Below are 55,914 nucleotides of genomic sequence, written 5' to 3' on the forward strand. Positions count from 1 at the left end.
GGGGTGGCCCGGCGGACCCGGCCGCGCGCGCTGCGCCGGCCGGGTCGGACGGGGTGTGGGTGTGCGGGGGAGTCCGCCGGGTCAGGGGGCCCGGCGGTCGCGGGCGCCGAGGCCCTCGTCGTCGGAGTCCGTCCACAGCGTGCTGTCGTACGGGGTGTCCGGGACGGTGACCATGCCCTCCTTACCGGGCCGGGAGGCGGCCGGGGCCTGGCGGGCGACGTCCTGCTCCAGCCGCTCGACGGAGCGGACCAGCTCGTTCAGGTTCCGTCGTACGGCGGTCAAATCGTCTTGCAGGGACATGAGGTGCCCTCACTTCCGCGCGTGCGGTGGCAATGCTCCTGGGCGCCTGCGAGTGTCGCCCTTCCGCTCCCCCGTTGTGAAGGGACGTGCAGCGATTGCGGGCGCGCAGGCGCAATGTGTGCGCCCCTCCCTGCCCCCATTCTCATCCCTCGTCCGGGCGAACGCCCCTCCGGCCGCCGCCGGGAAGCGGCCCGTGCCGCAAGCCGGATTGGTCCGCACGGGTGGGGTTCGCGGCGTGGCGCGGGTCCCCTCCGGGGCACCCGGCGGGGCGTCGATTTCAGTGGGTTTCGCACGCAGTGTGATCAGCTCCATATACCGCCAAATTGATCAAGGTTGCCGCTCAGGCTCACCCCACGCCCCGCCCCGGAGGTACCACCCATGACCCAGAGAAGGCGCAGGTCCTTGGCGCTCCTGACCTCGGGAGTCCTCGCACTGCCGCTGCTCGCGGGCTGCGGCGCGGGTGAAGACGAGGGCGGTCCGGTCGCCGCCGGCCAGGACATCGCCACGACGGCCCGCGACCGGGTCGCCGACGGCGGCGTGCTGCGCTGGGCCGTGGACACCCTGCCGGAGACGCTGAACACCTTCCAGGCCGACGCCGACGGCACCACCGTGCGGATCGCCGGGGCGGTGCTGCCGCAGCTGTTCACGCTCGACGAGAAGGGACGGCCGGTGGCCGATCCCGACTACCTGGAGAAGGCGGAGATCGTCGAGCGGGAGCCCAAGCAGGTCGTCCTGTACAAGCTGAACCAGCAGGCGGTGTGGAGCGACGGCCGGGAGATCGGCGCCGCCGACTTCGTCGCCCAGTGGCGGGCCCTGAACGGCAAGGACTCGGCGTACTGGACCGCGCGCAACGCGGGCTACGACCGGATCGAGAAGATCGAGCGCGGCAAGACCGACCTGGAGGTGAAGGTCACCTTCGCCAAGCCGTACACCGACTGGCGCTCGCTGTTCAGCCCGCTCTACCCGAAGCAGGTCACCGGCACCCCCGAGGCCTTCAACGAGGGGGCCCGCGGGGCCCTCAAGGTCACCGCCGGACCCTTCAACCTCGGCGCCATCGACAAGCAGACCGGCACCGCGGCGCTGACCCGCAACGCCCGCTGGTGGGGCCGGCCCGCCAAGCTGGACAGCCTCGTGCTGACCGCCGTACCCCGCTCCGAGCGCCCGGCCGCCCTCGCCGCCGGCCGGCTCGACATGGCGGAGGTCGACCGGGCCGGCGCCGACCGGATCGCGCTCGCCCAGCGGGACGCGGGCCACGCGGGCGGCGCGCACGGGCCCGGCGCCTCGGTGACGGCCGCGGAGGCCACCTTGTCCTGGGCGCTGGCCTACGGCGCCGACGAGAACCGGGCCCGGGAGGAGCAGGAGACGCGGGCCAGGAACGCGGACGCGGCCAAGAAGTACGCCGACGAGCAGGCGGCCCTGCGCGCCTTCACCGTCCGCAAGTCCCTGGAGCCCGCCTACACCCAGCTGGCCATGAACGGAGCCTCCGGGCCGCTCTCCGACGAGCGGGTCCGGCGCGCGGTCGCCCGGGCCATCGACCGCAAGGCCCTCGCGGAGACCGTACTGAAGCCCCTCGGCCTGCCCGCGAAGCCGGTCGGCAGCCACCTGGCGCTGGCCGGGCAGCGCGCGTACGCCGACAACAGCGACGCCATCGGCGGCCAGGACACCCAGGCCGCCCAGGCGCTGCTGGCCGACGCGGGCTGGCACCGCGGCGGCAAGATCAAGGAGTCGGGCGCCAAGGCGGGCCCCGAGGGCGAGGACGGGGCGGCGAAGGACGACGGCAAGACCCCCGCGGGGCCCGGCACCGGCAACGACGGCCTCTACATCGTCGGCCAGGACGACCGCAACGGCGACGACAAGCCCGCGGGCGCCGGGCGCGCCCCGGCGGGCAAGCCCGGCGCCCACCTGGCCCACGGCGGCCTGCGCGGCGCGGGCATGCTCCCCGCCGAGGAGACCCTGCCCGAGGGCCTGTACGCCCCGGACGGGGAGATCGTCGACGCGGACCGCTTCGCGCCGGGCGCTGCCGCGGGCCGGCCCTCGCCGGTGCTGGCCCCGGCCCCGCTCGCGGTCCAGCAGGAGCGGGCGCTGCTGGCCCAGGCGTCGAAGGTCATCGACGACGCCAAGCACGCCGCGGCGCAGCAGGGCGAGGAGGGCGCGGACGCCAAGGACGGCGCCGACGCCAAGGACCCCGCCCAGGCCCCGGCTCCGGCGAAGGCCAGCCCCGCCCCGGCGGCCCCGGCCAAGCAGAACCGGGCCGGCGCCCCGCTCGCCAAGGACGGCAAGCCGCTGACCCTGCGGTTCGTGCTTCCCTCGGGCCCCGGCTCGGAGGCACTGCGGACGGTGGGGGAGCGGATCTCCCAGATGCTCCAGAAGGTCGGCATCCAGACCGAGGTGACCAAGGTCGCCGACGAGAGCTTCTTCAAGGACCACATCGCCTCGGGCCAGTACGACCTGGCCCTCTACTCCTGGCCCGCGACGGCCTACCCGGCCACCGACGCCCGGCCCATCTTCGCCAAGCCGGCCCCGGCCGCCGACGGATCGCTGCTGGTGGAGCAGAACTACACCCGGGTCGGCACCGACCACATCGACCAGCTCTTCGACCAGGCGCTCGGCGAGCTGGACGAGGAGAAGTCCCGCGAGCTGATCCGCAAGGCGGACGCCCGGATCTGGGCCGCCGCCGGATCCATCCCGCTCTACCAGCGCCCGCAGCTGGTGGCGGTCAAGTCGAACCTGGTGAACGCGGGCGCCTTCGGCCTCGGCACCCCCCGCTTCCAGGACATCGGCTGGAAGAAGCCGGGCGCGGCTCCCGAGAAGAACGGCAAGAAGTAGCGGAGGCGACCCGGGGAAGAAGTGGTGACGAAGAGGTGCCGCGCAGGTTGACCCGCGGGTCACAAGCTCAGAAGTGACTCAATTGCCTTGCCCGCCGGACACCCGGCGGGCAAGGTCGTGGATACCCGTTGACCCGCGCCGATCCCAGGTGCACACGGGCGACTCGCACGGCCGCGGCACCCCACTCCACACCCGGCCCCGCTCAGTCGTCCGGCCTCTTGACAGACCCCACGGCATGCGGTTCCCGCCATTCGACGTACGATGGGGTAAGGCCGTGGCAGGTTTCCGCCCGGCTCAAGGCTCGCGTGCCGGACCGTACGCGCCGCCATCCACGATCCCGGGAGAAGCGCCGAAGTGCCCACGCGCCACGACATCCGTAACGTCGCCATCGTCGCCCACGTCGACCATGGCAAGACGACCATCGTCGATGCCATGCTCAAGCAGGCCGGTGCCTTCGCCGCCCACCAGCACCTCGACGACCGCATGATGGACTCGAACGACCTGGAGCGTGAGAAGGGCATCACGATCCTCGCCAAGAACACGGCGGTGAAGTACCACCCCAAGGACGGCGGGGCGCCCATCACGATCAACATCATCGACACCCCCGGCCACGCCGACTTCGGTGGCGAGGTCGAGCGCGGCCTGTCGATGGTGGACGCGGTCGTCCTCCTGGTCGACGCCTCCGAGGGCCCGCTGCCGCAGACCCGCTTCGTGCTCCGCAAGGCGCTCCAGGCGAAGATGCCGGTCATCCTCTGCATCAACAAGACGGACCGCCCGGACTCCCGGATCGACGACGTCGTCAACGAGACGTACGACCTCTTCCTGGACCTGGACGCGACCGAGGAGCAGATCGAGTTCCCGATCGTCTACGCCTGCGGCCGTGACGGCATCGCCTCGCTGACCAAGCCGGAGGACGGCACCGTCCCCGCGGACAGCGACAGCCTGGAGCCGTTCTTCTCCACCATCCTGGAGCACGTCCCCGCCCCGGTGTACGACGAGGAGGCCCCCCTCCAGGCCCACGTCACCAACCTGGACGCCGACAACTTCCTCGGCCGCATCGCGCTCCTGCGCGTCGAGCAGGGCGAGCTGCGCAAGGGCCAGACCGTCGCGTGGATCAAGCGTGACGGCACCATGTCCAACGTCCGCATCACCGAGCTGATGATGACCGAGGCCCTGACCCGCAAGCCGGCGGAGGTCGCCGGCCCCGGTGACATCTGCGCCGTCGCCGGTATCCCCGACATCATGATCGGCGAGACGCTGGCCGACCCGGAGAACCCGATCGCGCTGCCGCTGATCTCGGTGGACGAGCCGGCCATCTCCATGACCATCGGCACCAACACCTCGCCGCTCGTCGGCCGTGGCGGCACCGGTAAGGGCGCGGACGCCAAGGCGGCCGTCAAGGACCGCAAGGTCACCGCCCGCCAGGTCAAGGACCGGCTGGACCGCGAGCTCATCGGCAACGTCTCGCTCCGCGTGCTCGACACCGAGCGCCCGGACGCCTGGGAGGTCCAGGGCCGTGGTGAGCTGGCGCTCGCCATCCTGGTCGAGCAGATGCGCCGCGAGGGCTTCGAGCTGACCATCGGCAAGCCGCAGGTCGTCACGCAGGAGATCGACGGCAAGGTGCACGAGCCGGTCGAGCGCATGACGATCGACGTGCCCGAGGAGCACATGGGCGCGGTCACGCAGCTCATGGGCGTCCGCAAGGGCCGCATGGACAACATGTCGAACCACGGCTCCGGCTGGGTCCGCATGGAGTTCGTCGTCCCCTCGCGCGGTCTCATCGGCTTCCGCACGGAGTTCCTGACGAACACCCGCGGTACCGGTATCGCCCACTCGATCCACGAGGGCCACGAGCCGTGGTTCGGCCCGCTGGTGACCCGTAACAACGGCTCGCTGGTCGCCGACCGCGCCGGTGCGGTCACGCCCTTCGCGATGATCAACCTCCAGGAGCGCGGTGTCCTGTTCACCGAGCCCGGCACCGAGGTCTACGAGGGCATGATCGTCGGTGAGAACTCGCGCTCCGACGACATGGACGTGAACATCACCAAGGAGAAGAAGCTCACCAACATGCGTGCGGCTTCCGCGGACAACACCGAGAACGTGGTGCCGCCGCGCAAGCTCTCCCTGGAGCAGTCCCTGGAGTTCTGCCGCGACGACGAGTGCGTCGAGGTGACCCCGGAGGCGGTCCGCATCCGCAAGGTCGTGCTGGACCAGAAGGAGCGCTCGCGCACCGCGTCGCGCGCCAAGTCCGGTAAGTAACGGGCGTATTGCCCGAGCCCCGCTCCGGCGGCGGCTGAAAGCCGTTCGGTCGACCGGCCCCTCCTCTCACGATGTCCGTGAGGGGAGGGGCTGTTCGCTTTTGTCAAGCGGATTTGCCGCTTGGAGTGTCCGCATACCGACCGTGACACTCCGGATGGTGAGCTAACCGTCCGTTTCGCACGTGTCTGTCTCCTATCCGTTTGTCCGGATTTCGGGTTTTCGCCATGCGGTGATGTTGTGAAAACGAGACCCCGTAAGTGTGGTTTACGGTCTGGGTGTCGCCGAGGATGGCTCCATTGAGCTCGGGTCAATGGGTCACACGCTGTGGGGAGCGTCGACTCACGAGCACACACGACGGGACCGGATTTCGCTGTCAGGGGTGTCAGCGGGGGACGGCCCTTCACTATCGACAGTGACTCCTGAGGAGGCAATTACCCATGCGCGGAGCAACGAGCGCCAAGTGGGTCGTGGGTGCCGTCATCGTGGCGATGAGTGCCACGGCATGTGGCGGTGGCGACGCAAAGTCTGACGGTGCGTCGGGCGGTACGTTCCGCTTCGGCATCACCGAGCCGGCGGCCATCGACCCCGTGAACGCACAGGAGTCTGAGGGCATCGTCATCGCCCGCGCGCTCTTCACCGGGCTGTACGACACGTCCAACGACGGCAAGCTGATCCCGAAGCTGGCCGAATCCAGCACGCCGAGCGACGACGGCAAGACCTGGACGTTCAAGATCAAGGGCGGCACCAAGTTCACCAACGGTGAGCCGGTCGACGCCGAGGCCTTCATCCGCGGCTGGACCCGTGTCTCCGCCAAGGCGTCCGCCTCCGACGTCTCGTACCACATGGCCGACATCGTCGGCTACGAGGACCTGCACTCGGGCAAGAGCGACAAGTTCGCCGGTCTGACCGCCGTGGACGCCACCACCCTCAAGGTGGAGCTGTCCATCCCGGACTTCGAGTTCGTCAAGAAGACCGCGCACTCCGTCTTCAGCCCCGTGCCGAAGGTCGCCGGCGCCGGAGACAACAAGGCGTTCAACGACCAGCCCATCGGCAACGGCGCCTTCAAGATGACCGGCCCGTGGCAGCACAACACGTCGATCACGCTGGTCCGCAACGACGACTACGGCCTGGAGAAGGCGCACCTCGACAAGGTCGAGGCGAAGATCCTGAACCCGGCCAACGGCTCCACGCTGGAGTACCAGGGCTTCCAGTCGGGCCAGTTCGACTACGCCCGTATGCCCACGCCGCAGCTGACCTCGGCCAAGGCCAAGTACGACCCGCAGGGCGAGTGGATCTCCGGTGACTTCTCCGGCATCAACTACCTGAACATCTTCAACCAGAACGCGCCGTTCAACAATCCGGACGCGCGCAAGGCGATCTCCTACGCGATCGACCGCGAGGCCATCGCCAAGGGTGTCTTCCAGGGTCTGCAGAAGCCGGCCACCGCGTTCCTGCCGCCGTCGTTCGCCGACGTGTACCAGGCCGGTGTCTGCACCAGCTGCGTCAAGCAGGACGTGGCGAAGGCCAAGGAGTACGCCGAGAAGGGCGGCCTCAAGCCGGGCACCGTCGTCAACTTCGGCTACAACACCGGCGCCGGCCACGAAGAGTGGGTCCAGGCCGTCGCGCAGCAGCTGAAGGACGTCCTCGGCCTCGACGTCAAGCTGGACGGCAAGCCGTTCAAGGAGGCGCTGGCCACCCAGCAGGACAAGGCCACCTCCGGTCTGTGGCGTCAGGCGTGGACCGCCGACTACCCGACCGCGGACAACTTCATGACCCCGCTGCTGAGCACCACCGGCATCGGTGAGGACCCGGCGACCGGCAAGGCGCAGGGCGACAACCGCGGCCGCTACTCCAACCCGGAGTTCGACAAGCTGCTCGTCACGGCCAAGGCCACGAAGGACGACGCCGCCCGCGCCGCCCTGTACAAGCAGGCCGAGAAGCTCGCCGTCGACACCGACCAGGGCGTCATCCCGCTGTGGCAGCGGACCCAGTACCGCCTGGTCAACAGCAAGAAGTTCAAGGACATCAAGATGGACTTCTACGAGGACCCGACCCTCGCGGAGATCTCGCTCAAGTAGCGGCCCCTCCACACACAGCAGGTAAGCGAAGGCCGTGGGGACGGAGCTACTTCCTCTCTCTCCACGGCCTTCGTTCAGTCACGGGCGCACCCCTCTACCGGCGCCCGGCGGCGGCCCCTCTCCCGATCGGATGATGCCGCCCATTCCCACGCTCAGTATGTGAAGGAGGCATCGTGGGCAGATATGTGATCCGCCGGCTCGGGCAGATGGTGGTCGTCCTCTTCGGTGCGACGGTTGTGCTCTTCTGCTGTCTGTTCATCCTCCCTGGCGACCCGGTGGGTTCGCTCGGCGGTGACAAGGCCCGCGACCCGGCTGTCGTCGAACAGCTCAGGGAGCGCTACGGACTCAACGATCCGCTCCCCGTCCAGTACGGGAACTTCGTGAAGAACCTGGCCCAGGGTGACCTCGGCGAGGACTTCACCCAGCGCCGACCGGTGACGGAGATCTTGCAGCCCAAGCTCGTCAACACCGCCGAGCTGGCCATCACCGCCATCGTCATCGACATCGTGATCGGCCTCCTGGCGGGCCTGGTCGCGGCGCTGTTCAGATACTCGTTCTGGGACGTGCTGATCACGCTGCTCACGACGATGGCGGTCGGATTCCCGTCCTTCGTCATCGGCATGGTCCTGCAGAAGGCGTTCGTCATCGAGCTGCCCTGGTTCCCGCTGATCTCCGACGGGACCGCCAACTCCCTGATCCTGCCCGCCTTCACCCTGGCGATCCTCGACGCCGCGCTGGTCGCCCGGCTGATGCGCGGCACCATGCTGGAGGTGCTGCGCGCCGACTACGTCAAGACGGCCATCGCGAAGGGCCTGCCCCGGCGGACGGTGCTCTTCAAGCATGTGATGCGCAACTCGATCATCCCGGTCGTCACGTACCTGGGCATCTCGTTCGGAACGCTGCTCGGTGGTGCGCTCATCACCGAAGCGATCTTCAACTGGGACGGCATCGGACTCGCGCTCGTGCAAGCGGTCCAGCAGCAGAACAACCCGATCATCATCGGCGTGGTGAGCTTCGGCGTCGCCGTGTTCGTTCTGCTCAACCTGATCGTCGACCTCTTGTACGCGGTCCTCGACCCGCGCATCCGTCTCGCCTGATTCCAGGCAGCCTGTTCTAGGAGTCACACCCATGTCCGAGCTCACCAAGAGCACAGCTGGGGCGGGGCCCGCTCAAACGGCGCCGGCCGCCCCCGCGGAGCCGGCGATCGCCCGCGTCACGCAGTGGGGCGAGATCCGCCACCGCTTCCTGGCCAACAAGCTCGCAGTCATCGGCCTCGTGCTGGTCGCCCTGCTGTTCGTGGTCGCGATATTCGCGCCCCTGCTGTCCCCGCACGACCCGTACGCCCAGGACCTGAACAACACGCTGGCCAGCCCGGGCGGAGCGCACCTGCTCGGCACGGACGCGCTCGGCCGCGACCAGCTCTCGCGCATCCTGTACGGCAGCCGCATCGCCGTCGTCGTCGGTCTCGCCTCGATCTTCCTGGCCTGCGTCATCGGCATCGCCGTCGGTGCGGTGGCGGGTTACTTCGGCCGCGGCACCGACTCGGTGCTGATGCGCATCGCCGACGTCTTCTTCGCCTTCCCGCTGCTCATCGGCGCCATCGTGATCATCATCGTGATGGGCCGCGGAGTGACCCCGGTGATCATCTCGCTGGCCGTGTTCTCCTGGCCGACGGTCTCCCGACTGCTGCGCAGCTCGATCCTGTCGGTCCGCGAGGCCGACTACGTGCTGGCGGCGCGGGCCCTGGGCGCCAACACCCGCCGGATCATCATGCGTCACATCCTCCCCAACTCCATTGCCGCCGTGATGGCCTACGCCGCCTTCAACGTCGGTGGTGCCATCGTGGCCGAGGCCTCGCTGTCCTTCCTGGGCGTGGGCGTGAGCCCCGAGGTCCCGGAGTGGGGCAACATGCTCGCCGCCGCCAAGGACTTCATGGGCGTCAAGGACTACCTCTGGACGTACCCCAGCATCGCGATCGTGCTGACGGTCCTCGGCTTCGTTTTCGTTGGTGACGGGCTCCGCGACGCCCTTGACCCGAAGCTGCGCTAGAAGGGCGGCACCATCACATGACTACTTCAGGCATCACCGCAGAAGTGCCCCGGCAGAGGGGCGAGGCCGCCGAGGGTCCCGTACTCGAAGTGCGCGACCTGCACGTCGAGTTCAAGACCCGCGAAGGCATCGTCAAGGCCGTCAACGGCGTCAACTACAGCGTGTCCTCCGGCGAGACGCTGGCCGTGCTCGGCGAGTCCGGCTCGGGCAAGTCCGTGACCGCCCAGGCGATCATGGGCATCCTGGACTCGCCCCCCGGGCGGGTCTCCAAGGGCGAGATCCTCTTCCAGGGCCAGGACATCCTCCAGCTTCCGGAGAGCGAGCGGCGCAAGCTGCGCGGTCCGAAGATGGCGATGATCTTCCAGGACGCGCTGTCGGCGCTGAACCCGGTCTTCTCCGTCGGCAACCAGCTGGGCGAGATGTTCCGCGTCCACCAGGGCATGTCGAAGAAGGACGCCAAGGCCAAGTCCATCGAGCTGATGGACCGGGTGAAGATCCCGGCGGCCCGCAGCCGCGTCAACGACTACCCGCACCAGTTCTCGGGCGGTATGCGCCAGCGCATCATGATCGCGATGGCGCTCGCCCTGGAGCCGGACCTGATCATCGCGGACGAGCCCACCACGGCGCTCGACGTGACGGTCCAGGCCCAGGTCATGGACCTGCTGGCGGACCTGCAGCGCGAGTACAACATGGGTCTGATCCTGATCACCCACGACCTCGGCGTCGTCGCCGACGTGGCCGACAAGATCGCCGTCATGTACGCGGGCCGCATCGTCGAGCAGGCACCGGTCCACGAGCTGTACAAGCGCCCCGCGCACCCGTACACCCGCGGTCTGCTGGACTCGATCCCGCGCCTGGACCAGAAGGGCCAGGAGCTCTACGCGATCAAGGGTCTGCCGCCCAACCTGCTGAAGACCCCCTCCGGCTGCGCCTTCAACCCGCGCTGCCCGAAGGCGCAGGACATCTGCCGCACCGAGGTCCCGGCCCTGCTGCCGGTGGCCGAACAGGACGGCACCGAGCTGGCCGGCCGCATCAGCGCCTGCCACTTCCGGGAGGAGCAGCTCCATGGCTGAGTTGGACAAGAAGGACGACGCCGTGGACGCGACCCCCGGCATCAGCGAGGTCGAGGTCGTCGAGGCGGCGACCGAGACGGCGGCCCTGGCCGCCATCGAGGCGCCCGTCGACCGCGGCGAGCCGATCCTGCAGGTGCGCAACCTGGTCAAGCACTTCCCGCTGACCCAGGGCATCCTGTTCAAGAAGCAGATCGGCGCGGTCCGGGCGGTGGACGGGGTCTCCTTCGACCTGCACCAGGGCGAGACCCTCGGCATCGTCGGCGAGTCCGGCTGCGGCAAGTCGACCGTCGCCAAGCTGCTGATGCTGCTGGAGACGGCGACGTCCGGCGAGGTCTTCTACAAGGGCCAGGACATCACCAAGCTGTCGGGCAAGGCCCTCAAGGCCGTCCGGCGCAACATCCAGATGGTGTTCCAGGACCCGTACACCTCGCTGAACCCGCGCATGACGGTCGGCGACATCATCGGCGAGCCGTACGAGATCCACCCCGAGGTGGCCCCGAAGGGCGACCGGCGGCGCAAGGTCCAGGAACTGCTGGACGTCGTGGGCCTGAACCCGGAGTACATCAACCGGTACCCGCACCAGTTCTCCGGCGGCCAGCGCCAGCGCATCGGCATCGCCCGCGGCCTCGCGCTCAACCCGGAGATCATCATCTGCGACGAGCCGGTCTCCGCGCTCGACGTGTCGGTGCAGGCGCAGGTCATCAACCTGATGGCGAAGCTGCAGGACGAGTTCAACCTCTCCTACATCTTCATCGCGCACGACCTGTCGATCGTCCGGCACATCTCGGACCGCGTCGGCGTCATGTACCTGGGCAAGATGGCCGAGATCGGCACCGACACCCAGATCTACGACCACCCGACGCACCCGTACACGCAGGCGCTGCTGTCGGCCGTCCCGGTTCCCGACCCGGCGGCCCGCGAGGGCCGCGAGCGGATCATCCTCACCGGCGACGTCCCGTCGCCGGCCAACCCGCCGTCGGGCTGCCGCTTCCGCACCCGCTGCTGGAAGGCCGAGGACAAGTGCGCCACGGAGGAGCCGCTGCTGGCGGTCCCGGAGCGGTTCAAGACCGTGGACACCCCGGCCGCGCACGAGTCGGCCTGCCACTTCGCGGAGGAGAAGGCCGTCCTGGCCGTCTGATCCCGCGAGGCGTACGTCCACCAGGGCGCCCGGCACCGGATTCCTCCGGCGCCGGGCGCTCCGGCGTTCCCCGCCCCGCGGCCGGGCGCCGGGGCAAAGGCGGTTGCGGCCGCGCCGGGGCCCGGCCGAGAGTGTCCGGATGACCGCCACGCTGACCGTCCGCCCCGCCGGGCCGGGGGACGCCGCCGACATCTGCGCGCTGCTCAACGCCGTCGACGTGATCGAGATCGGCAGACCGGAGACGGACCTCGGCAGCGTCGAGGCCGACCTCCAGCACCCCGGGACGGACCTCGCCACCGATTCCCGGCTCGCCTTCCAGGGCGGCCGGCTCGTCGCCTTCGCGCTGGTCCGGGCCGATTCCGGGCCGGGCAGGGCCGACTGCGACCACTACGTGCTGCCCGGCCACACCGAGGCCGCCGTCCGGCTGCTGGAGCTCATGGAGATCCGGGCCCGCCGGATCGCGGGCCCGGACCGCGACGCCGTCCTGCGGCTCCAGCTCCACGTGGAACCCACCCTCCACCCCGGGGTCCTCGCTCGGCGCGGCTACCGCACCGTGCGCCGCCACCAGGTCATGACCCGCCCGCTGGACCCCGCCGAAGGAGCCGGGCCCGGCCCGGCCGGGCTCACCCTGCGGCACTGCGGTACGGACGCGGCCGACCGGCGGCGGGCGCACGCCCTGGTGGAGCAGACCTTCGCCGCGCACTTCGGGCACGTGGAGCGCGCGTACGAGCCCTGGCTGGACCACCTCGGCGCCCGGGACCTGGACTGGAGCCTGGTCTGGATCGCGGCCCTGCCCGCGCTGGGCGACGTAGCCGTCCTGCTCACCCGCGACGACCGCACCCTCATGGGCTGGATCAGCCACATCGGCGTGCGCGAGGACGTACGCGGGCGGGGCATCGGCGGCTTCCTGCTGCGCCACGCCTTCGCCGCCTACGCCGGGCGCGGCCGGGACTCCGTGGGCCTCGGCGTCGATACGGGCAACGAAACCGGCGCGTTGGCGCTCTACGAGGCGCACGGAATGAGGCTGCACTACGCCGTGGACACCTGGGAGCTGCGTTTGCACCCACAGGGGTGACGCGCGCGTATCGCCCGGGTGGAATCGGTCCAACCATGAGGGCACGGGGCCTCGGGCGGGGTGACAGTGGGGCCTAAGTGAGTCTTGGGACCTAGGAGGCACTCCATGCGCGGAGCCACCCACGCCAAGTGGGCCGCATGCGCCGCGGCCGTCGCCCTCGTGGCGACGGCCTGCGGCGGCGGAAGCGACAGCGGCGGCGGGGACGCCGGCATCGTCAGCTCCTCCTGGGGTGACCCGCAGAACCCGCTGGAGCCGGCCAACACCAACGAGGTGCAGGGCGGCAAGGTGCTCGACATGCTCTTCCGGGGCCTCAAGCGGTACGACCCGAAGACGGGCGAGGCCGTCAACATGGTCGCCGAGAAGATCGACACGACCGACAGCCAGCACTTCACGATCACCTTGAAGGACGGCTGGAAGTTCAGCAACGACGAGCCGGTCACCGCCCAGTCCTTCGTGGACGCGTGGAACTACGCGGCGGACGTGCGCAACAAGCAGAACAACGCGCCGTTCTTCGCCGACATCGTCGGATACGCCGACCTGCACCCCGCCTCCGGCGAACCGAAGGCCAAGACGATGTCCGGCCTGGTCGTCAAGGACGCCAAGACCTTCACGGTCGCGTTGAAGGCGAAGTTCTCCACCTGGCCCGAGACCCTCGGCTACCAGGCCTTCTCCCCGCTGCCCAAGGCCTTCTTCACCGACCACGCGGCCTGGCTGGACAAGCCCGTGGGCAACGGCCCGTACACGGTGGACTCGTACACCAAGGGCACCGGCATGAAGCTGCGCACCTGGGACGGCTACCCGGGCCCGGACAAGGCGCAGAACGGCGGGGTGGACCTCAAGGTCTACACCGACAACAACACCGCCTACACGGACCTGATCTCCGGCAACCTCGACCTCGTCGACGACGTGCCCGCGCAGCAGCTGAAGAACGTCCAGAACGACCTCGGCGACCGCTACATCAACCAGCCGGCCCTGATCATCCAGACCCTCACCTTCCCGCTGTACGACGAGAACTGGGGCAAGCCGGGGATGGAGAAGGTCCGCCAGGGCATCTCCCGCGCCATCAACCGCGACGAGATCACCAAGCAGATCTTCCGCGAGACCCGCACCCCCGCCAAGGACTGGACCTCCCCGGCCCTCGGCGCCAAGGGCGGCTTCAAGGACGTCTGCGGCAACCTGTGCATGTACGACCCCGCGGCGGCCAAGAAGATGATCCAGGACGCCGGCGGGGTGCCGGGCGGCAAGATCACGCTGACCTCCAACGTCGACACCGGCTCCCACCGCGAGTGGATGGACGCCGTCTGCAACAGCATCAACAACGCCCTCGGCGAAGGCCCGGTCTGCACCGTCAACCCGGTCGGCACCTTCGCCGATTTCCGCAACCAGCAGAGCGCCTACAAGCTCACCGGCCCCTTCCGCTCCGGCTGGCAGGCCGACTACCCGCTGATCCAGAACTTCCTCCAGCCGCTCTACTTCACCGGCGCCTCGTCGAACTACGGCAAGTTCAGCAGCCCGGAGTTCGACAAGCTCGTCGACGAGGCCAACCAGGAGAGCGACTCCGCCAAGGCGATCGCGAAGTTCCAGGACGCCGAGAAGATCCTCGCGGAGCAGATGCCGTCGATCCCCCTCTGGTACCAGAACGGCAGCGCCGGGCACTCGGAGCGGATCACCGACGTCACCCTCAACCAGTTCAGCGTCCCGGTCTACAACCAGATCAAGGTCAGCTGACCCGCCTTCGGATCGATCCTGGAGCAGTCCATGGGACGTTATGTGATCCGGCGGCTGCTCCAGATGATCCCGGTGTTCATCGGCAGCACGTTCCTGATCTTCTTCATGGTGTACGCGCTCGGTGACCCCGTCGCGGCCCTCTTCGGCGACAAGGCTCCCGACCCCGCGACCGCCGCCCGCATCCGCAAGGACCTCTACCTCGACCAGCCGCTGTGGAAGCAGTACCTGCACTACATGGGGCAGATCTTCCAGGGCGACTTCGGCACCGCCTTCAACGGCCAGAGCGTCACCGACCTGATGGCCACCGCCTTCCCCGTCACCCTGCGCCTGACCATCGTCGCCGTCGTCATCGAGGTCATCGTCGGGATCACCCTCGGCGTGGTCAGCGGACTGCGCCGCGGCAAGTCCGTCGACACCAGCCTGCTGGTGCTCACCCTGATCGTGATCTCCGTGCCCACCTTCGTGACGGGCTACCTCCTCCAGTACCTCTTCGGCGTCAAATGGGGCTGGGTACGGCCCACCGTCTCGCCGGACGCCCCCTTCAACGAGCTGATCCTGCCCGGCATCGTCCTCGCGCTCGTCTCCCTCGCCTACGTCACCCGGCTCTCGCGCACCTCCATCGCCGAGAACGTCAAGGCCGACTACGTCCGCACCGCCACCGCCAAGGGCCTCCCGCGCCGCCGCGTCGTCACCCGGCACCTGCTGCGCAACTCGCTCATCCCGGTCGTCACCTTCATCGGCACGGACATCGGCGCCCTGATGGGCGGCGCCATCGTCACCGAGCGGATCTTCAACATCCACGGCGTCGGCTACCAGCTGTACCAGGGCATCCTGCGCAACAACTCCCCGACGGTGGTCGGCTTCGTGACGATCCTCGTCATCGTCTTCCTGCTGGCCAACCTGCTCGTCGACCTGCTCTACGCGGTCCTGGACCCGAGGATCCGCTATGCCTGAGCGCGACGAGCCCGCCTACGACCCGCTGCAACCCGGAGAGGGAGAGGCCATCGCACCCACCGGCCAGGGCGGCCCCATGGACCTCGCGCTGGACGAGGCCGAAAGCCTGGAGAAGGTGCTGGGCGACGATCCGACGGGCCCGGCCGAGAAGGCCCGTTCGCTGTGGTCCGACGCCTGGCACCAGCTGCGCCGCAATCCCGTCTTCGTCGTCTCCTCGCTGCTGATCCTCTTCCTCGTCGTCATCGCGATCTGGCCGCAGCTCATCGCGAGCGGCGACCCGCTGCACTGTGACCTGTCCAAGTCGCAGCAGGGCTCCGCACCGGGGCACCCCTTCGGCTACGACACCCAGGGCTGCGACGTGTACACGCGCACCGTCTACGGGGCCCGCGCCTCCATCACCGTCGGCGTCTGCGCGACCCTCGGCGCCACCCTGCTCGGCTCGGCGCTCGGCGGGCTGGCCGGGTTCTTCGGCGGCTGGGGCGATTCCCTGCTCTCCCGGACCGCCGACATCTTCTTCGGCATCCCGGTCGTGCTCGGCGGACTGGTCTTCCTGTCCGTCGTCACCAGCACCACCGTGTGGCCGGTCGTCGGATTCATCGTGCTGCTCGGCTGGCCCCAGCTCGCCCGCATCGCCCGCGGCTCGGTGATCACCGCGAAGCAGAACGACTACGTCCAGGCCGCCCGCGCCCTCGGCGCCGGCAACACCCGGATGCTGCTGCGGCACGTCGCGCCCAACGCCGTCGCCCCCGTCATCGTCGTCGCCACCATCGCCCTGGGCACCTACATCGCCCTGGAGGCCACCCTGTCGTTCCTCGGGGTGGGCCTGCGGCCGCCGACCGTCTCCTGGGGCATCGACATCTCCAACGCCGCCTCGCAGATCCGCAACGCCCCGCACATGCTGCTGTACCCGGCGGGCGCGCTGAGCCTGACCGTGCTGGCCTTCATCATGCTCGGCGACGCGGTGCGCGACGCCCTCGACCCCAAGCTGCGCTGAGGAGCCCCTGTCCATGCTGCTCGAAGTGCGCGACCTGCACGTGGAGTTCAAGACCCGCGACGGGGTAGCGAAGGCGGTCAACGGCGTCGACTACTCGGTGGACGCGGGCGAGACCCTCGCGGTGCTCGGCGAGTCCGGCTCCGGCAAATCGGTGACCGCCCAGGCCGTGATGGGGATCCTCGACATGCCGCCGGGCCGGATCGCGGGCGGCGAGATCCTCTTCCAGGGGCAGGACCTGCTCAAGATGCGGGAGGAGGAGCGGCGCAGGATCCGCGGGGCTCGGATGGCCATGATCTTCCAGGACGCCCTCTCCTCCCTGAACCCGGTACTGAGCGTCGGCGCCCAGCTCGGCGAGATGTACGAGGTCCACCGCGGCCTCTCCCGCAAGGCCGCGCGGGCCAAGGCGGTGGAGCTGATGGACCGGGTGAAGATCCCGGCGGCCAGGCAGCGGGTGGGGGACTACCCGCACCAGTTCTCCGGCGGCATGCGCCAGCGCATCATGATCGCCATGGCGCTCGCCCTGGAACCCGCGCTGATCATCGCCGACGAGCCCACCACGGCCCTGGACGTCACGGTCCAGGCCCAGGTCATGGACCTGCTCGCGGAGCTCCAGCGGGAACTGAACATGGGGCTCATCCTGATCACCCACGACCTCGGCGTCGTGGCGGACGTGGCCGACAAGATCGCCGTCATGTACGCCGGCCGGATCGTCGAGGCGGCCCCCGTGCACGAGATCTACGCCGCCCCCGCGCACCCGTACACCCGCGGTCTGCTGGACTCCATCCCGCGGCTGGACCAGAAGGGCCAGGAGCTCTACGCGATCAAGGGGCTGCCGCCCAACCTGCTGCGCATCCCGCCCGGCTGCGCGTTCAACCCGCGCTGCCCGATGGCGCAGCCCGTCTGCCGCACCGACGTCCCGCCGCTGTACGAGGTGACCGAGTCGCCCGTGCCGCGCACCTCCGCCTGCCACTTCTGGAAGGAGTGCCTGCATGCCTGAGCCGATCCTGGAGGTGAAGGGGCTGGTCAAGCACTACCCGCTGACCCAGGGCATCGTCTTCAAGCGGCAGATCGGCGCGGTCCGGGCGGTGGACGGGGTCTCCTTCGACCTGCACCAGGGCGAGACCCTCGGCATCGTCGGCGAGTCGGGCTGCGGCAAGTCCACCGTCGCCAAGATGCTGGTCAACCTGGAGCGGCCGACGGCCGGGACGATCTCGTACAAGGGCGAGGACATCACCAAGCTGTCGCGCAAGGCCCTCAAGGCCGTCCGGCGCAACATCCAGATGGTGTTCCAGGACCCGTACACCTCGCTGAACCCGCGCATGACGGTCGGCGACATCATCGGCGAGCCGTACGAGATCCACCCCGAGGTGGCCCCGAAGGGCGACCGGCGGCGCAAGGTCCAGGAACTGCTGGACGTCGTGGGCCTGAACCCGGAGTACATCAACCGGTACCCGCACCAGTTCTCCGGCGGCCAGCGCCAGCGCATCGGCATCGCCCGCGGACTGGCCCTGCGGCCCGAGGTCATCGTCGCGGACGAGCCGGTCTCGGCGCTGGACGTCTCGGTCCAGGCGCAGGTCGTCAACCTGCTGGCGCGCCTCCAGGACGAGTTCAGCCTCTCCTACGTGTTCATCGCCCACGACCTGTCGATCGTCCGGCACATCTCCGACCGGGTCGGCGTGATGTACCTGGGCCGCATCGCCGAGATCGGCACCGACACCGAGATCTACGAGCACCCCACCCACCCCTACACCCAGGCGCTGCTCTCGGCCGTGCCCGTGCCCGACCCGCGCGCCCGGGCGCTGCGGGAGCGGATCATCCTGGTCGGCGACGTCCCATCGCCGGCCAACCCGCCGTCGGGCTGCCGCTTCCGTACCCGCTGCTGGAAGGCGCAGGAGCGGTGCGCGGTGGAGGTGCCGCCGCTGGCCGTTCCGGAGTGGTTCCCGTCCGGACCGCGGGCGCATCCGTCGGCCTGTCACTTCGCGGCCGAAAAGCAGGTGGTGCCGGTGACGGCCCCGCCGCCGGGTCCACCGCCGGCCGCGCCGCCCACGGGGCTCACCAAGGAGGAGGGGCCACCGCGGGACGGATGATTTCCGGCCACCCCCGCGCGTACGTCCGAATACCCCTCCCGTGCACCCGACCGGCGTTTACTCCGCGGCAACTTGGCGGTATCTGCCCCGAGATATCCGCCCGGCAGCCTGGTGCGCGTGCGGCCGTGCGGGTGCCGACGGCCGGTCGGGCAGGCGTACAGCCTTCCCGGCCGGCCTCCCCGTGCCCCTCCACGTGCGCGGCGTGCGCCCCTCGTGCTGCCGGAATTCGATCGATGCGCTGGTACGGATAGTTATGATCCGTAGCGCACGGTGGGTATGACTCCGCCGAGCACGAGTACGCGTACCGATGTCCGCTCGACGTGGAGGTGAAACGCCGTGGCACTCTCGATCTCGGCCGTGGTGCTGCTGGCGATCGTCGTCTTCCTGCTGGTGCGGAGGTCGGGGCTGAAGGCGGGACACGCCTTCGTCTGTGTGCTCCTCGGCTTCTACCTGGCGAGCTCGACGATCGCGCCGACCCTGAGCCAGCTGACGTCGAACGTGGCGAGCATGATCAGTGGCCTCAAGCTGTAGGGCCCAGCTCGTAGGCTGACCCCATGAACGGTCTTCCCGCCCGTCGTCTGCTCCTCGTGCACGCGCACCCGGACGACGAGTCGATCAACAACGGCGTCACCATGGCCAAGTACGCGGCCGAGGGCGCCCACGTCGCGCTGGTGACCTGCACGCTCGGCGAGGAGGGGGAGGTCATCCCGCCCGCCCTCGCCCACCTCGCGCCCGACCGCGACGACACCCTCGGCGCGCACCGCGTCGGCGAGCTCGCCGCCGCCATGAAGGAACTGGGCGTCACCGACCACCGCTTCCTCGGCGGCCCCGGCCGCTTCCGCGACTCCGGGATGATGGGCGCCGAGCAGAACCGCCGGCCCGGGGCCTTCTGGTCCGCCGACGTGGACGAGGCCGCCGCGCACCTGGTGGAAGTGATCCGGGAGCTGCGGCCGCAGGTGCTGGTCACCTACGACCCCGACGGCGGCTACGGCCACCCCGACCACATCCAGGCACACCGGGTCGCCACCCGCGCCGCCGAACTCGCGGCGGAGCCCACGTACCGCCGTGACCTCGGCGACCCGCACGAGATCCGCAAGGTCTACTGGAACCGGGTGCCGCGCTCGGTGGTCGACGAGGGTTTCGCACGGCTGCGCGCGGCCGGCGCGGCGGTGCCCTTCCCGGGCGTCGCGACGCCCCAGGACGTGCCGGGCGTCGTCCCGGACGAGCGGATCACCGCCGAGATCGGGGACGAGGACGGCCGGGAGACCTTCGCGCGGGCCAAGGCCGCCGCGATGCGGGCGCACGCCACCCAGGTGGCCGTGGACGGCCCCTTCTTCGCCCTCTCGAACGACCTGGCCCAGCCGCTCTTCGCCCGTGAGTACTACGAACTCGTCGCGGGCGAGCCGGGCGTCCCGGCGGGCGAGCGGGAGCACGACCTGTTCGCGGGGGTGACGGCATGACCGGGACGCTGGGCGCCGGGCGGATCGCCGCCCTGCTGGGCCTGCTCGTCGCCGGGGCGGTGACGGGCGCGGCCGGATGGCTCGTGGTCGACCTCTGGTTCCCCGGCGGACTGCTGCTGGCGCTGCTCGCCCTCTTCGGGGTCTTCCTCGCCGGCCGGCTCGTGACCGGGAGCGGGATCGGGGTGGGCGCGGCCGCGGGTGGCTGGTTCCTGGCGTACGTGCTGCTCAGCCTGCCGCGCCCCGAAGGGGACTTCCTGCTCGGTTCGTCCGGAATGGGGCTGTACGCATACCTTTTGGGCGGGGTCGCCGTCGCTGTGATCTGCGCCACGATGAAGAGTGCGCCGGAGGGGCCGGTTTCGGCCGCGGGGCCGCGGCGCTGACGTGCCGTCGAACTCGGCCGGACTCCGATCGGGGACGGCTTGAGGGGGTTTGACGGTCCGTGCGAGGGTGGGCCCGCGAAGGCCCAAGAGGAATCCCTGATTCCCGACGGACAGTTGCGCGTGCACGGCGGCCAGTATGGTGGACGGGCCGCCGAGCTGCCCGCGCAAGGTTGACGGGCGGCGGAGCCAACCGGGAGAACCTGCCTTGAGTCGTGAAACTGACAGTTCGTCCCCCGGGCCCCAAGGGCACGGTGGAGCCGCCCACCCCTCGGGCACGCCGTATGGAACCGGCCAGTATCCGTCCACGACTGTGCCACCCGGCCCTGGCGCGGCGACCGCCACGGAGGAGAACCCTGTGACTTCGAAGCCGTCCACGCCCGACTCCGACGGGCCGAAGACCGAGACCACCCTGACGACCCGGATCCGGATCAACATCCCGGGTTCCCGTCCGATCCCGCCCGTCGTCGTGCGCAAGCCGGTGAAGGACGGCGAGGGCTCCGCCGAGTCGCGGCCCGGCGCGCCCGGGGAGGCGGCCGGGCAGGCCTCCGCTCCGGCGCCCGCGCCGCCCGCCGGTCCGCAGGCCGGAGGTGCGCCGCAGGCACCGCCCGCGCCGCTGCCCACGCGGACCCCCGCCGTCTCCCAGGCGGGCCGCGGGCCGGCCCAGGGCGGCTCGGACGAGGCGTCCAGCAACTGGTTCGCGCCGCGCAAGGCCCCCGCGACGCCGCCGGCGGGCGTGCGGACCGATTCCGGTCCCGCGCAGGCCGGTCCGGCGCAGGCCGGTCCCGGACCGGCCGGTCCGGGGCAGGGGGGCGCGGGCTACGGTTCGGGCCCGGCCGCCGGGCCGGGCGGGCCTGGTGGGGCCGCCGTACCCGGGGCGCCCCTCGGCAGCGGCGCGCCGGGCCCGCGGGGTCCCGGGGCCGGATACGGCGCCGACCGGCCGTTCCCGCCGGGGCCGCCCGCCCCGTCGGGTCCGGGCGGTGGACCGGCCCAGGGGTACCCGGAGTTCGACAACGGTCCCTCGACCGAGGCGTTCCCCGCGTACACCGACCCGGCGGGACCGGCCGCACCCGCCGGGCCGACCGGTGGCCCCGCGCTGGGCACCGCCCCCGTACGCGCCGACGACGCGCCGCGCTGGCCCGGCCCGGAGGCCCCGCCGGCCGGCGGACCGCGGCCCGCCGGTGGTCCCGGGGCGCAGTTCCCGGGCGGTCCCGGCCCGCTGCCCGGCGCGCAGTTCCCCGGCGGTCCCGGCCCGCTGCCCGGCGGTCCGTCCGCGGGCGGCCCCGGACCCGGGCCGGTCGTGCCGACCGCGGCTCCGCAGCCGCCGAAGCAGACCCGGCCGGCCCCCAAGGCCCCCGCCAAGCCCGCCAAGAAGCGCTCCAAGCTCGTCGTCATCGGCGGCGGCCTCGTCGCCCTGCTCGGCGTGGCCTACTGCGCCGGGCTGCTCCTGAACCACTCCGACGTCCCCAAGGGCACCACCGTCCTCGGCGTCGACATCAGCGGCGGCCGCGACGAGGCCGTCACCAAGCTCCAGGACCGCTTCGGCACCCGCGCCGCCGCCCCGCTCCAGTTCACGATCGGCGGCAAGCAGGTCGAGCTGAAGCCCGACAAGGCCGGGCTGACGCTCGACACCCAGACCACCGTCCGCAACGCCACGGGCAGCGACTACAACCCCGTCACCGTCATCGGCTCCCTCTTCGGCCAGGAGCGCAAGGCCGAAGCGGTGATGCCCGTGGACGAGGAGAAGCTGCGCGTCGCCCTCCAGCAACTGGCGGGCAGCGCGGGCACGGCGACCGAGGGCACGATCAAGTTCGACACGGGCAAGGCGGTCGCCGTTCCCGGACGGGCCGGCACCAGCCTGGACGTGGACGGCTCCGTCGACCCGGTGATCAAGGCGTTCCGCGACGCGGTCGCCACCGGCAAGCCGACCCCCGTCGAACTGCCCACCGCCAACCGGGAACCGGCGGTCAACCAGGCGGAACTGGACCGCGCGATGAAGGAGTTCGCGGAACCCGCGATGTCCGGCATCGCCACCGTCAAGGCGGGCACCAAGTCCATCGCGTTCGGCGCCAAGACGCTGCCCAAGATCCTCAGCATGCAGGTCGTCGACGGGCACCTCGTCGAGAAGTACGACCTCGAAGCGTTGAAGGCCGCTTACAGCGACACCTTCGACGGGATCCAGATCACCCGGGGCACCGGGGCGAAGACCGCCGTCACCCCGCAGGACGTCGCGGGCGCCCTCGGCAAGGCCCTGCGCGGCAAGACGGCCGCCGAGCGGACCGCGGTCATCGACACCAACGCGAGCTGATCACCGACTGACCCCACCGCAGGCCGGAGCCCCGGCCGGCCTCCTCGCACGGGAGGGCCGGCCGGGGCTCCGACCCGTTCCGGCACGCCGTCACGCCCACGGGATGACAACTGTCATGCGGCAGTCACGACGCGCGACACTGCCGCGGACCGGGCGCTACGGGCGAATCTTGAGCCATGAAGACGACGACCGCGACGCAGACAGCCGCCGCCCCGGGCTCAGGAGCCGCCACCGGTTCCGTGGTGAGCTTCCAGAACGTGACCAAGAACTACGGCGCCGTCCGCGCGGTCGACGGCCTCTCCCTCGACCTGCACCCGGGCGAGACCGTCGCGCTCCTCGGCCCCAACGGCGCCGGCAAGTCCTCCACCCTCGACCTCCTGCTCGGGCTGCGCCCCGCCGACTCCGGGTCCGTCCGGCTGTTCGGGACCACGCCCCGCGAGGCGATAGCAGCCGGCCGGGTCGGAGCCATGCTCCAGACCGGCGGGCTGATGGAGGAAGTGACCGTACGCGAGATAGTCGCCCTCACCTGCGCGCTGCACCCCCGCCCGTACCCGGTCGAAGAGGTGCTCGGCCGCGCCGGGATCTCCGACATCGCGGGCCGGCTCGTCAACAAGCTCTCCGGTGGCCAGGAGCAGCGCGTCCGCTTCGCGCTCGCCACCGCCGGCGACAACGAGCTGATCGTGCTGGACGAGCCGACGACCGGCATGGACGTCACCTCCCGCCAGGCCTTCTGGGCCACGATGCGGGAGCAGGCCGCCCGGGGCCGTACGGTCCTGTTCGCCACGCACTACCTGGAGGAGGCGGACGCGATAGCCGACCGGGTCCTCGTACTCAGCAAGGGCCGGCTCCTCGCCGACGGCAGCGCCGCCGAGATCAAGGCGAAGGCCGGCGCCCGCCGGATCGCCTTCGACCTCGCGGACGACCAGGTGGACGAACAGGCGCTGCGCGCCCTGCCGCACCTCACCGGCTACGAGCGGCACGGGGACACCGTGAAGCTCCAGTCGCGCGACGCCGACGCGACCGTGCACGCCGTCTACGCCCTGGGGCTCTACCCCCGGAACCTGGAAGTCGCCGGGCTGGGCCTGGAACAGGCCTTCATCGCCCTCACCGAGGCCGAGGAGGCCAACGCATCATGACCACCGGAACGATCAAGCTCATCAAGCTCGAAATCAGCCGCGCCCTGCGCAACAAGAAGTACCTGTTCTTCACCGTCCTCTATCCGGCGGCGCTGTTCCTGATGCTCGGCGGCACCCTGAACGGCACCACCAAGGTCATGGGCACCGAACTGACCCTGCCCGCCTTCTACATGGTCGCCATGGCCTCCTTCGGCGCCCTGACGGCCGTCCTCATGGGCAACAGCGAGCGCATAGCCAAGGAGCGCGAGGCGGGCTGGGTCCGCCAGCTGCGCCTGACCGCCCTGCCGGGCCGCGGTTACGTCCTGGCCAAGACCGCCAGCGCCGGCGTGCTGTCCCTGCCCGCCATCCTCGTGGTCTTCGCGGTGGCCGCCCTGGTCAAGGGCGTGCGGTTCGACGCCTGGCAGTGGCTCGCCCTGACGGGCTCCATCTGGGCCGGCAGCCTCGTCTTCGCCGCCCTCGGCGTGGCCATCGGCTACCTGGCCAGCGGGGACACCGTCCGCCCCATCACCATGCTGTTCTACTTCGGCCTCTCCATCCTCGGCGGCCTGTGGATGCCCACCGCGAACTTCCCGCAGTGGCTGCGCGACATCTGCGAGTGGCTGCCAACCCACGCCTACGCGGGCCTCGGCCAGGCGATAGAACTGGGTGGCGCGCCCCACATGAAGGACGTGGCGATCCTCGCGGTCTACTTCGTACTGTTCACTGGTGCCGCCGCCTGGCTGTACCGCAAGGACTCTCTGAAGGCGTGAGGACGGAAGTGACCAGCACGACCAGGGCCGTTGACGGCAGCCTGACGGGGGTGCCCGGCGGACCGAGGATCGGCATGCGGCCCGAGACCCGGCGCCACAAGATCGTGAAGTCGATGTGGATCAGCCTGTGGCTGTTCTACCTCAGCGCCCCCGTGGTCGACCTGGTCAGCGGCGGACACAGTACGCAGGCCCGGGTGCTCGGCGGTCTGGGCCTCGCGGTCTTCGTCGCCTGGTACCTGGCCCTGGTGTTCCGCACCGCCCGGGAGGGCGAGCTGCGCTGGCTGCTGATCTCCGTCGCGGTGCTCTCCACCCAGGCCACGGTCCTCTCCCTGAGCCTGGGCCGCGAATGGCTGGTCCTCTTCGTCTACGTCTCCATCTCCTCCGGCGCCGCGCTCCCGGGGGAGATCTCCCGCTGGACGGTACCGGCCGCGACCGGGCTGCTGACGGCGACGGCCCTGGCGGTACCCGGCGGTGACGCGTACCTGGCGGGCCTGCTGATCCCGGCCGTTATGGGCGGCTTCGCGATGGTCGGCATCCGCGCCATGATCCGCACCACCGTGGAGCTGCGCGAGGCCCGGGCGACGGTGGCGCAGCTCGCCGCCAACGAGGAACGGCTGCGGATGGCCCGGGACCTGCACGACCTGCTCGGCCACTCGCTGTCGCTGATCACGCTCAAGAGCGAACTGGCGGGCCGGATGCTGCCGGACCGCCCGGAGCTCGCCGCCCAGCAGGTGGCGGACATCGAACAGGTCAGCCGGCAGGCGCTGGTCGACGTCCGGGAAGCGGTGAGCGGCTACCGGCGGCCGACCCTGCCGGGCGAACTGGCGGGCGCGCGCACCGCCCTGACGGCGGCGGGCGTGCTCGCCGACCTCCCCTCGGAGGTCCCGGAGGACCTCCCGCAGGAGATCGAGTCGGCGCTGGCGTGGTCGCTGCGCGAGGCGGTGACCAACGCGGTGCGGCACAGCGGCGCCAAACGCTGCACGGTCAGCCTGGACACCTGCCAGACGCTGGCCGGACGGTTCGTCGAACTGGCCGTCTTCGACGACGGTGCGGGCGGCACGGCGGTCCACGGCAACGGTCTCACCGGCCTGACGGAGCGCCTGCACGCGGTGGGCGGCACCCTGGAGGCGGGTCCGGTGGGCCGGACCGGTTTCCGGCTGCTGGCCCGCGTCCCCCTAGGATCACCGTCATGACGTCACGGCCCATCCGGATCCTCCTCGCCGAGGACCAGTCCATGGTCCGGGAGGCCCTGGCCGCGCTGCTCGGCCTGGAGCCGGACATCGAGGTGCTGGCCCAAGTCGCCCGCGGGGACGAGGTACTGGCGGCGGCCCGGGCACACGACGTGAACGTGGCGCTGCTCGACATCGAGATGCCGGGCATGACGGGCATCGAGGCGGCCGCGGCCCTGCGGGACGCCCTGCCGGCCCTGCGGATCGTCATCCTGACCACCTTCGGCCGTCCCGGCTACCTCCGCGGGGCGATGGAGGCGGGGGCATCGGCGTTCCTCGTGAAGGACGCCCCGGCCGCGCAGCTGGCGGACGCGGTGCGCAAGGTACTCACCGGCGAGCGCGTCATCGACCCGACGCTGGCGGCGGCGGCGCTGGCCGAGGGGGCGAACCCGCTGACCGACCGGGAACGGGAGGTGCTGCGCGCGGCGGAGTTCGGCGCGACCAACGCGGAACTCGCGGCCCGGCTGCACCTGTCCCAGGGCACCGTCCGCAACTACCTCTCGATGGCGATCCAGAAACTGGCCGCCCGCAACCGCGCCGAAGCCGTCCGCGTGGCCCGCGAAAAGGGCTGGCTCTAGGAAATCCCCAGCCTCGCCGGCGCTTGAGGCGCGGGGTGCGGGGCGGAGCCCCACGAGGCCCGGCGCAGCCGGGGGCGCTTGAGCGGCGGCGGCGCGGACGAACCTTCTCCCGGCCCCGGCCCCGGCCCGGCCCCGGCCCGCCCCGGCGCCGGGGTCAGTTCAGCAGGGCGCGGGCCGAGAGGGCCTCCGCACGGACGCGGGCGGCCGCCGCCTGGTCCACCGCGTCGACCACCTCCGCGTAGGCGTCGAGCTCCGCCGCGCCCGCCACGAACTCGCCCCGCTCCACCAGCACCCGTGCCCGCTCGTACCGCAGCGACGCCGGGTGCGAGGGCAGCAGCAGCGACAGGTCCAGCGCCCACAGCGCGACCCCGGACTGCTCCGGCCGGGTGGCGGCCCACGCCCGGATGTTGTTCAGGATCCGCAGCACGGTGTCCAGCGTGCCGGCCGGGGTGCGCGGTCCGGTCGCCAGCTCCGCCGGGCCCGCCCCGAGCGAGGCGCCCCCCGCGAAGGGGTCCACCACCACCCCCTCCTGCGGATCCCCGAAGCCGATCACGAAGTGCCCGGGCAGCCCCAGCCCGTACACCGGCGCACCCGCGCGCCGCGCCACCTCCAGCCAGACGACGGACAGCAGGATCGGCAGGCCCCGGCGGCGCCGCAGCACCTCGTGCAGGAGCGAGGACGAGAGCCGGTCGTAGTCCGCCGGAGTCCCGTGGAAGCCGAGCCGGCCGCCCAGCAGTTCCGTCACCGCCGAAGCCCACGCCGGCCCGCCGCGCAGCCCGTACGGCAGCATCCCCGCCAGCCGGTCCAGCTCGATCTGCGCCCGGTCCATGGCCCGCTCGTCCAGCTCCGGATCCGCCTCCGTCGCCAGCAGCAGGCACAGCAGCGCCAGGTCCGGCCGCTCCGAGCGGGCCTCCGCCGCGAACCGGGCCCGCCAGTCGGGGCTCACGCCGCCGCCCGGAAGTGGTGGTAGGCGTGGTGCGTCGCGAAGCCCATGCCGTCGTACAGGGCCCGCGCACCCGGATTTCCGGCCTCCACCTGGAGCCAGGCCGCCGAGGCGCCCTCCTCCAGGGCCCGCCGGGCCAGAGCCGTCATCACCGCCGTCGCGAGGCCCCGGCGCCGCTCGGCGGGGTCGACCTCGACCGCCGCGAACCCGGCCCAGCGGCCGTCCACCACCATGCGCCCGATCGCCTGGCCGGGCAGCGTCGCGAACCACACCGAAGGGCCCGTGACCAGTACCTTCCGGGCCACCTCGGAGTCCTTGACCCGCCCGTACCGCCCGAGCCACTCCGCGTCGGGCGTGCGGGTCAGCCGGACCCGGGAGGCCGCGGCGGCCGCCACGTCCCCGACCGGGGCCAGCGCCGCGATCCGGACCTCGGCCGACACCTCGTTCACCCAGCCCCGCCGCTCCAGCTCCGCGCACAGCCGCTCCTGGGTGCCGAGCGCGCCGGTCGCGGCCTGCACGTACGCCGGAAGGCCACGTTCCGCGTACCAGGAGGTCACCCGCGCGAGTGCTTCGTCCAGCGGCATGCCGGGGTCCCCCAGCGGCAGCGCCGAGTTGGCCCGCCGGGTGAATCCCGCGGCCGCCCGCAGGGTCCACTCGCCCAGCGGCTCGCTCTCCAGGGGCTGCCAGGCCCGGCCGGTGACCCGGGTCAGCTCCTCGAAAGACGCTGTAGGGCCCTTGCGCCGAGCGGGCGCCGGAGGGACGATCTTGCCTGCTACCAGCGTCGATTCCGCGATGTGGACGGACAGCCCGTCCTTGCGTGTGATCGTGAGCACACCCCCGGTCCAGGATATGAGAACCCCGACCGTGTCCGTGAACGAGGGGCGCCCGCTCCGGTCCGCCTCCACCCGTCGCACAGAAACCCGTTTACCCACGTCAGCCGGGGTAATACGGATCTCCAGCAGTCCACCGGCAGTGATTTCCACAGCTCTGTCCGCCCCTCCTGTTCGGATCGTGCCCGGGAACGGAGATACTAGGCGTGGGCATCGACGACGCCGCGCTCCCGCGCGATATGGAAAGCCCTACCGAGGAGGAACGAGAGCGTGACCTACGTCATCGCGGAGCCTTGTGTCGACGTCAAGGACAAGGCATGCATCGAAGAGTGCCCCGTCGACTGCATCTACGAGGGCCAGCGGTCCTTGTACATCCACCCGGACGAATGCGTCGACTGTGGTGCGTGTGAGCCGGTCTGCCCGGTCGAGGCCATCTTCTACGAGGACGACACCCCGGAGGAGTGGAAGGACTACTACAAGGCGAACGTCGAGTTCTTCGACGATCTCGGTTCGCCCGGTGGCGCCTCCAAGCTCGGCCTGATCGAGCGGGACCACCCCTTCATCGCCGCGCTGCCGCCGATGGGCGAGGGCCACTGACGGCCGTCGCCCCGGCGCAGCGTGCCTCGGTCCCGTACGGCCACGTGCCGCACGGGACCGAGCCGTTTCCGAGGCGTACTCCGGGGCGTTCCCCGTGGTGTTTTTCCAGTCGGCAGGACCAGTAGCGAGCAGAGAGCAGAGAGCACCGTGGCCGCAGTATCCGCACGTCTTCCCGCCTTCCCGTGGGACAAGCTGGAGCCGTTCAAGGCGACGGCGGCCGCCCACGCCGACGGCATCGTCGACCTGTCGGTCGGTACGCCCGTCGACCCGGTGCCGCAGCTGATCCGCAGCGCCCTCGTCGCCGCCGCCGACTCCCCGGGCTACCCGACGGTGTGGGGCACGTCCGCCCTGCGCGACGCGATCACGGGCTGGCTGCGCGGGCGCCTCGGCGCGAGCGCCGCCGGGCACCGCAACGTCCTGCCGGTGGTCGGCTCCAAGGAGCTGGTGGCCTGGCTGCCGACCCAGCTGGGTCTGGGCGCCGGCGACAAGGTCGCCTACCCCCGGCTCGCCTACCCCACGTACGAGGTCGGCGCCCGGCTGTGCGGAGCCGAGCCGGTGGTCTACGACGACCCCACCGAGCTGGACCCGGCGGGCGTCAGGCTGCTGTGGCTCAACTCCCCCTCCAACCCGACCGGCCGGGTGCTGCCCAAGGACGAGCTGATCCGGATCGTGGCCTGGGCGCGCGAGCACGGCATCCTGCTCTTCAGCGACGAGTGCTACCTGGAGCTGGGCTGGGAGGCGGAGCCCGTCTCGGTCCTGCACGACGAGGTGTGCGGGGGCTCCTACGAGGGCATCGTCGCCGTCCACTCGCTCTCCAAGCGGTCCAACCTGGCGGGCTACCGGGCGGCGTTCATCGCCGGTGACGCGGACGTGCTCGGCGAGCTGCTGGAGATCCGCAAGCACGGCGGCATGATGACCCCGGCGCCGGTACAGGCCGCGGTGGTGGCCGCCCTCGGCGACGACGCGCACGTGGAGGAGCAGCGCGGCCGGTACGCCGCCCGCCGCGAGGCGCTGCGCGGGGCGCTGGAGGCGCACGGCTTCCGCATCGAGCACAGCGAGGCCAGCCTGTACCTGTGGGCGACCCGGGACGAGCCCTGCTGGCAGACGGTGGCCCACCTCGCGGAGCTGGGCATCCTGGTCGCGCCGGGCGACTTCTACGGCGAGGCGGGGGCGGACTTCGTCCGTGTCGCCTTCACCGCCACGGACGAGCGGGTCGCGGCGGCGGTCAAGCGGCTCGGCGCGTAGGCCGGGGCCGGGCGGGTCCGGACCACCCGTCGGGCCGTCCGGCCCGGCACGGCCCGAGGGGCCGGGAGTGCGCACTCCCGGCCCCTCGGCGTTCCCGCGGCGGCGGGTCAGTGACCGAGACCACCCAGCGGCACGGCGTTCAGCGGCAGCTCCGGCGCCGCGGGCAGGCCCGCGGTCGGCAGGCCGGCGGTCGGCAGACCCGACGTGGGCAGGCCGGCGGTCGGCAGCTCCGACGTCGGCAGGCCCGAGGTCGGCAGGCCGGCCAGCAGCGGTCCGGCCGCCTCGGTCAGCTGCCCGGGGGCGGCCTTCGCCGCGGTGTCCGTGGCCGTGGCGGCGGTGTCACCGGCGGCGCCCACGGTGCTGGCGGCGGAGTCCGGAGACGTGAGCGCGCCCAGCTGCGGCACGGACTCCAGGCCCGCGGCGCTGGCCGCGCCGGCCGCACCGACCACGGGAGCTGTCCCGGCTGCGAGCAGCAGCGCGGCACGGGCGATCCGACGGGTCAGGGGGAGGGACATGATGCTCCTAAGCGGTAGCGGCTGAGTACGCCGGTACAACGGCTCCCGGGGCGGGCGAAGTTGCGGACCCGCCGGGTAAAGGATCGGTAACGCATCGTTTAATCGGGTTCCGCGACAACCGCACCGGACGGGCGCCGACCTGGCATTCCGCCCTTCCGCGCCCCCGGGCGCCCCCCGCGCCGGTGACCCCCGGGCGGGGGACGTGCCGCACACCCGAGCGGTATCCGGGCCCGGGGGCGGTTCACAGCGGGATCAGCGGTGCACGAAGATCCGTACCTCGTCCGCCTGCGCGGTGTGCGCCTGCGGCGCACCGGACCGGCCGTTCGCGGCGCGCTCTTCCTGCCACGCGCCGTCCGCCGCGCCCGCCGTCCAGCCCCGGGAGGCGTACGAGACGCGGGCGATCCCCAGCTCGCGGGAGTGCGCCACCGCCCAGTACGCCACCACCCGCGCCCGCCGGAACGCCGCGTCGGCGGGACCCTGCGGCTGCCCGACGGTGACCTCCGCCTCCGGGGCGCCGGCGCCCTCCTTCGCGGGGGCGGCGGCAGCGGTGTCCACCCGCACCTGCTTGCCGAAGATCCGCACCAGCTCGGCCCGCACCTGCTCCGGCCGGCCGGCCTCGGTGGGCGCCGGCCCGCCGCAGACGACGGAGCCGCCGCCGGCGAAGGCCGCCGTCAGGACGGTCGCGTTCGGCTCGTGCTTCGCGTACGCCTGCGGGAAACCGCTGAGCTGCACCTCCTGCGCGGCCTCCGTCAGCGGCAGCCGCGCCCAGCCCCGTACCTCCAGCAGCCGGTCGTAGAAGATCCCCGCCGCATGCACCGGGTCGCGGATCTCCTGCGGCGTGCCCCAGCCCTGCGAGGGACGCTGCTGGAACAGCCCGAGCGAGTCCCGGTCGCCGTGGTCGAGGTTGCGCAGCCCCGACTCCTGCATGGCGGTGGCCAGCGCGATGGTGACCGCCCGGTCCGGCACGCCCTTGGCGACGCCGACCGCGGCTATCGTCGCCGCGTTCCCGGCCTGCTCCGGCGACATCTCGTACGGCCGGCCCGCACCGCTCTGGCCGCCGGGTGCTTCGGCCGTGCAGTGCGGGGCGCCGCCCCCGCCGTTGGACTCGAACTGCACTACGAGGTAAGCGCCGAGCGCGAGCAGAACGAGCAGACCGGCGACCTTGAGAAACGGTCGGCGACGGCGCGGGCTGGAGTGATCGGTGGGGGACACCCGGCCCACCGTACTTGAGCCGCGTGTCGGGTCCTGCGGACGCGTCCACCGGCCGGACCGGCAGGCCCTCGCCACGGCCCGGGCGTTAGGGTCGGCTCATGTCCCCATCCGAGCTGGACCTCACCCTGGACGCTGCCGAGCTGACCGCCCGGCTCGTCGACATCCCTTCCGTGAGCGGCGACGAGAAGGTCCTCGCCGACCTCGTGGAGCACGCGCTGCGCGGTCTGCCGCACCTGACGGTCGACCGCTTCGGGAACAACGTGGTCGCCCGCACGAACCTCGGCCGCACCGAGCGCGTCGTGCTCGCCGGGCACCTCGACACGGTCCCGATCGCCGACAACGTGCCCTCCCGTCTGGACGAGAACGACGTCCTGTGGGGCTGCGGCACCACGGACATGAAGTCCGGCGTCGCCGTGCAGCTGCGGATCGCGGCCACCGTGCCCGAGCCCAACCGGGACCTCACCTTCGTGTTCTACGACCAGGAGGAGGTCGCCGCCGACCTCAACGGCCTGGGCAAGGTCGCCGAGGCCCACCCCGACTGGCTGAAGGGCGACTTCGCGGTCCTGCTGGAGCCGTCGAACGCCGAGGTCGAGGGCGGCTGCCAGGGCACCTTGCGGGTGCTGCTCCGCACGGCCGGCGAGCGCGCGCACTCCGCGCGCAGCTGGATGGGCGCCAACGCCATCCACGGCGCCGCCCCGATCCTGGCGAGGCTCGCGGCGTACGAGGCCCGCAGGCCGGTCATCGACGGCCTGGAGTACCACGAGGGCCTCAACGCGGTCCGCATCGAGGGCGGCGTCGCCAACAACGTCATCCCCGACTCCTGCACGGTGACGGTCAACTTCCGCTACGCCCCGGACCGGAGCAAGGAAGAGGCGCTGGCGCACGTGAAGGAGGTCTTCGCGGGCTGCGACATCGCCGAGTTCGTGGTCGACGACTTCTCCGGCGGCGCCCTCCCCGGCCTGTCCCACCCGGCGGCCGCGGCGTTCATGGAGGCGGTCGGCGGGCGCGCCATGCCGAAGTTCGGCTGGACCGACGTGGCCCGCTTCAGCGCGCTGGGCGTCCCGGCGGTCAACTACGGCCCGGGCGACGCGCTGCTGGCGCACAAGGTCGACGAGCGCGTCGAGACGAAGGCGATCCTGCACTGCGAGGAGCGACTCCGCGCCTGGCTGACCTCCTGAATTCCGCTCGTCGTCACCTTGGTGCGCCTAACCTGATCGAACGATCAGCAGGAGGGAGCACATCATGGGCAACCACCGCAATCCCGAGGGGTTCGCTCGTCGGCCCGAGGAGCAGCAGCTCGGGCCGGTGCTGCGCAGGCGGAGCCAGGTGCAGGCGGGCAGTACGACGGACCAGCGGCTGCTCGACTCCGCCGGGCCCTCCGAGTGGGTGCACACCGATCCCTGGCGGGTCCTGCGCATCCAGTCGGAGTTCATCGAGGGGTTCGGCACGCTGGCGGAGCTGCCGCCGGCGATCAGCGTGTTCGGATCGGCCCGCACCCCGGAGGGCTCGCCGGAGTACGAGGCGGGCGTACGGATCGGGCACGCGCTCGTCGACGCCGGCTTCGCCGTCATCACCGGCGGCGGCCCGGGCGCGATGGAGGCGGCCAACAAGGGCGCCCGGGAGGCCAACGGGATCTCCGTGGGCCTGGGCATCGAGCTGCCCTTCGAGCAGGGGCTGAACCAGCACGTCGACCTCGGGCTGAACTTCCGGTACTTCTTCGTCCGCAAGACGATGTTCGTGAAGTACAGCCAGGGCTTCGTGGTGCTGCCCGGCGGGCTGGGCACGCTGGACGAGATGTTCGAGGCGCTGACCCTGGTCCAGACCCAGAAGATCACCCGCTTCCCGATCGTGCTCTTCGGCACGGAGTACTGGGGCGGCCTGGTCGACTGGCTCAGGAACACCGTCGTCGCCCAGGGCAAGGCGTCCGAGTACGACCTCTGCCTCTTCCACGTGACGGACGACGTGGACGAGGCCGTGACGCTGGTCAGCAAGGAGGTCGGCGAGGGCACGAACGAACGCGCCGCCCGCGCCGCCACCGAGGAGGCGGCCCGGGAGGCCGGCGACTGACGGGGCGCGCGCCCGGCCGGGCCGGCGCGGCCCGTAGGGGAACCGCCGGTCAGGCGAGTCCCCGGCGGGCGACCGCCGGGGGCCGGTGGCCCTGGATGGACGCGACCATGTCGAGGACCTGCCGGGTCTCGGCGACCTCGTGCACGCGGTAGACCTGCGCGCCGAGCCAGGCCGAGACGGCCGTGGTGGCGAGGGTGCCGAGCAGGCGTTCCTTCACCGGCTTGTCGAGGGTCTCGCCGACGAAGTCCTTGTTGGACAGCGACACCAGCACCGGCCAGCCCGTGTCCGTCATCTCCCCGAGCCGCCGGGTGGCCTCCAGGGAGTGGCGGGTGTTCTTGCCGAAGTCGTGGCCGGGGTCGATCATGACGGCGTCGCGGCGCACCCCGAGCGCGACGGCCCGCTCGGCCAGCCCCACCGTGACCCGCAGGACGTCCGCCATCACGTCCTCGTACGCGGTCCGGTGCGGCCGGGTCCGCGGCTCGACCCCGCCCGCGTGGGTGCAGACCAGCCCGGCGCCGTAACGGGCCGCGACCTGGGCCAGCTTGGGGTCGACCCCGCCCCACGCGTCGTTCAGGACGTCGGCGCCGGCCTCGCACACCGCTTCGCCGACCTCGTGCCGCCAGGTGTCCACGCTGATCACCACGTCCGGGTGGCGGCGCCGCACCTCGGCCACGAAGCCGACCGTGCGGCGCGCCTCCTCGGCCGTGTCGACGTGCTCGCCGGGGCCCGCCTTGACCCCGCCGATGTCGATGATCGCCGCGCCCTCGGCCACCGCCTGCTCCACCCGGGCCAGCGCGGGCTCGTCGTGGAACGTCGCGCCCTGGTCGTAGAAGGAGTCCGGGGTCCGGTTCACGATGGCCATGATCACCGGTTCGTGGGTGTCGAACTCGCGCCTGCCCAGTCGCAGCATCCTGCTCTTTCCTCCTTCGGCGGCCCTCGCGCCTCGCCTGCGACCTTAACCTGGTGGCCGGAGTCTCTCAGGGGAGTTGATCGTGTTCTGGTTCTTGCTGATCGCGCTGGTCGTGGTCGTGGCCGCGGTCACCCTCGCGGTGGTCGGCGGAGGTTCGGAGGCCGTACTGCCCGAGGCGGAGCCGGACCGGGTGGCCGACTCGCTGCCGGAGACCCGGCCGGTGGTGCGGGCGGACATCGACGCCCTGCGGCTGCCGGTCGCGCCGCGCGGCTACCGGATGGCCGAGGTGGACGACGTACTGGACCGGCTGGCGGCCGAGCTGGCCGAGCGGGACGCGCGCATCGCGGAACTGACCGCCGCCGCCTCCGCCCCCGGCCGCGTCGACCTCACCAAAGAGGACCGGTGAGCGGCGCCCCGGCGGTGGCCGGGCCGGACGGGATCCTGCGCTGCCCGTGGGCGCTCTCGGCGCCCGAGTACATCGCCTATCACGACACGGAGTGGGGCCGCCCCGTCCACGGCGACGACGCTTTGTACGAGCGGCTGTGCCTGGAGGCGTTCCAGTCCGGGCTGTCCTGGATCACGATCCTGCGGCGGCGCGAGGGCTTCCGCAAGGCCTTCGCGGACTTCGCCGTCGCGGAGGTGGCGCGGTTCGACGAGAGCGACGCGCAGCGGCTGATGCTGGACCCGGGCATCATCCGCAACCGGATGAAGATCGAGGCGACGCTGGCGAACGCCAAGGTGCTCGCGCGGTGGGAGCCGGGCGAGCTGGAGGCGCTGATCTGGTCGCACGCCCCCGACCCGGGCAAGGCCCCGAAGACCCTCGCGGACGTCCCGGCGGTGACGCCGGAGTCCACGGCGCTGGCCAAGGCGCTCAAGAAGGCCGGCATCCGCTTCGTCGGGCCGACGACGGCCTACGCCCTGATGCAGGCCTGCGGCCTGGTCGACGACCACCTCGCGGCCTGCGGCTTCCGGCACCGGGACTGAGCGGTCACCCGGGCGGCCGCCGACGGCCGCCCGGAGACGCCTCTCAGCGGCCCAGGTACTTCGGGGGCTGCTTCGCGAGGAACGCCTCGACCGCGATGCCGTGGTCCGCGGAGGCGCCCGCGCGGGTCTGGAGGACGTCCTCGTGGGCCAGGGCCTCGGGCAGCGAGTGGGACGCCCCGTAGGCGAGGGACTCCTTGACGGCCGCATAGGCGACGGTCGGGCCCGAGGCGAGGGTCCGGGCCACCGACTCGGCCTCCGCGGCCAGCGCGTCCGCCGGCACGACGCGGTTCGCGATGCCGAGCTCGTACGCCTCCTGCGCCGTGACCGAGCGCGGGAACAGCAGCAGGTCGCTCGCGCGCGAGGCGCCGATCAGCCGCGGCAGGGTCCAGGAGACGCCCGAGTCGGCGGTCAGTGCCACCCCGGCGAACGAGGTGTTGAAGGAGGCCGTGTCGGCGACGACCCGGAAGTCCGCCGCCAGCGCGAACCCGAAGCCGGCCCCGGCCGCGACCCCGTTCACGCCCGCCACCACGGGCTTCGGCATCTCGGTGAGCGCCCGCACGATGGGGTTGTAGTGCTCCGCGACCGTGCTCATCGTCAGCGAGGAGCCGCTCTCGCGGTCGGCCGCGAGGTTCCCGATGTGCTCCTTGAGGTCCTGGCCCACGCAGAAGGCCCGGCCGCCGGCCGCCGTGAGCAGCACCGCCCGTACCCCCGCGTCGCCCGCGGCGGCCTGCACCGCGTCGCGCAGGGCGACCTTGGCCTCCGTGTTCATGGCGTTCATCGCGTCGGGCCGGTTGATCGTGATGGTGGCGAGTCCGTCGGTCACTTCGTAGAGCACGCTGTCGGCCATGGCGGGGGTCCCCCTTCGTCGCGGGCTTGGCTACCGACCGGTACCGGCCGGTGCAAGGGCCAGCATGGCGGACCGGACGCGCACCGGGCATGTGATGTGCGTCAAAGAAAGCAGAGGCTCCCCGCCGGGCGCAGCGGCGAAGTATCGCAGGCCGATCCCCGAAATGAGTGGTTTTGGTCAAGCGCGTTGCACAAGCGTTCCCCGCCGATGTTGGTCATCGGGTCCTGACATGCGGGATAATGGCTGGGAAGCAATGTGTTCGATGCCGGGTACTAGGCGCCTGAATGGGGCCGTCGGCGACGATGAGCTGGTTTCAGGAAGGGGAACGAGCATGGCGGCCATGAAGCCGCGGACGGGCGACGGCCCGCTCGAGGTCACCAAGGAGGGGCGAGGCATCGTCATGCGCGTACCGCTCGAGGGCGGCGGTCGGCTTGTCGTCGAGCTGACGCCGGACGAGGCGGACGCCCTGGGTGACGCCCTGAAGAAGGTCGTCGGCTGATCCCCCGAGGACGCTGACAGGCACTTCGCCTAAGAAACTCCGCACCGCCCCGGCCGCCCCGCGCGGCCGGGGCGGTGTCGTATCCGGGTGCCGTGCCAGGGTGTCGCAACCCGCGCGCGGTGACGCACCTCAGCGCCGGACCGCGCACAGCAGCCCGTCGCCCACCGGGAGCAGCGCCGCCTCCAGCGCCGGGCTCTCGCGCACGCTGCGCAGCAGCTCGCGGACCCGGAGCACCTCCACGGGCTGGGCGGCGGAGTCGACGGTACGGCCGTCGGAGAAGACCCCTTCGAAGCAGACCAGGCCGCCCGGCCGCAGCAGCCGCAACGATTCGGCGAGGTAGTCCAAGGACTCGGTGGGGTCCCCGTCGCAGAAGACGAGGTCGTATCCGCCGTCGGCGAGCCGCGGCAGCACGTCCAGGGCGCGGCCCGGGATGAACCGGGCCCGGTTGCCGGCGAAGCCGGCGGCGCGGAAGGCCTGGCGGGCGAACGCCTGCCGGTCCGGCTCCGGGTCGACGGTGGTCAGCACCCCGTCCGGGCGCATCCCGTACAGGAGGTGGATGCCGGAGACGCCGGTGCCGGTGCCGATCTCGGCCACCGCCTTGGCGTCGGCCACCGCGGCCAGCAGGCGCAGCGCGGCCCCGGTGCCGGGGGAGACGGAGCGCAGCCCCGCTTCCCTGGACCGGTCGCGGGCCCATCGCAGAGCGTCGTCCTCGGCGACAAACGCGTCGGCGAACGCCCAGCTCGTCTGCCGGTTGCCGCTAATGACCCTCTCCTGTCCCCATAGTTGGCGCAACGGTGACTGTATCCGTTGACGTCGGGAACCCGCAGATGGGACCGGGCGTTGGGAGAAGTGGACGCGGGCGGATGCGGGATAGAGGGGACGGCAGAGGGCAGATCGGCGATCCGGAGGCCCGCGGACCCATAAGACTCGTGCAAAGTTACTGCAAAAATACTTATCCGGAGCTGACGGGAGGGGTGGCTATGGTAGGGGCTCCACTGGACACCACCAGAGCCGATAGGGGAGGTGCGGCTGCGCCTACGGATCGAGGAGGGGTGCTACGACGCCTCTTCTGGTCGGCAGGTGAGCCGAAATCCGTGACCGAGACTGCTGACCGCATCCACACCGCCGACACCGCAACCACCGCGACCTTTGCCGCCGAAGCGGGACCGCAGGCGTGGACGCCTCCCTCCTGGGAGGAGATCGTCAGCACGCACAGCGCGCGGGTCTACCGCCTCGCCTACCGTCTGACGGGCAACCAGCACGACGCCGAGGACCTGACGCAGGAAGTCTTCGTCCGCGTCTTCCGCTCGCTGTCCACCTACACGCCCGGTACGTTCGAGGGCTGGCTGCACCGCATCACCACCAACCTCTTCCTGGACATGGTCCGCCGCAAGCAGCGGATCCGGTTCGACGCGCTCGGCGACGACGCTGCCGAGCGGCTGCCCAGCCGTGAGCCGTCCCCCCAGCAGGTGCTCCACGACACCCACTTCGACGCGGACGTGCAGCAGGCGCTGGACACCCTCGCGCCCGAGTTCCGCGCGGCCGTCGTGCTCTGTGACATCGAGGGGCTGTCGTACGAGGAGATCGCCGCCACGCTCGGTGTGAAGCTCGGCACCGTGCGCAGCCGGATCCACCGGGGCCGCTCGCACCTGCGCAGGGCGCTCAAGCACCGGTCCCCCGAGGCCCGCGCGGAGCAGCGGGCGCTGGCGGGAGCGGCGGTGGGCGCTCCCGGTGCCGGGGGAGAGGGCGGAACCGAGTGAGCGGAACCGGACCGTCCCCCGCCGAACAGCACCTGGGCGACCGGCTCGCCGCCCTGGTCGACGGGGAGCTGAGCCATGACGCCCGCGAGCGGGTGCTCGCCCATCTGGCGACCTGCGCCAAGTGCAAGGCCGAAGCCGACGCCCAGCGCCGGCTCAAGACCCTCTTCGTGGAGAGCGCGCCGCCGCCGCTGTCCGCCGGGCTGCTCGCCCGCCTGCAGGGCCTGCCGGGCGGTGATCCCGGGAACCCCTCCTCCGGAGCGCCGGGCGGGGGCGGCCCCACGGCCGCCTTCGGGTACGTGGCTCCGGCCGCGCCGCGCGAAGCGCTCCCGATCCATGAGGGCGGCCGCGTCCACGAGCCGGGCCGCCCCAGACGCCGGTTCGCGTTCGTAGCGGCCGGTGCGGTCTCGCTCGCCGCGCTCGCCCTGGGCGGCTCGCTGCCGCTGGACACCGTCGAGCCGGGCGCCTCGCGGGGCGAGGCTCCCGCCGCGCGGCCGGGTCCGTACGCACCGCTCACCGACGCCGTGGTCCGCGACCGGCTGCCCAGCCCCGGCGTGCTGCCCACCCTCGCGCCGAGGGGCCTACTGACGCCCTCCGCGCCGGTCTCGGCCCGACCGGCCGTGTCCCTGGCGCACTGACCGGGGCCGCCCGCCCCGGCCCGGGCGCGGGCGGCCGGGGAAGCGGGCCGGGGGGCTCGCGCTGCGAGCGGACCTGATTGAATCGGCGCCTGAGGCGCCGCCCGGCGGTGCGACAGCTTTGGAAGTCCGCCAGCCGCGGGGGAGCGCCCATGTCCGACAGCCAGCACACCGAACCGGCCCCGGCGCCCCGCTGGTGGAGCCGCCCCGAAGGCCCGGTGGCCGTACCGGGGCCGCGCGCGGCCGCGCCGGAGCAGGCCCCGGGCCCGCAGCAGCCCGGGCCGGTGGCCGAGCCGCCCCGCTACGACCCCTGGAGCGTCACCGCCGCCCCGTTGCAGGTGGCCGATCCGGGCCGGTCACCCCGGCGCGGGCCGCGGACGTGGCAGCTCGTGGCCCTCGGCGTGGTCACCGCCCTGCTGGCCGGCGGCATCGGCGGATACATCGGCGTGCTCACCGAGCGCCGCAGCAACACCCGCCTCGAACTGCCCCAGGCCGCCGTCGACCACAGGGACCGGGCCCCCGAGAGCGTGGCCGGGATCGCCGCCACCGCCCTGCCCGGCGTGGTCACCCTGCACGTCAGCAGCGGCAGCGGCGGCAGTACCGGCACCGGGTTCGTCCTCGACGGCGACGGCCACATCCTCACCAACAACCACGTCGTCGCCGACGCCAAGGACATAACGGTCACCTTCAGCACCGGTGAGAGCGTCGCCGCCGAACTGGTGGGCCGCGACGGCGGCTACGACCTGGCCGTGGTCAAGGTCACCGGAGTACGCGGGCTGCGCCCGCTCGCCCTCGGCAACTCCGAGAACGTACGGGTCGGGGACCCCGTGGTGGCCATCGGCGCGCCGTTCGACCTCTCCAACACCGTCACCGCCGGCATCATCAGCGCCACCGGCCGCCCCATCACCGCGGGCGGCGACAAGGGCGACGGCAGCGACATCAGCTACGTCGACGCCCTCCAGACCGACGCCCCCATCAACCCCGGCAACTCCGGCGGCCCGCTCCTGGACTCCCAGGCCCACGTGATCGGCATCAACAGCGCGATCCGGGGCGCGGACAAGGGCCAGGGCGGGGACGAGGGCGCCCGCCAGAGCGGCAGCATCGGGCTCGGCTTCGCCATCCCCGTCAACCAGGGCAAGCGGGTCGCCGAAGAACTGATCCGCACCGGCCACGCCACGCACCCCGTCATCGGGGTCACCCTCGACATGCAGTACACCGGCGACGGAGCGCGGGTCGCCGCCAAGGGCGAGGACGGCAAGCCGCCGGTCGTCGCGGACGGGCCGGGCGCCCGGGCCGGGATCAAGGCGGGCGACGTGATCACGAAGGTGGACGGGGCCCGCGTGCACGGCGGTGACGAGCTGATCATCAAGGTCAGGGCCCACCGCCCCGGCGACGAGCTCACCCTCACGGTGCTGCGCGAGGGCAGTGAGCACACGCTGCACATGGTCCTCGGCTCGGCCGGCGGATCATGACGGGCGGGGGGCCGCCAGGTGTCCGGGGAGGGCGCGCGGGGCCGAAAGCGGGATCGGGGGCCTCCTGACGTAGGGGCACCGAGGCGGGGCCGGGTACCGTTGTGCAGGCCGGACGTGGAGAGAGCCGAGGAGCGGCAAGGTGTTCAACGACATAGGCGCACTCGAACTGGTCACGATCGTGGTGCTCGCCATCCTCATCTTCGGCCCGGAAAAGCTGCCGAAGGTGATCCAGGACGTCAGCGGGGTCATCCGCAAGATCAGGTCGTTCTCGGACAGCGCCAAGCAGGACATCCGCTCCGAACTGGGCCCCGAGTTCAAGGACTTCGAGTTCGAGGACCTCAACCCCAAGACCTTCATCCGCAAGCACCTGGCGGAGAACGAGGACCTCAAGGAGATCCGCGGCAGCTTCGACCTCCGCAAGGAGCTGAACGAGGTCGCCGACGCCGTGAACGGCAGGGAGGCACAGCCCGGGCCGGCCGCCGCCGGGACCGCCGCCACGCCCGCCGTCGGCACCGGTCCGGACCTGATGAAGAAGCCCGCCGCCCCGGCCCCCGAACAGCGCACGCCGTTCGACGCCGACGCCACCTAGGCCACTGCCTGCCCGGGGATCCGGGACCTGATGGCTATCCTCTCCATCTGTCCGGACGCAGGGCACCCGAGGATGGGATCCCCCCGCGAAGCGAGGGGAGGGCCGTTCCGGACCCCACGGAACGAGAGGCGCCCAGATGGAGACGACCAGCAGCCGGGTAGGGGCACAGCCCGCGGAAGCCACCGCCGAGGCCCCCGCCGCCGCACCACAGCCGACCCCGGAGCCCGAGCGGCCCCCCGCCCCAGCGGAAGCCCAGGAGTCCGCCGCGCCCATGCCGACGGCCCGCCGGGCGGTCGACGGCTACCTGCGGGCCGGCTTCCCCTGGTACGGGCTGGACGGGGCCTTCACCGGACCCCGCTGGCTCATGCAGGTGGGCTCCGCCGCCGACGGCACCGTCGAGCACGGTTCCACCGGCCACGGCGACGAGCCCTCCGCCCGCGGTGAGATCGCCACCGGCGAGAAAGAACGCTTCGCGGTGGTCATCACCGTGGCCAGCAACCCCCTGCGCCGCAGCGGCGACGGCACCGGCGTCCTGGAGGCCACCTCGGTCGCCTCCGCCGCCTGGCTGGCCGGCTCGGGCCTGCTCGCCTACAGCTGGCCCGCCCAGATGGACCACAGTCTGCGCAACGACTGGCTCGACCAGCAGACCGAGGCTGCCTGGGAACTCGCCGACGACCTCGAGGGCGCCGACTGGTCGACGCTCTCGCTGCCGGTCGACGGGGAGCCGACGACCTTCCACTACCGCGAGTCGGAATTCGGCTGGGTGCTGGCCGGCTCCACCCGGGCGGGCGTGCACCTGGGCGCGTACGGGCGCGGGATGAGCGCGTACGGCCTCGGCTTCTCGGCCATCGCCGACCTCGCCGCGTACGAGTAGCCCCGCCGCCCGCGCGCAGGCCGGAACGAAACGGGCCGGGCACCGCGGAACCCCGCGGTGCCCGGCCCGGCACTCATGCTCAGAACTTGTTGCGCGGCGTGATCCCCAGCGACATGCCCGACAGGCCGCGGGCGCGGCCGCCCAGCTTCCCGGCGATCGCGCGCAGCGCAGCGCCCGCCGGGGAGTCCGGGTCGGACAGCACGACGGGCTTGCCGTCGTCGCCGCCCTCGCGCAGCCGCACGTCGATCGGGATCGAGCCCAGCACCGGCACGCTCGCGCCGACCGTCTTCGTCAGGCCGTCGGCCACCTTCTGGCCGCCGCCCGAGCCGAACACGTCGACCATCTCGTCGCAGTGCGGGCAGGGCAGCCCCGACATGTTCTCCACCACACCGACGATCTTCTGGTGGGTCTGCACGGCGATCGAGCCGGCCCGCTCGGCGACCTCGGCCGCAGCCTGCTGCGGGGTGGTCACGACCAGGATCTCGGCGTTCGGCACCAGCTGCGCCACGGAGATCGCGATGTCACCCGTGCCCGGCGGCAGGTCCAGCAGCAGCACGTCCAGGTCGCCCCAGAAGACGTCCGCGAGGAACTGCTGGAGCGCCCGGTGCAGCATCGGGCCGCGCCAGACGACCGGGGCGTTGCCCGGGGTGAACATGCCGATGGAGATGACCTTCACGCCGTGCGCCGACGGCGGCATGATCATGTTCTCGACCTGGGTGGGACGGCCGTCCACGCCGAGCATGCGCGGCACGCTGTGGCCGTAGATGTCCGCGTCCACGACGCCGACCTTGAGGCCGTCCGCGGCCATCGCCGCCGCCAGGTTGACGGTCACGGACGATTTGCCCACGCCGCCCTTGCCCGACGCGACCGCGTACACCCGGGTCAGCGAGCCCGGCTTGGCGAACGGCACCTCGCGCTCGGCGGTGCCGCCGCGCAGGGTGGCCGCCAGGTCCTTGCGCTGCTCGTCGCTCATCACGTCGAGGGTGACGGCGACGGAGGTGACGCCCTCGACGCGCTCCACGGCCTCGGTGACGTTCTTGGTGATCGTCTCGCGCATGGGGCAGCCCGACACCGTCAGGTAGACCGTGACCGCGACCGCGCCGCCGTCGCCGATCTCCACCGATTTGACCATGCCGAGGTCGGTGATCGGCTTGTGGATCTCGGGGTCGTTCACCGTCGCCAGCGCGTCCAGGATCGCGTCCTGCCCAGGCGCAGCGGCGGAGCTTGTGTCGGTAGCCATGACCCGATGGTACGGCTCGGTAGCACGCCGCCGGTAAGCCCGTCAGCGGTCGCCTTCGTCACGTTCGGGCGCGAGCAGCCGCCGCTCGTCCATCTCCTTGATCAGGTCCTGGAACTCCGAGCGGATCCAGTCGCGCGTCGCGACCTCGCCCAGGCCCATCCGCAGCGAGGCGATCTCCCGGGTCAGGTACTCGGTGTCGGCGATGGAGCGCTCGTTCTGCTTGCGGTCCTGCTCCAGGTTGACCCGGTCCCGGTCGTCCTGCCGGTTCTGCGCCAGCAGGATCAGCGGGGCCGCGTACGAGGCCTGGAGCGAGAGCATCAGCGTCAGGAAGATGAAGGGGTACTCATCCCAGCGCAGGTGCGGCGGCGCGAAGACGTTCCACAGCACCCAGGCGACGATGACGACCGTCATCCAGACGATGAAGCGGCCCGTGCCCAGGAACCGCGCGACCCGCTCCGAGAGCCGCCCGAACGCCTCCGGGTCGTACTCGGGCAGCAGCCGCCGCCGGGCCGGCCGCGGCTGGTCCAGCCGGACGCGCGAACGCGTCAGCGCGCTCGCCCCGGAGGGCGCGCCCGCCTTCGCCCGCTCGGCGGAACGTTCCAGCCGCTCCAGCCGCAGCCGCTCGGCCGCCTCCAGCCGCTCGGAGAGGCTGTCCCGCGCCTGCTCGCGCCGCTCCCGGCGCCGTTCGCGCGCCGCCTCGCCGCGCGGCCCGTCGCCGCGCTCGGAGCGCCCGCGCCCCCGCTCAGTGGCCACGCACGGCCTCCTCGGAATGGAAGTCCGTCTCCCGCCAGTCGTCCGGCAGCAGGTGGTCGAGTACGTCGTCGACGGTCACCGCGCCCAGCAGCGAGCCGCTCTCGTCGACGACCGGTACCGCGACCATGTTGTAGGCGGCCAGGTAGCTCGTCACCACCGGCAGCGAGGCGTCCGGCCGCAGCGGCGGCAGGTCCGTGTCCACGATCGAACTGACCAGTGTGAACGGCGGATCGCGCAGCAGCCGCTGGAAGTGCACCGTCCCCAGGTACTTGCCCGTCGGCGTCTCGTCCGGCGGCCGGCACACGTACACCTGCGCCGCGAGCGCCGGGGACAGGTCCGACTGGCGGACCCGGGCGAGCGCGTCCGCGACCGTCGCGTCCGGGCGCAGCACGATCGGCTCGGTGGTCATCAGACCGCCCGCGGTGCGCTCCTCGTACGACAGCAGACGGCGCACGTCCGCCGCGTCGTCCGGCTGCATGAGCGTCAGCAGCCGCTCCTTGTCGTCCTCGGGCAGCTCGGACAGCAGGTCGGCCGCGTCGTCCGGGTCCATCGCCTCCAGGACGTCGGCCGCCCGCTCCTCCTTGAGCTTGCCGAGGATCTCCACCTGCTCGTCCTCGGGCAGCTCCTCCATGACGTCGGCGAGCCGGTCGTCGTCGAGGGCGCTGGCCACCTCGGCGCGCCGCTTCGGCGTCAGGTGGTGCAGTACGTTAGCCACGTCCGCCGGGCGCATCTGCTCGAAGGTGGCCACCAGGTTCTCCGCGCCCTGGCCCTCCTCCTCCAGCGAGAACCCGGTCACCGCCGACCACTCCACGGTCAGGGTCTCGCCGCGCCGGCGCAGTGCGCCGCCCTTGCCCTTGCGGACGAAGATGCGGTCGATCTCCCAGTCCCGGCGGGCCGGCAGTTGCTGGATGGCCACGTCCAGGACCGTGACCTCCTCGCCGGTCGAGACCAGCTTCACGCGCCGGTCCAGCAGTTCGCCGAGGATCAGCCGCTCGGTGGGGCGCTGCTCGAAGCGCCGCATGTTGACGACGCCGGTGGTGATGACCTGCCCGGACTCCACACCCGTCACCCGGGTCATCGGCAGGAAGATCCGCCGTCGGCTGACCACCTCGACCACCAGGCCCAGCAGCCGCGGCGGCCGGCCTCCGACGCGGAGCATGGCGACGAGGTCGCGCACCCGGCCCACCTGGTCGCCGTTGGGGTCGAAGACGGGCACACCCGACAGATGCGAGACGAAGATCCGCGGGGCGCCAGCAGCCATCCGAGCGCCTCCTAGAACGTGAACCGACCGTCGATCAACAGTCTTGCCGAGCCTCAGGCTAGCCCGTGGCCCGGGAAGGCGTCCTGGTGGGGCCCTCGGACGGGTCCGTACGGGGCCGGGCCGACGGGCGGCGCACGCGGGCGCGGGCGCCGCCGGACGGGCGGGTACGCTGCCTGCTGCCCCAGACGACCGACCGGGAGGCACCCGCACGTGACCGCCTACTTCCCCGCCGCTCGCCTGCGCCGGGCCGCCTTCATCGGCGTGCTGTGCGCGGGCCTCACCGTCACCGTCACGGGCTGCGGCGGCGGCGAGGACCCCGACAAGGGCACCAACGGCGTCGGCAAACTGCCCGCCGACCAGATCGAGGCGAAGGCCAAGGCGGCCGCGACGGCGGCCGCCTCGGTGCACCTCTCGGGCTCGGTGGTCACCGGCGGCAAGACCTTCACCCTCGACATGCGCCTCAAGGGCGACGGCGGTTCCGGCGAGGTCAAGTCCCAGCAGGACACCTTCCAGGTGCTGCGCATCGGCGAGCAGCTGTACCTGAAGGCGAACGCCGCCTTCTGGGGGAAGTCCGACTCGGCCGGCAAACTCGGCGACAAGTTCGTGAAGGTGCCGCAGAGCGACCCCACGTACAAGCAGTTCCGCGGCTTCACCGACATGCACGTGCTGCTCGACGGGCTCCTCGGCCTCGACGGCAAGCTCACCAAGGCCGCCTACGGCAAGGTCGGGCACGGCCGCGTGGTGCCGGTGCTGGCGGACGGCGGCAAGGGCGGGCGGCTCTCGGTGTCCCTGGAGGGGACCCCGTACCCGCTCCTCATGGAACGCGCGGGCGGCGCCGGGCGGGTGCAGCTCGCGGACTGGGGCCAGAGCTTCCAGCTGGCCGCGCCCGCACCTGACCAGACGGTGGATTACGGTCAGCAGCTGCCCACCACCAAGGACGCGAGCGGTGCCACGCCCGGCCCGGCCAAGAGCTCCGGCCAGGGTTCCGACCCCACCGCAGGCTGACCCCGGCCCGGCCCGGCCGGGCCGGGCCGTCCGCCAGGCCGCCCGGGGGCCTTCGCCCGGCCGGGCAGCCCGCCGCCCGGTCGGGAACGGCAGCGCCTAGCGGGCCGCCTTCTTCCGCTTGAGCAGCAGCTTCGGCAGCCCGGCCGGGATCTCCCGGCGGGTGATCGCCGCGGTCGGCAGCGGGGGCGCGGCCAGCGACCCGCCCGGCAGGGACTCCCGGACCGCCGCCGGCTCCAACCGCAGCAGCCGGCACTCGCGCGCCCACCGCTCCGTCATCTGCTCGGCGTCGGGTGCGTTCAGCCGCTTGCCCTTGAGCTCCGCCACCGCGGCGTGCCACTCCTCGCCGCGCGGGGCGAGCTCCCGGACGACGGCCGTCCAGGCGACCAGTCGGCCGCCCTTGTCCTTGCTGCGCACGGTCACCTCGGCGGCCGCACCGTCCGCGAGCCCCGGGAACGGCTGCTCGCCGGGCCCGTCGCCCACCACGTACGCGGCGGCGTCCACCCAGGCGTGCCACAGGGCCCGGTCGGCCCCGGAACCGCGGACCCAGATGAGGCCGGACTTCTTGGTGGCCTCCTCGACGAGGGCCAGGTCGAGTGCGCTGAGAGTCATGCGCACAGGGTAGCCAGGCCGCCGGACGCCGCTACAGCCAGCCGTTGCGGCGCAGGGCCCGGTGGATGGTCAGGCAGGCGCCGGCGATGGCGGCCATCACCATCGGATAGCCGTAGCGCCAGTGCAGTTCCGGCATGTGCTCGAAGTTCATCCCGTACACGCCGCAGATCATCGTCGGCACCGCGATGATCGCCGCCCACGAGGTGATCTTGCGCATGTCCTCGTTCTGCGCGACCGACGCCTGCGCCAGGCTGGCCTGGAGGATCGAGTTCAGCAGCTCGTCGAAGCCGACGACCTGCTCGTGCACCCGCGCCAGGTGGTCGGCGACGTCGCGGAAGTACTTCTGGATGTCGGGGTCCACCAGCCGCATCGGTCGCTCGCTGAGCAGTTCCATCGGCCGCAGCAGCGGGGACACGGCCCGCTTGAACTCCAGCACCTCGCGCTTGAGCTGGTAGATGCGGCCCGCGTCGCCGCCGCGGCCGCTGCCCTTGGCGGGCGCCGCGAAGACCGCGCTCTCCACCTCGTCGATGTCGTCCTGCACGGCCGCCGCGACCGCGATGTAGCCGTCCACGACGTGGTCGGCGAGGGAGTGCAGCACCGCAGACGGCCCCCGGGCCAGCAGTTCGGCGTCGTCCTGGAGGCGGTGGCGCAGCCCCTTGAGGGAGCCCTGACCGCCGTGCCGGACGGTGATGACGAAGTCCGGGCCGGTGAAGCACATGACCTCACCGGTCTCCACCACCTCGCTGGTGGCGGTCAGTTCGGTGTGCTCGACGTAGTGGATCGTCTTGAAGACGGTGAACAGGGTGTCGTCGTAGCGCTCCAGCTTGGGCCGCTGGTGCGCGTGCACCGCGTCCTCCACGGCCAGCGGGTGCAGTCCGAACGTGGCCGCGATCCCGGCGAACTCCGCCTCGGTGGGCTCGTGCAGGCCGATCCACGCGAAACCGCCGTCCTCGCGGACCCGGCGCATCGCCTCACGGGGCGTCAGACAGCCCGGGCCCAGCACGCGCCGCCCGTCGCGGTAGACGGCGCAGTCGACGACCGCGCTGCTGGCGGACGGGTCGCGGGTGGTGTCGTACCCGGGCTGCGCGGGAGTGGACCGGCGCAGGGCCGGACGGACGGCGGCACGGAGGTAGGGCAGCATCGACATGGCAGGCTCCTTCGCGCGCACGGCTGCGGACCGTACGGGTGGGAGGCCCTCCGCGGCTGCGCACGGGCACTCGGCCCCGGACAGGCGGAGGGAAACAGGACGGAGAGGACAAAGTTCTGCCGTCGCTCTTCTACCGACCTTCCGGCGGCCCGGAGGCCGCGGAGGGGAAGATCACAGGGGGCGCGGAACGCCCGGCATAGAAGTGGAAGAGCGATCGGTACTGCACGATCGACTTCGATCCATCGCAGCCCCACCTCCTCCGGCCGGTCCCCCGTGAGGGACGTCCTGTCGTCCGGACCCTTGGCACAACGCGTCTGCGTGCGGTCCCGACCAGCTGTCAACACTATCAGCCGACGGATGGTCAGGACCGCGCCTTTACCCGCCGGATACGAGTTCTATGCTCGCTCCATGGCAGAAATTCTCGCCCTTGTGGAGGCCCGGCTGCGCACCGCGTTCGGCGAACCCGACGCCCGCGCCGCCGTCACCTTCCTCGGCACCGACCGCATCGAGGTACTCCGTTTCGCCGAGGGCGACCTCGTGCGGTACGCGACCCTCGGCATGTCCGCGCACCCCATGACCGACCCGACCGCCGTGGTCGCCGACCCGCTGCGCGGGCCGCGCGCCGAACTGGTGCTGACCGTACGGGCCGGGCTGGCGCCCACCGACAAGGTGCTCCGCCCGCTCGCGGTGCTGGCCGCCTCCCCGATGGTCGAGGGGCTGGTCGTGGCGCCCGGGGCCTCGCTGGACGTGGGCGAACCCCTGTGGGAGGGCGCGCCGTTCAGCTCCGTCCTGGTCGCCGAGCCGGGCGGGCTGGTGGAGGACCTCGACCTGGACGAGCCGCTGGAGCCGGTGCGGTTCCTCCCGCTGCTCCCGATGACGGCGAACGAGGCCGCCTGGAAGCGGGTGCACGGCGCCGCCGCCCTCCAGGAACGCTGGCTCGCGCGCGGCACGGATCTGCGGGACCCTCTGCGTACGGCCGTCGCACTGGACTGAGACCGGACTGAGCTCCCGCCGTTGCGGGTACGGATGGCATCCGGACGGGTGAGCGTGCCTTGACGGGGCGCCGGGCGGGGAGGAGCGTGCTTCATATGAGGGGCGAACCGAGTTGCCCGAAGTGCGGTGGCCGGGTCCGAGCGCCCGGTCTTTTCGCCGACTCCTGGCAGTGCGCGGTGCACGGCGCCGTCCATCCCCTGCAACCCGTGATCCCGCCCAGCGTCGAGGGCCTGGGCGTCATAGTGCACCGTGCGCACGTACCGGTGTGGATGCCGTGGCCCCTGCCGGTGGGGTGGCTGTTCACCGGCGTCGCCACCGCGGGGGACGACCGCAGCGGTGGCCGCGCCACCGCCGTCGCCTGTTCCGGCCCCGGGCCGCTGGGCGGAATGGGGGAGCTGGTGCTCGTCGCGGAGGAACTCGGGGTGGGACTCGGCGCGCGGTACGCGGGGATCGACGCACCCGACCCCGGCCCGTACATGGACGTGTCGGCGCCCCCGCACGCGAAGGTCGTCGCGGCCGGCCGGCCCACTCCGCTGTGGCACGTCAAGGGTGCTCCCGATGACCGTGCCGTGTTCGCGGGCGAGGCGCGCGGGCTGTGGCTGTGGGCCGTGGTCTGGCCGGAGCAGACGGGGCTGCTCATGTACGACGAGCTGATCCTGACCGACCTGCGCGACGCGGGCTCCGAGGTCGAACTGGTCCCGTGCGGGGCACTGAGCCCCCGCATTTTGTCCTCTTGACGCGCCCCTCGCACCGCTCGGCCCTGGCGGGCCGCTGCCCTTCTCGACGCGCCCCTCGCACCGCTCGGCCCTGGCGGGCCGCTCGGGCTTCGGGCCGCTGGGCCGGACTCCGTCCGGCGGTCGCCGGGCGGGGCTTGCCGGCCTTCGGGCCGCTGCGCTGCGGACACCCTGGGGACATCCCGGGGGTACCCCCCCAGCGGTAGCTGGGGGAGACTCCGTCCGTCGGGCCATCGGCCGGGGCATCGGTGGGCCCGGTGGGGGCCGGGGGGCGGGTATCCTGGAGCGTCCCCCTTTGTCCGTCCGTAGAAGCTGGAGCCCGGCAGTGCGCATCGACCTGCACGCCCACTCCACCGCTTCCGACGGCACCGACACCCCCGCCGAGCTGGTCCGCAACGCGGCCGCCGCCGGGCTGGACGTCCTCGCACTGACCGACCACGACACCGTCGGCGGGTACGCCGAGGCGATCGCGGCCCTGCCGCAGGGACTCACCCTGGTCACCGGCGCGGAGTTGAGCTGCCGGCTCGACGGCGTCGGGATGCACATGCTCGCCTACCTCTTCGACCCCGAGGAGCCCGAGCTGCACGCCGAGCGGGAGCTGGTCCGCGACGACCGCACCCCGCGTGCCCAGGCCATGATCGGCAAGCTCCAGGCGCTCGGCGTGGACGTGACCTGGGACCAGGTCGCCCGGATCGCCGGTGCGGGATCCGTGGGGCGGCCGCACATAGCCACCGCCCTCGTCGAGCTCGGCGTCGTGCCCACCGTCTCCGACGCGTTCACCTCCGACTGGCTCGCCGACGGGGGCCGCGCGTACGCGGAGAAGCACGAGCTCGATCCGTTCGACGCGATCCGCCTGGTGAAGGCGGCCGGCGGGGTCACCGTCTTCGCCCACCCCGCCGCCCTCAAGCGCGGCCGGTGCGTGCCCGAGAGCGCCATCGCCGAACTGGCGGCGGCCGGACTGGACGGCATCGAGGTGGACCACATGGACCACGACGCCGCGACGCGCGCTCGGCTGCGCGACCTGGCGGACGAACTCGGCCTGCTGACGACCGGGTCCAGCGACTACCACGGCAGCCGCAAGACCTGCCGCCTCGGCGAGTACACCACCGACCCCGAGATCTACGGCGAGATCACGCGCCGAGCCACCGGGGCGTTCCCCGTCCCCGGCGCCGGTGGACGGCGCCACGAGGGCTGAGCCCTCGCCCGTCCCCGCCCTTTTTTGCTACACCCCTCTCCTGCAAGGCATCACTGTGTTTGATTTCGCCGTCTTCGGATCCCTTTTTCTCACGCTTTTTGTGATTATGGACCCCCCGGGGATCACGCCGATCTTCCTCGCCCTGACCTCCGGCCGCGCCACCAAGGTGCAGCGCCGCATGGCCTGGCAGGCCGTCTGCGTGGCCTTCGGTGTCATCGCCGTCTTCGGCGTCTGCGGCCAGCAGATCCTCGACTACCTGCACGTGTCCGTGCCGGCGCTGATGATCGCGGGCGGCCTGCTCCTGCTGCTGATCGCGCTGGACCTGCTCACCGGCAAGACGGACGAGCCGAAGCAGACGAAGGACGTCAACGTCGCCCTCGTGCCGCTCGGCATGCCCCTGCTGGCCGGCCCGGGCGCGATCGTGTCCGTCATCCTGGCCGTGCAGAAGGCCGACGGGTTCGGCGGGCAGCTCTCCGTCTGGTCGGCGATCATCGCCATGCACGTGGTGCTGTGGATCACCATGCGCTACTCCCTGGTGATCATCCGGGTGATCAAGGACGGCGGCGTCGTCCTGGTGACCCGGCTCGCGGGCATGATGCTGTCGGCGATCGCGGTCCAGCAGATCATCAACGGTGTGCTCCAGGTCGTGCACAACGCCTGAGGCGCCGGCGCCCGTCCCCGCACATGCGAATGCCCCGAACCGGTCCGGTGCGGGGCATTCGTCGTCGTCTCGTCGTTTCGTCGTCGTCTACCGCGGGGAGCGGGTCAGTTGGACGCGGTCTCGGCCGGTCGGATCAGAATGCGCTGGCCTACTGATGCGGCGTGCTGCACGATCCGGTTGACGGAGGCCGCGTCCACGACGGTGCTGTCCACGGCGCTTCCGTCGACATCGTCCAGGCGCAGAATCTCGAAGCGCACGGGCTTCTCCCTTCGTCAGTGTTTCACTTGCACTGGCATAACGAAGTGTAAGCCGCAAACATTCCCTACGCTAAGGAAATTTTTTCACTCGCTAACGAGTGTCTCCGGTCCGGGCCTCGCCCACGCTCCAGAAGGCGGCCAGTGCATCGGCTGTGACCTGGGGATTCTCCGCGTTCGGGGAGTGTTCGGCGCCCTCGACGACCACTCGGGCCGCGCTCAACCGTCGCGCCATCTCATCCATGAGCGGTACCGGCCAGGCGTAGTCGACCACCCCCGACAGCACCAGCTTGCGCAGCGGCACCTCTGCCAGCTCCGCCACCCGGTCCGGCTCCGAGATCAGTACCCGGCCCGTGCCGATCAGCTGCTCCGGCACCGTGGCCAGCCAGCGCTCGCGCAGGAAGGCGGCCAGTGCGGGGGAGTCGGGCACGGCGTCCGCCGGGTCCTGGGCGCGCATCGCGGCCCACACCGCGGGCATGTCGTCCCGCAGCGCCTCCAGCGCCGCGATCAGCAGCTTCGTACGGGCCTGCTGTTCCTCGGAGATCGCCGCAGGGCCGCTGCTCATCAAGGTGAGGGAGGCGAAGGGCGCGGCGTCGCGCAGCACCGCCGCGCGGGAGATCAGGCCGCCCAGGGAGTGGCCGACGAGGTGCACCGGCCCGGCGTCCAGCGCTGCCGCCTGGGCGAGCAGGTCCCGGGCCAGCTCCTCGCAGCTGTACGCGGACTCCTCGCGCGGGCCGGGGCTCTCGTACTGGCCGCGCCCGTCGACCGCCACCACCCGGTAGCCGGCGCCGGCCAGCGGCTCCAGCAGGCCGATGAAGTCCTCCTTGCTGCCGGTGAAGCCGGGGACCAGCAGGGCCGTGCCGCGCAGCGGCTCGCCCGCCTCGTGCACGGCGAACTCCCCGCGTGCGGTCCCGAGGCGGTACGCGCGGGCGACGGAGGGCAGGGTCAGGCGGGGCGGCTTGCTCATGGGCCCGAGGTTACCGGCCCGTAGCCGTCGGTACAGCCCCCCCGGTACGCGAACGGCCCCGGCCCCCTCCGAAGAGGGGAACGGGGCCCTTCGCGGTACGGGACCGGGCGGCGTTACGCCTCCGGCGCCTCGGCGACAGCCTTGCGGGTCCGCGTGCGCTTCGGCTTGGCGGGAGCCTCCTCCGCAGCGGCGGCGGGCGCCTCCACGACGGCCTCCGCGACCTTGCGGGTGCGGGTGCGCTTGGGCTTGACCGGGGCTTCCTCGGCCACCGGGGCGGCTTCGGCGGTCACCGGGGCGGCCTCGGCGACCTTGCGGGTGCGGGTGCGCTTGGGCTTGACCGGGGCTTCCTCGGCCACCGGGGCGGCTTCGGCGGTCACCGGGGCGGCCTCCGCGACCTTGCGGGTGCGGGTGCGCTTCGGCTTGACCGGGGCCTCTTCCGCGACCGCGGCCGGGGCGGCCTCGGTGACGACGGGGGCAGGCTCCGCGACCTTGCGGGTCCGGGTGCTGCGGCGGGCCGGAGCCGGCTCCACCGGCGGGGCCATCTGGAAGTCGGGCTCCGCGGCAGACGGCGCCACGGGCCGGCGGACCGGGCGGCGCGGCGCCCGGACGGGCTCCACGGCCGGCACCATCTGGAAGTCCGGCTCCGCGGCCACAGCCGGCGCCTCGGCGACCGGGGTCACCGCGGCGGCGGGCGCGGGCACGGCGGCGCGGGTCCGGCGGCGACGCGGCTTGCGCGGCTCATCGGCCGCCGGGGCCGCGACAGCCGGGGCCACAGCAGCGGCCGGGACCGCGGCGGCGGGGGCCTCGGCGACCGGGGTCACCGCGGCGGCCGACTCGGCGCCCAGCTCGCTGCCGCCACGGGTACGGCGGCGCTGGCGCGGGGTCCGGGTACGGGCCGGACGCTCCTCGACCGGCGCGGCGGCGGCCGGGCCGCGACCGCCACGGCCACCGCGGCCGCCGGTCTCGCCCAGGTCCTCCAGCTGCTCGGCCTTGAGGCCCTCCCGCGTGCGCTCGGCACGCGGCAGGATGCCCTTGGTCCCGGCCGGGATGTTCAGCTCCTCGAACAGGTGCGGGGACGTGGAGTACGTCTCGACCGGCTCGTGGAAGTCCAGCTCCAGCGCCTTGTTGATCAGCTGCCAGCGCGGGATGTCATCCCAGTCGACCAGGGTGACGGCGATGCCCTTGTTGCCCGCGCGGCCGGTCCGGCCCACCCTGTGCAGGAAGGTCTTCTCGTCCTCCGGCGCCTGGTAGTTGATGACGTGGGTCACGCCCTCGACGTCGATGCCGCGCGCGGCCACGTCGGTGCACACCAGCACGTCGACCTTGCCGTTGCGGAACGCCCGCAGGGCCTGCTCGCGCGCGCCCTGGCCCAGGTCGCCGTGGACGGCGCCGGAGGCGAAGCCGCGCTTCTCCAGCTGCTCGGCGATGTCGGCCGCCGTGCGCTTCGTACGGCAGAAGATCATGGCCAGGCCACGGCCCTCGGCCTGCAGGATGCGGGAGACGAGCTCCGGCTTGTCCATGTTGTGCGCACGGAAGACGTGCTGCTTGATGTTGGCGACGGTCACGCCCTCGCCCTCGGGGGAGGTGGCGCGGATGTGCGTCGGCTGCGTCATGTACCGGCGGGCCAGGCCGATGACCGCGCCCGGCATGGTCGCCGAGAACAGCATGGTCTGACGCTTCGGCGGCAGGTAGTTGATGATCTTCTCGACGTCGGGCAGGAAGCCCAGGTCGAGCATCTCGTCGGCCTCGTCCAGGACGAGCGCCCTGACGTGGGACAGGTCCAGCTTGCGCTGACCGGCCAGGTCGAGGAGCCGGCCCGGGGTGCCGACGATGATGTCGACGCCCTTCTTGAGGGCCTCGACCTGCGGCTCGTACGCGCGGCCGCCGTATATGGCGAGGACGCGGACGTTGCGGACCTTGCCCGCGGTCAGCAGGTCGTTGGTGACCTGGGTGCACAGCTCACGGGTCGGGACGACCACGAGCGCCTGCGGGGCGTCGGTCAGCTGGTCGGGCCGGGCCCGGCCCGCCTCGACGTCGGCGGGGACGGTGACCCGCTCCAGCAGCGGAAGGCCGAAACCGAGCGTCTTGCCGGTTCCGGTCTTGGCCTGGCCGATGACGTCCGAGCCGGAAAGGGCTACGGGGAGGGTCATCTCCTGGATCGGGAAGGGGGACACGATGCCGACGGCCTCAAGGGCTTCGGCGGTCTCGGGATAGATCCCGAGGTCACGGAACGTAGTCAGGGTGCTGCCTCTTCTGTGAGACGCGGCGCGAGGCGGCGAGGGGGGTCGTACCGTGCCGGGCTTGCAGTACTGCGCACGCCCAGGGTTCGGGCGAGCCGTACAAAGCTGCGCGGGACCACTAGCCTTCGCTCAAGCGCTTCTGCCGCTGAGGGGGCCCCTCGTGCAGGCGGTACGCATGGACGTACGCACCAGACAGAGGGCGGTCGGGTGGAGCCGATCGGGCCACCGACCGGGCATCCTCATTCGGATGGCCCGCCGAGTTTCCGGCAGGCGCATTACCACTGTACCCCGGAATCGCGCAGCTGTGTCGGGTGAATTCACCTGGTAGTCGGGTTTAGGTGGACTGACCAGGGGGTTCGCGCCGGGTTTCGGCGGGCTATTGTGCGGAGCATGTCGACCGTAGAAAACGCATCGCCCGCCGACGACGGCACCTCCGCGGAGGCGCCCGGGATCGCCGCCCAGGACTGGGCGACCGCCTCGG

55 protein-coding genes (1 of these 55 running past the window's edge) are annotated in these 55,914 nt (G+C 72.0%); 39 read left to right on the forward strand and 16 right to left on the reverse strand.

The features are described 5' to 3' along the window. Window positions 1-81: 81 nt before the first annotated feature. Window positions 82-300 carry a hypothetical protein gene (locus tag ACZ4M3_RS06635; RefSeq protein ID WP_453357661.1) on the reverse strand — a complete coding sequence of 73 codons (219 nt, stop codon included), beginning with the start codon at window positions 298-300 and terminating at the stop codon, window positions 82-84. Window positions 301-678: 378 nt separating this feature from the next. Here ACZ4M3_RS06635 and ACZ4M3_RS06640 point away from each other — a divergent pair, with 378 nt between their 5' ends. The 21 genes from ACZ4M3_RS06640 (at window position 679) to ACZ4M3_RS06740 (ending at window position 26,398) form a co-directional block, all read left to right on the forward strand. Then, window positions 679-3,126: an ABC transporter family substrate-binding protein gene (locus ACZ4M3_RS06640; protein WP_467730523.1), complete on the forward strand. Its 2,448-nt coding sequence runs from the start codon at window positions 679-681 to the stop codon at window positions 3,124-3,126. A gap of 354 nt (window positions 3,127-3,480) precedes the next feature. Continuing rightward, on the forward strand, window positions 3,481-5,385 hold the full coding sequence (typA, locus tag ACZ4M3_RS06645; protein WP_467730524.1) for a translational GTPase TypA: 1,905 nt from the start codon (window positions 3,481-3,483) through the stop codon (window positions 5,383-5,385). A 437-nt stretch (window positions 5,386-5,822) separates the two neighbouring features. Next, entirely contained in the window at window positions 5,823-7,463 is a 1,641-nt protein-coding gene (locus tag ACZ4M3_RS06650; protein ID WP_467730525.1) for a peptide ABC transporter substrate-binding protein, read from the forward strand. A gap of 173 nt (window positions 7,464-7,636) precedes the next feature. Further along, window positions 7,637-8,560 (forward strand): ABC transporter permease, encoded by a 924-nt coding sequence (locus tag ACZ4M3_RS06655; RefSeq protein ID WP_240801679.1) that lies wholly within the window; start codon window positions 7,637-7,639, stop codon window positions 8,558-8,560. A gap of 31 nt (window positions 8,561-8,591) precedes the next feature. Beyond that, window positions 8,592-9,512: an ABC transporter permease gene (locus ACZ4M3_RS06660; RefSeq protein ID WP_467730526.1), complete on the forward strand. Its 921-nt coding sequence runs from the start codon at window positions 8,592-8,594 to the stop codon at window positions 9,510-9,512. A 17-nt stretch (window positions 9,513-9,529) separates the two neighbouring features. Beyond that, window positions 9,530-10,585 carry an ABC transporter ATP-binding protein gene (locus ACZ4M3_RS06665; protein ID WP_467730527.1) on the forward strand — a complete coding sequence of 352 codons (1,056 nt, stop codon included), beginning with the start codon at window positions 9,530-9,532 and terminating at the stop codon, window positions 10,583-10,585. Then, the gene (locus ACZ4M3_RS06670) at window positions 10,578-11,723 is read left to right on the forward strand and encodes an ABC transporter ATP-binding protein (protein WP_467730528.1); all 1,146 of its coding nucleotides are present in this window, start codon (window positions 10,578-10,580) and stop codon (window positions 11,721-11,723) included. Before ACZ4M3_RS06665 ends, ACZ4M3_RS06670 begins: the two co-directional genes overlap by 8 nt. Before the next feature lie 139 nt (window positions 11,724-11,862). Further along, a complete protein-coding gene (locus ACZ4M3_RS06675) occupies window positions 11,863-12,798 on the forward strand; it encodes a GNAT family N-acetyltransferase (RefSeq protein WP_467730529.1) in 936 nt (311 codons plus the stop codon). Window positions 12,799-12,903: 105 nt separating this feature from the next. Beyond that, window positions 12,904-14,526 (forward strand): peptide ABC transporter substrate-binding protein, encoded by a 1,623-nt coding sequence (locus tag ACZ4M3_RS06680; RefSeq protein ID WP_467730530.1) that lies wholly within the window; start codon window positions 12,904-12,906, stop codon window positions 14,524-14,526. A gap of 30 nt (window positions 14,527-14,556) precedes the next feature. Next, entirely contained in the window at window positions 14,557-15,480 is a 924-nt protein-coding gene (locus ACZ4M3_RS06685) for an ABC transporter permease (protein ID WP_467730531.1), read from the forward strand. Continuing rightward, window positions 15,473-16,474, forward strand: a complete 1,002-nt coding sequence (locus ACZ4M3_RS06690; RefSeq protein WP_467730532.1) for an ABC transporter permease — start codon at window positions 15,473-15,475, stop codon at window positions 16,472-16,474. Before ACZ4M3_RS06685 ends, ACZ4M3_RS06690 begins: the two co-directional genes overlap by 8 nt. A 13-nt stretch (window positions 16,475-16,487) precedes the next feature. Beyond that, entirely contained in the window at window positions 16,488-17,471 is a 984-nt protein-coding gene (locus tag ACZ4M3_RS06695) for an ABC transporter ATP-binding protein (RefSeq protein WP_467730533.1), read from the forward strand. After that, complete coding sequence (locus tag ACZ4M3_RS06700) at window positions 17,464-18,561, forward strand: ABC transporter ATP-binding protein (protein ID WP_467730534.1); 1,098 nt, start codon at window positions 17,464-17,466, stop codon at window positions 18,559-18,561. Before ACZ4M3_RS06695 ends, ACZ4M3_RS06700 begins: the two co-directional genes overlap by 8 nt. Before the next feature lie 336 nt (window positions 18,562-18,897). Continuing rightward, on the forward strand, window positions 18,898-19,092 hold the full coding sequence (locus tag ACZ4M3_RS06705; RefSeq protein WP_030226073.1) for a hypothetical protein: 195 nt from the start codon (window positions 18,898-18,900) through the stop codon (window positions 19,090-19,092). A 23-nt stretch (window positions 19,093-19,115) separates the two neighbouring features. Continuing rightward, complete coding sequence (gene mshB / locus ACZ4M3_RS06710; protein ID WP_467730535.1) at window positions 19,116-20,021, forward strand: N-acetyl-1-D-myo-inositol-2-amino-2-deoxy-alpha-D-glucopyranoside deacetylase; 906 nt, start codon at window positions 19,116-19,118, stop codon at window positions 20,019-20,021. Continuing rightward, window positions 20,018-20,401, forward strand: a complete 384-nt coding sequence (locus tag ACZ4M3_RS06715) for a DUF6113 family protein (protein WP_467730536.1) — start codon at window positions 20,018-20,020, stop codon at window positions 20,399-20,401. Before mshB ends, ACZ4M3_RS06715 begins: the two co-directional genes overlap by 4 nt. Window positions 20,402-20,606: 205 nt before the next feature. Continuing rightward, complete coding sequence (locus ACZ4M3_RS06720; protein ID WP_467730537.1) at window positions 20,607-22,706, forward strand: peptidoglycan binding domain-containing protein; 2,100 nt, start codon at window positions 20,607-20,609, stop codon at window positions 22,704-22,706. 176 nt (window positions 22,707-22,882) lie between these two features. Then, a complete protein-coding gene (locus ACZ4M3_RS06725) occupies window positions 22,883-23,842 on the forward strand; it encodes an ABC transporter ATP-binding protein (protein ID WP_467730538.1) in 960 nt (319 codons plus the stop codon). Next, a complete protein-coding gene (locus tag ACZ4M3_RS06730; RefSeq protein WP_467730539.1) occupies window positions 23,839-24,591 on the forward strand; it encodes an ABC transporter permease in 753 nt (250 codons plus the stop codon). The genes ACZ4M3_RS06725 and ACZ4M3_RS06730 overlap by 4 nt, the downstream gene beginning before the upstream one ends. Before the next feature lie 74 nt (window positions 24,592-24,665). Beyond that, on the forward strand, window positions 24,666-25,784 hold the full coding sequence (locus ACZ4M3_RS06735) for a sensor histidine kinase (protein ID WP_467730821.1): 1,119 nt from the start codon (window positions 24,666-24,668) through the stop codon (window positions 25,782-25,784). Beyond that, the gene (locus ACZ4M3_RS06740; RefSeq protein WP_453356221.1) at window positions 25,781-26,398 is read left to right on the forward strand and encodes a response regulator; all 618 of its coding nucleotides are present in this window, start codon (window positions 25,781-25,783) and stop codon (window positions 26,396-26,398) included. Before ACZ4M3_RS06735 ends, ACZ4M3_RS06740 begins: the two co-directional genes overlap by 4 nt. 154 nt (window positions 26,399-26,552) lie before the next feature. On the opposite strand, the gene ACZ4M3_RS06745 is transcribed toward ACZ4M3_RS06740, so the two are convergent. Together ACZ4M3_RS06745 and ACZ4M3_RS06750 are read right to left on the reverse strand one after the other, a co-directional pair. Then, the gene (locus ACZ4M3_RS06745) at window positions 26,553-27,344 is read right to left on the reverse strand and encodes a transglutaminase-like domain-containing protein (protein ID WP_467730540.1); all 792 of its coding nucleotides are present in this window, start codon (window positions 27,342-27,344) and stop codon (window positions 26,553-26,555) included. Then, window positions 27,341-28,324: a GNAT family N-acetyltransferase gene (locus ACZ4M3_RS06750; protein ID WP_467730541.1), complete on the reverse strand. Its 984-nt coding sequence runs from the start codon at window positions 28,322-28,324 to the stop codon at window positions 27,341-27,343. Before ACZ4M3_RS06750 ends, ACZ4M3_RS06745 begins: the two co-directional genes overlap by 4 nt. Window positions 28,325-28,441: 117 nt before the next feature. Here ACZ4M3_RS06750 and fdxA point away from each other — a divergent pair, with 117 nt between their 5' ends. Beyond that, on the forward strand, window positions 28,442-28,768 hold the full coding sequence (gene fdxA, locus ACZ4M3_RS06755) for a ferredoxin (protein WP_356739959.1): 327 nt from the start codon (window positions 28,442-28,444) through the stop codon (window positions 28,766-28,768). A gap of 147 nt (window positions 28,769-28,915) precedes the next feature. After that, window positions 28,916-30,013: a succinyldiaminopimelate transaminase gene (gene dapC / locus ACZ4M3_RS06760; RefSeq protein ID WP_467730542.1), complete on the forward strand. Its 1,098-nt coding sequence runs from the start codon at window positions 28,916-28,918 to the stop codon at window positions 30,011-30,013. A gap of 107 nt (window positions 30,014-30,120) precedes the next feature. Here the strand turns inward: dapC and ACZ4M3_RS06765 are convergent, their stop codons facing one another. Next, the gene (locus ACZ4M3_RS06765; protein WP_467730543.1) at window positions 30,121-30,528 is read right to left on the reverse strand and encodes an ATP-binding protein; all 408 of its coding nucleotides are present in this window, start codon (window positions 30,526-30,528) and stop codon (window positions 30,121-30,123) included. A gap of 252 nt (window positions 30,529-30,780) precedes the next feature. Continuing rightward, the gene (locus ACZ4M3_RS06770) at window positions 30,781-31,740 is read right to left on the reverse strand and encodes a hypothetical protein (RefSeq protein WP_467730544.1); all 960 of its coding nucleotides are present in this window, start codon (window positions 31,738-31,740) and stop codon (window positions 30,781-30,783) included. A 98-nt stretch (window positions 31,741-31,838) separates the two neighbouring features. On the opposite strand from ACZ4M3_RS06770, the gene dapE reads away from it, so the two are divergent. Beyond that, window positions 31,839-32,918: a succinyl-diaminopimelate desuccinylase gene (dapE, locus tag ACZ4M3_RS06775; RefSeq protein WP_467730545.1), complete on the forward strand. Its 1,080-nt coding sequence runs from the start codon at window positions 31,839-31,841 to the stop codon at window positions 32,916-32,918. 64 nt (window positions 32,919-32,982) lie between these two features. Then, window positions 32,983-33,807 (forward strand): LOG family protein, encoded by an 825-nt coding sequence (locus ACZ4M3_RS06780; protein ID WP_467730546.1) that lies wholly within the window; start codon window positions 32,983-32,985, stop codon window positions 33,805-33,807. A 49-nt stretch (window positions 33,808-33,856) separates the two neighbouring features. Here ACZ4M3_RS06780 and folP read toward each other — a convergent pair whose 3' ends face one another. Further along, entirely contained in the window at window positions 33,857-34,717 is an 861-nt protein-coding gene (gene folP, locus ACZ4M3_RS06785; protein ID WP_467730547.1) for a dihydropteroate synthase, read from the reverse strand. Window positions 34,718-34,799: 82 nt separating this feature from the next. On the opposite strand from folP, the gene ACZ4M3_RS06790 reads away from it, so the two are divergent. Together ACZ4M3_RS06790 and ACZ4M3_RS06795 are read left to right on the forward strand one after the other, a co-directional pair. After that, on the forward strand, window positions 34,800-35,123 hold the full coding sequence (locus ACZ4M3_RS06790; protein ID WP_467730548.1) for a DivIVA domain-containing protein: 324 nt from the start codon (window positions 34,800-34,802) through the stop codon (window positions 35,121-35,123). Then, the gene (locus tag ACZ4M3_RS06795) at window positions 35,120-35,701 is read left to right on the forward strand and encodes a DNA-3-methyladenine glycosylase I (protein WP_467730549.1); all 582 of its coding nucleotides are present in this window, start codon (window positions 35,120-35,122) and stop codon (window positions 35,699-35,701) included. The genes ACZ4M3_RS06790 and ACZ4M3_RS06795 overlap by 4 nt, the downstream gene beginning before the upstream one ends. Window positions 35,702-35,744: 43 nt before the next feature. On the opposite strand, the gene chcB is transcribed toward ACZ4M3_RS06795, so the two are convergent. Next, window positions 35,745-36,548 (reverse strand): 2-cyclohexenylcarbonyl CoA isomerase, encoded by an 804-nt coding sequence (gene chcB / locus ACZ4M3_RS06800; RefSeq protein ID WP_467730550.1) that lies wholly within the window; start codon window positions 36,546-36,548, stop codon window positions 35,745-35,747. Window positions 36,549-36,879: 331 nt separating this feature from the next. Here chcB and ACZ4M3_RS06805 point away from each other — a divergent pair, with 331 nt between their 5' ends. After that, window positions 36,880-37,047 (forward strand): DUF3117 domain-containing protein, encoded by a 168-nt coding sequence (locus ACZ4M3_RS06805; protein WP_003966491.1) that lies wholly within the window; start codon window positions 36,880-36,882, stop codon window positions 37,045-37,047. A 129-nt stretch (window positions 37,048-37,176) separates the two neighbouring features. Here ACZ4M3_RS06805 and ACZ4M3_RS06810 read toward each other — a convergent pair whose 3' ends face one another. Beyond that, entirely contained in the window at window positions 37,177-37,839 is a 663-nt protein-coding gene (locus tag ACZ4M3_RS06810) for an O-methyltransferase (RefSeq protein ID WP_467730551.1), read from the reverse strand. A 188-nt stretch (window positions 37,840-38,027) separates the two neighbouring features. Between ACZ4M3_RS06810 and sigE the strand changes: the two genes are divergently transcribed. The 5 genes from sigE (at window position 38,028) to ACZ4M3_RS06835 (ending at window position 42,374) form a co-directional block, all read left to right on the forward strand. Next, window positions 38,028-38,807 (forward strand): RNA polymerase sigma factor SigE, encoded by a 780-nt coding sequence (gene sigE, locus ACZ4M3_RS06815; protein WP_453357560.1) that lies wholly within the window; start codon window positions 38,028-38,030, stop codon window positions 38,805-38,807. Continuing rightward, on the forward strand, window positions 38,804-39,442 hold the full coding sequence (locus ACZ4M3_RS06820) for a zf-HC2 domain-containing protein (RefSeq protein WP_467730552.1): 639 nt from the start codon (window positions 38,804-38,806) through the stop codon (window positions 39,440-39,442). The genes sigE and ACZ4M3_RS06820 overlap by 4 nt, the downstream gene beginning before the upstream one ends. A 149-nt stretch (window positions 39,443-39,591) precedes the next feature. Beyond that, the gene (locus ACZ4M3_RS06825) at window positions 39,592-40,911 is read left to right on the forward strand and encodes a S1C family serine protease (protein ID WP_467730553.1); all 1,320 of its coding nucleotides are present in this window, start codon (window positions 39,592-39,594) and stop codon (window positions 40,909-40,911) included. Between the two features lie 139 nt (window positions 40,912-41,050). Beyond that, the gene (locus tag ACZ4M3_RS06830; protein WP_467730554.1) at window positions 41,051-41,500 is read left to right on the forward strand and encodes a sec-independent translocase; all 450 of its coding nucleotides are present in this window, start codon (window positions 41,051-41,053) and stop codon (window positions 41,498-41,500) included. A 136-nt stretch (window positions 41,501-41,636) separates the two neighbouring features. Beyond that, on the forward strand, window positions 41,637-42,374 hold the full coding sequence (locus tag ACZ4M3_RS06835; protein WP_467730555.1) for a hypothetical protein: 738 nt from the start codon (window positions 41,637-41,639) through the stop codon (window positions 42,372-42,374). Window positions 42,375-42,453: 79 nt separating this feature from the next. Here the strand turns inward: ACZ4M3_RS06835 and ACZ4M3_RS06840 are convergent, their stop codons facing one another. The 3 genes from ACZ4M3_RS06840 to ACZ4M3_RS06850 all read right to left on the reverse strand — a co-directional run bounded on the left by ACZ4M3_RS06840 (window position 42,454) and on the right by ACZ4M3_RS06850 (window position 45,628). After that, window positions 42,454-43,569 (reverse strand): Mrp/NBP35 family ATP-binding protein, encoded by a 1,116-nt coding sequence (locus ACZ4M3_RS06840; RefSeq protein WP_467730822.1) that lies wholly within the window; start codon window positions 43,567-43,569, stop codon window positions 42,454-42,456. Between the two features lie 87 nt (window positions 43,570-43,656). Further along, window positions 43,657-44,217, reverse strand: coding sequence for a DUF1003 domain-containing protein (locus ACZ4M3_RS06845; RefSeq protein WP_467730823.1), 561 nt, complete (start codon window positions 44,215-44,217; stop codon window positions 43,657-43,659). A 139-nt stretch (window positions 44,218-44,356) separates the two neighbouring features. Beyond that, complete coding sequence (locus tag ACZ4M3_RS06850) at window positions 44,357-45,628, reverse strand: magnesium transporter MgtE N-terminal domain-containing protein (RefSeq protein WP_467730556.1); 1,272 nt, start codon at window positions 45,626-45,628, stop codon at window positions 44,357-44,359. A gap of 210 nt (window positions 45,629-45,838) precedes the next feature. Here ACZ4M3_RS06850 and ACZ4M3_RS06855 point away from each other — a divergent pair, with 210 nt between their 5' ends. Beyond that, window positions 45,839-46,633 (forward strand): hypothetical protein, encoded by a 795-nt coding sequence (locus ACZ4M3_RS06855; RefSeq protein WP_467730557.1) that lies wholly within the window; start codon window positions 45,839-45,841, stop codon window positions 46,631-46,633. A 96-nt stretch (window positions 46,634-46,729) separates the two neighbouring features. On the opposite strand, the gene ACZ4M3_RS06860 is transcribed toward ACZ4M3_RS06855, so the two are convergent. Together ACZ4M3_RS06860 and ACZ4M3_RS06865 are read right to left on the reverse strand one after the other, a co-directional pair. Next, window positions 46,730-47,242 carry a hypothetical protein gene (locus ACZ4M3_RS06860; RefSeq protein WP_467730558.1) on the reverse strand — a complete coding sequence of 171 codons (513 nt, stop codon included), beginning with the start codon at window positions 47,240-47,242 and terminating at the stop codon, window positions 46,730-46,732. Window positions 47,243-47,273: 31 nt separating this feature from the next. After that, window positions 47,274-48,389 carry a magnesium and cobalt transport protein CorA gene (locus ACZ4M3_RS06865; RefSeq protein ID WP_467730559.1) on the reverse strand — a complete coding sequence of 372 codons (1,116 nt, stop codon included), beginning with the start codon at window positions 48,387-48,389 and terminating at the stop codon, window positions 47,274-47,276. A gap of 408 nt (window positions 48,390-48,797) precedes the next feature. Between ACZ4M3_RS06865 and ACZ4M3_RS06870 the strand changes: the two genes are divergently transcribed. The 4 genes from ACZ4M3_RS06870 to ACZ4M3_RS06885 all read left to right on the forward strand — a co-directional run bounded on the left by ACZ4M3_RS06870 (window position 48,798) and on the right by ACZ4M3_RS06885 (window position 51,972). Beyond that, the gene (locus ACZ4M3_RS06870; protein WP_136213926.1) at window positions 48,798-49,382 is read left to right on the forward strand and encodes a suppressor of fused domain protein; all 585 of its coding nucleotides are present in this window, start codon (window positions 48,798-48,800) and stop codon (window positions 49,380-49,382) included. Window positions 49,383-49,477: 95 nt separating this feature from the next. Then, window positions 49,478-50,119: a DUF6758 family protein gene (locus ACZ4M3_RS06875; RefSeq protein WP_467730560.1), complete on the forward strand. Its 642-nt coding sequence runs from the start codon at window positions 49,478-49,480 to the stop codon at window positions 50,117-50,119. Between the two features lie 322 nt (window positions 50,120-50,441). Beyond that, the gene (locus ACZ4M3_RS06880; protein WP_467730561.1) at window positions 50,442-51,311 is read left to right on the forward strand and encodes a PHP domain-containing protein; all 870 of its coding nucleotides are present in this window, start codon (window positions 50,442-50,444) and stop codon (window positions 51,309-51,311) included. Between the two features lie 55 nt (window positions 51,312-51,366). Further along, window positions 51,367-51,972 carry a MarC family protein gene (locus tag ACZ4M3_RS06885; protein WP_467730562.1) on the forward strand — a complete coding sequence of 202 codons (606 nt, stop codon included), beginning with the start codon at window positions 51,367-51,369 and terminating at the stop codon, window positions 51,970-51,972. Between the two features lie 104 nt (window positions 51,973-52,076). Here ACZ4M3_RS06885 and ACZ4M3_RS06890 read toward each other — a convergent pair whose 3' ends face one another. The 3 genes from ACZ4M3_RS06890 to ACZ4M3_RS06900 form a co-directional block, all read right to left on the reverse strand. After that, entirely contained in the window at window positions 52,077-52,229 is a 153-nt protein-coding gene (locus ACZ4M3_RS06890) for a hypothetical protein (protein WP_389665798.1), read from the reverse strand. A gap of 91 nt (window positions 52,230-52,320) precedes the next feature. Further along, window positions 52,321-53,193 (reverse strand): alpha/beta fold hydrolase, encoded by an 873-nt coding sequence (locus ACZ4M3_RS06895; RefSeq protein WP_467730563.1) that lies wholly within the window; start codon window positions 53,191-53,193, stop codon window positions 52,321-52,323. Window positions 53,194-53,306: 113 nt separating this feature from the next. Further along, window positions 53,307-55,343: a DEAD/DEAH box helicase gene (locus ACZ4M3_RS06900; protein ID WP_467730824.1), complete on the reverse strand. Its 2,037-nt coding sequence runs from the start codon at window positions 55,341-55,343 to the stop codon at window positions 53,307-53,309. Between the two features lie 480 nt (window positions 55,344-55,823). Here ACZ4M3_RS06900 and ACZ4M3_RS06905 point away from each other — a divergent pair, with 480 nt between their 5' ends. Beyond that, on the forward strand, window positions 55,824-55,914 hold the beginning of the coding sequence (locus ACZ4M3_RS06905; RefSeq protein ID WP_467730564.1) for a ferritin-like fold-containing protein. Its footprint extends 668 nt past the window's final position; 91 of the gene's 759 nt are visible here — the first part of the coding sequence; the start codon lies at window positions 55,824-55,826; the stop codon falls past the right edge of the window.

It is taken from the genome of Streptomyces sp. NPDC026522, from assembly GCF_055567555.1.

Bases quoted from the DNA above. Each gene is read 5' to 3' on its own strand.
- ACZ4M3_RS06635 (WP_453357661.1), bottom strand. From the start codon at position 300: ATGTCCCTGCAAGACGATTTGACCGCCGTACGACGGAACCTGAACGAG.
- ACZ4M3_RS06640 (WP_467730523.1), top strand. From the start codon at position 679: ATGACCCAGAGAAGGCGCAGGTCCTTGGCGCTCCTGACCTCGGGAGTC.
- ACZ4M3_RS06650 (WP_467730525.1), top strand. From the start codon at position 5,823: ATGCGCGGAGCAACGAGCGCCAAGTGGGTCGTGGGTGCCGTCATCGTG.
- ACZ4M3_RS06660 (WP_467730526.1), top strand. From the start codon at position 8,592: ATGTCCGAGCTCACCAAGAGCACAGCTGGGGCGGGGCCCGCTCAAACG.
- ACZ4M3_RS06665 (WP_467730527.1), top strand. From the start codon at position 9,530: ATGACTACTTCAGGCATCACCGCAGAAGTGCCCCGGCAGAGGGGCGAG.
- ACZ4M3_RS06670 (WP_467730528.1), top strand. From the start codon at position 10,578: ATGGCTGAGTTGGACAAGAAGGACGACGCCGTGGACGCGACCCCCGGC.
- ACZ4M3_RS06675 (WP_467730529.1), top strand. From the start codon at position 11,863: ATGACCGCCACGCTGACCGTCCGCCCCGCCGGGCCGGGGGACGCCGCC.
- ACZ4M3_RS06680 (WP_467730530.1), top strand. From the start codon at position 12,904: ATGCGCGGAGCCACCCACGCCAAGTGGGCCGCATGCGCCGCGGCCGTC.
- ACZ4M3_RS06685 (WP_467730531.1), top strand. From the start codon at position 14,557: ATGGGACGTTATGTGATCCGGCGGCTGCTCCAGATGATCCCGGTGTTC.
- ACZ4M3_RS06690 (WP_467730532.1), top strand. From the start codon at position 15,473: ATGCCTGAGCGCGACGAGCCCGCCTACGACCCGCTGCAACCCGGAGAG.
- ACZ4M3_RS06695 (WP_467730533.1), top strand. From the start codon at position 16,488: ATGCTGCTCGAAGTGCGCGACCTGCACGTGGAGTTCAAGACCCGCGAC.
- ACZ4M3_RS06700 (WP_467730534.1), top strand. From the start codon at position 17,464: ATGCCTGAGCCGATCCTGGAGGTGAAGGGGCTGGTCAAGCACTACCCG.
- mshB (WP_467730535.1), top strand. From the start codon at position 19,116: ATGAACGGTCTTCCCGCCCGTCGTCTGCTCCTCGTGCACGCGCACCCG.
- ACZ4M3_RS06715 (WP_467730536.1), top strand. From the start codon at position 20,018: ATGACCGGGACGCTGGGCGCCGGGCGGATCGCCGCCCTGCTGGGCCTG.
- ACZ4M3_RS06725 (WP_467730538.1), top strand. From the start codon at position 22,883: ATGAAGACGACGACCGCGACGCAGACAGCCGCCGCCCCGGGCTCAGGA.
- ACZ4M3_RS06730 (WP_467730539.1), top strand. From the start codon at position 23,839: ATGACCACCGGAACGATCAAGCTCATCAAGCTCGAAATCAGCCGCGCC.
- ACZ4M3_RS06735 (WP_467730821.1), top strand. From the start codon at position 24,666: ATGCGGCCCGAGACCCGGCGCCACAAGATCGTGAAGTCGATGTGGATC.
- ACZ4M3_RS06740 (WP_453356221.1), top strand. From the start codon at position 25,781: ATGACGTCACGGCCCATCCGGATCCTCCTCGCCGAGGACCAGTCCATG.
- ACZ4M3_RS06765 (WP_467730543.1), bottom strand. From the start codon at position 30,528: ATGTCCCTCCCCCTGACCCGTCGGATCGCCCGTGCCGCGCTGCTGCTC.
- dapE (WP_467730545.1), top strand. From the start codon at position 31,839: ATGTCCCCATCCGAGCTGGACCTCACCCTGGACGCTGCCGAGCTGACC.
- ACZ4M3_RS06780 (WP_467730546.1), top strand. From the start codon at position 32,983: ATGGGCAACCACCGCAATCCCGAGGGGTTCGCTCGTCGGCCCGAGGAG.
- folP (WP_467730547.1), bottom strand. From the start codon at position 34,717: ATGCTGCGACTGGGCAGGCGCGAGTTCGACACCCACGAACCGGTGATC.
- chcB (WP_467730550.1), bottom strand. From the start codon at position 36,548: ATGGCCGACAGCGTGCTCTACGAAGTGACCGACGGACTCGCCACCATC.
- ACZ4M3_RS06805 (WP_003966491.1), top strand. From the start codon at position 36,880: ATGGCGGCCATGAAGCCGCGGACGGGCGACGGCCCGCTCGAGGTCACC.
- sigE (WP_453357560.1), top strand. From the start codon at position 38,028: ATGGTAGGGGCTCCACTGGACACCACCAGAGCCGATAGGGGAGGTGCG.
- ACZ4M3_RS06825 (WP_467730553.1), top strand. From the start codon at position 39,592: ATGTCCGACAGCCAGCACACCGAACCGGCCCCGGCGCCCCGCTGGTGG.
- ACZ4M3_RS06835 (WP_467730555.1), top strand. From the start codon at position 41,637: ATGGAGACGACCAGCAGCCGGGTAGGGGCACAGCCCGCGGAAGCCACC.
- ACZ4M3_RS06850 (WP_467730556.1), bottom strand. From the start codon at position 45,628: ATGGCTGCTGGCGCCCCGCGGATCTTCGTCTCGCATCTGTCGGGTGTG.
- ACZ4M3_RS06860 (WP_467730558.1), bottom strand. From the start codon at position 47,242: ATGACTCTCAGCGCACTCGACCTGGCCCTCGTCGAGGAGGCCACCAAG.
- ACZ4M3_RS06865 (WP_467730559.1), bottom strand. From the start codon at position 48,389: ATGTCGATGCTGCCCTACCTCCGTGCCGCCGTCCGTCCGGCCCTGCGC.
- ACZ4M3_RS06870 (WP_136213926.1), top strand. From the start codon at position 48,798: ATGGCAGAAATTCTCGCCCTTGTGGAGGCCCGGCTGCGCACCGCGTTC.
- ACZ4M3_RS06875 (WP_467730560.1), top strand. From the start codon at position 49,478: ATGAGGGGCGAACCGAGTTGCCCGAAGTGCGGTGGCCGGGTCCGAGCG.
- ACZ4M3_RS06895 (WP_467730563.1), bottom strand. From the start codon at position 53,193: ATGAGCAAGCCGCCCCGCCTGACCCTGCCCTCCGTCGCCCGCGCGTAC.
- ACZ4M3_RS06900 (WP_467730824.1), bottom strand. From the start codon at position 55,343: ATGACCCTCCCCGTAGCCCTTTCCGGCTCGGACGTCATCGGCCAGGCC.